This window comes from Neisseria sp. P0008.S010 (assembly GCF_051962715.1).
GTDB lineage: Bacteria > Pseudomonadota > Gammaproteobacteria > Burkholderiales > Neisseriaceae > Neisseria > Neisseria elongata.
The window spans coordinates 1-56,717 of record NZ_JBQCVA010000004.1; the positions used below are offsets into that span (position 1 = coordinate 1).

Sequence of the window (56,717 nt, forward strand, 5' to 3'; positions counted from 1 at the left end):
TCGCCGGGATAGGACTTGTTGTAGCGTTTGGCCTGCTTTTTGAGTTTTTCCTGAATGCTGCGTTCTACCTTGGCCAGGCGTTTCATTCCGTACTTTGCCTGTTTGAAACGGTTGTTGGTGCTGGTTTGGGGTTTGAGCAGCTTGGCCCTTGCGGCCTTAAGTGCGCGATAGATGGTGACGCGGCTGACTTGGTAACGCCGTACCAATGAGCTTACGCTTTCCTTCTCTTGGGTGTAGGCTGTCCAAATGGCTTGGCGGTGGTGCGGGGTGAGGCGGGTGTTTTTGTGCATGTTCATGTTACAGTATTCTCCTGGAAATACTGTAAACAACGCTAGGGATTTCTACAGATAAGGCCGTCTGAAAACAACGGAACGAATTGATGCGAAACATGAATACTTCCGCCCGCCCGGCCGCGCTGAAAACCCACTTCCTCCCGCAAAGAAAAACGCCCGCAAACCTTCCGGGCGTTTTTCTTTGGCGGCATGATGCCGTTTGGCGGACGAACCTTATTTCAAACGGATTTCAATCAACCCGTCATCGTCTGCATGATCGACCAAAATGGCGCGGGTGCGTTCCTGCCAAAGCTCTTTAAACAGCCGTAACTCTTCGTCCGTGGCCGTGCCCGACACGGCTTTGGGCATCACTTCGGCCATCTGCGGGGCAAACGGGACGCGTTGGGCGTGATAGTCGATTTCCGCCGTCGCACCTGTATCGCGTCGGCGCAGGGCGAGCGTGCCGTCGATGTTGCCGTTGAAAGCCAACAGGTCGCGGCGAGCAAAACGGCGGTTCATCCCGATGCCGCCGAAGCCTTGCTCGGCGGCCGCACCGGTCAGCAGGGTGGCGACAGAGGCGACAACGCCGGTCGTACCTTCGTCCCGTCCGTCGCGCATCCGAACCTCGATACCGCCGCGTTCGGGCACATCGTCGCCATACAATGCCTTCAAGCCCCGGCAAACCATCAGGTACGCACCGGCCACCGTGGGGCAGGAATGCCCGGCCAGCCGCACGGCATCAACGTAACGGTAAGTCATCAGGCCGTGTTCGGCTGCACCGAGGAATTCGGCCAGCGGGTCGCGAACCATGATGGTCGGGGCTTGTTCGAAATAAACGGGAAAACCGTCGGAATTGAAGATCAGGGTCATACGGAACTCCTTTTAGTTGAATCGGCCGGCCTCGGCCTGCGGCAAAGGCCGTCTGAAAATATAGAACTGATTGTATAACGGAATATCCGGCAAGCCGCGTTTTCCCGTTTTATCCGTCGGACGAGGCGGCAAAATCGCCGCGGAGGGAAAGAGGCCGTCTGAAACGGCACCTCCGCGCCGTCATTCAGTTTTTTCGGACTGCAATTTAAAAACATAAACCGAAAGGCTGAAACGGAAACAGGCCGTCTGAAAACACGAAACCTGTTTTCAGACGGCCTGCACTTACGGCATATGGCTAAACGCGGCGGGTTTCCACCTGTTCCAGTGGTGCGGCAGCCGTTTCGCTTTCAACGGGTTTCGGCAAGTCTGCGCGGCGTTTGCCCTGCGGCTGTTCGGGTTGAACGGCGGCAACGGCGGCGGCCAAGGCTTCCGGACGGGTTTGAACCAATATCAGGCCGGACGGCGCGGACGGTTCAATTGCGGCAGCCGCAACAGCGGGAGCCGGCACGGCCGACGGTTCGGCTTCCACGGCAACGGGCTCGGCAGGCTGCCCAACCGGCACGGCTTCTCCGACAGGTTCGGCGGTTTCGGTTTCCGCAGAAGGCACGGTTTCGGCCGTATCCATAATCTGCGCCACGGCGGCAAGCACTTTGGCACTGCTGTCGGCAACCATGTCCGCTTCGGCGTTTGCGGGCTGCACCATAATGGAAACGGTTTCTTCCGCCTCATCCTGCGGCAAGGCAGGCAGTGTGATGATCAGCGGTTTATCATGGCCGGTTTGCGGCTGACTGTCTGCCGGACGGGTTTCGCCAAAAACGTGCGCGACAGCGGCAAGGACTTTGTCTGCAGCCTCGTCAATCATCAGATACTGCTCGATTTTGGCGGCTGACGGAATGTTGCGTTTCTTGTCGCTGCGGCGGTTGCCGTTGCGGTCGCGCGGATTGCGGCCGCCCCGCTCCTGATTGCGTCCGCCGCGTTTTTTCTCTGCGGGTTCGGCAACGGCAGGCTGTTCGGCTGCCGCAGCGGCCACGGTTTCAACCGCGGAGGTTTCTGCGGCTTCGTTGCGTTTCGGGTTGCGTTCGCGGCGGCGGTTATCGCGGCTTTCGCGTTTTTCCGTTTGAACTTCGGGCAGAGCGGCAACAGGTGCGGCAATAACGGTTTCTTCCGCCGGTGCGCGTTTTTCCGCCTGTTCGGCCATTGGAACGGCTGCGGCCGGGTCGTTGCGGCGGCGGTTGCCGTTGCGGCCTTCCGCGTTGCGGCTGTCCGTACCGCGTCGGCCGTTGCTGCGGCGGCTGTCGGTTTTGGCGTTGTCGGTTTTGGTTTCTTCCCCATCCGCCGCATCGCTGCGAGAGGCATTGTTCCGCATTTCCCCGCCCGCGCTTCTGCCGGCACCGCGCCGGTTACCGCGCCTGCGGGATGAGGAATGGCGGGAATTGCCTGAGGATTGTTTGCGGCTTTCTTCCTGCGGCTGCTCCATCGTGCCGCCGCCGAACAGGCCTTTGAACCAGGCTTTGAATTTGTCCCACCAACCGGCCGGGCGTTCAGCCACAACGGGAGCCGGCTGGTTGTGTTTGACGCCTTTAACGGCCGGTTCGGGACGGGCGGCTTTGACACGCTCGTTGCCGAAAGGTTTGGCGTTGTCATCCGCTTCGGGCTCGGCGACGCGTTTGTAGCTCGGCGCACCGTCTTCTTCCACATCGTCGCTGCGGATGCGGTTGATTTCGTAGTGCGGATTTTCCAGATGGATATTCGGAATCAGGACGACATTGACGTCCAAACGCTCTTCCATCGCAAACAGCTCGGCACGTTTTTCGTTCAGCAGGAAGGTAGCGACATCGACGGGCACTTGGGCATGCACTTCGCCGGTGTTGTCTTTCATCGCTTCTTCTTGAATGATGCGCAAAACGTGCAGGGCGGTCGATTCGATGCCGCGGATGACACCGGTGCCGGCGCAGCGCGGGCAGGCGACGTGGCTGCTTTCGCCCAAGGCGGGTTTCAGGCGTTGGCGGCTTAATTCCAAGAGGCCGAAGCGAGAAAGTTTGCCCATTTGCACGCGGGCGCGGTCTTTTTTGAGCGCGTCGCGCAGGACGTTTTCAACATCGCGCTGATGCTTGGGGTTTTCCATGTCGATGAAGTCGATGACGACCAAACCGCCCAAGTCGCGCAGGCGCATTTGGCGGGCGACTTCTTCTGCGGCTTCCATATTGGTTTTGAAGGCGGTGTCTTCGATGTCCGTGCCGCGGGTGGCACGGGCGGAGTTGACGTCGATGGAAACCAGGGCTTCGGTGTGGTCAATCACAATCGCGCCGCCGGAAGGCAGGCTGACGCTGCGTGAAAACGCGCTTTCAATTTGGTGTTCGATTTGGAAACGGGAGAACAGCGGCGTATGGTCTTGATAGAGTTTCAGACGGCCTACGTTGTTCGGCATCACATACGACATGAACTCGGAAATTTCCGCATAGACTTCTTCGTTATCCACCAAAATTTCGCCGATGTCGGGACGGAAATAGTCGCGGATGGCGCGGATGAGCAGCGAGCTTTCCATGAAAAGCAGGTAGGGTTCGCGATGGGCTTCGCCGGCTTCTTCGATGGCGCGCCAAAGTTTCAGCAGGTAGTCGAAATCCCATTGCAATTCTTCCACGCTGCGGCCAATGCCGGCGGTGCGGGCAATCAGGCTCATGCCGGCGGGGACATCCAGCTCGGCCATCGCGTCTTTCAGCTCCTGCCGATCCTCGCCTTCGATACGACGGGACACTCCGCCGCCGCGCGGGTTGTTCGGCATCAATACCAAGTAGCGTCCGGCCAGGCTGATGAAGGTGGTCAGTGCCGCGCCTTTGTTGCCGCGTTCGTCTTTTTCCACTTGGACGATGACCTGCATGCCTTCTTTGAGCACTTCCTGAATGCGGGCGCGGCCGCCTTCGTAGTCCTGGAAATAGGAGCGGGATACTTCCTTAAACGGCAAAAAGCCGTGCCGGTCGGTTCCGTAATCGACGAAACACGCCTCCAGCGACGGCTCGATGCGGGTGATGACACCTTTGTAGATATTGCCTTTGCGCTGTTCTTTGCCCAGCGTTTCAATGTCGAGGTCGAGCAGGTTTTGCCCGTCCACAATGGCCACGCGCAGTTCTTCTGCCTGCGTGGCGTTAAACAACATACGTTTCATGATAACCTCTCGGGCGGACGGCGGCCTTTCAGACGGCCCCGGACACCCCGTTAGCACTCACGAAGCGTGTAATCAGTTTTCGAATTTCACACCGCAATACTGCATGCCGCGTCAGGCGGTCATGTGCGGTCGGTTAAGCGGATAAAGAAGGTATTAAAGAACATACGCCGGAGTTTTCCGGCGGCACCCGCGTGCGCTTTTGAGGCGGACACTCTCGGGCTTAAAAAATGACAGCCGACATCTTCTTATTATCGTTTGCCTGTTGTGGTCTGTTTTGTGCGGCGCGGCAAAAGCCCTGTCGTCTTATGCCAAAACGGTTCGGCAGTTCCATTCAAACTTGATTACGGTCTTCCGCCGCGGGCTTTCGCAGACGGAAGGAAATGCTTTGCAGAGTACGTTTTTAATATAGAATCTCTTTTTTCAATATGCTTTGTCCCACAGGGGACAAAACGCGCAGATTATAGAGAAAATGCAGCCGATAAGCAAAGACTCCGCAAGTTTCTTCCGCATCGATGACGAGGCGGCAGGCCAACGCCTTGACAACTATCTGATAAAAATCCTCAAAGGCGTACCCAAAAGCCACATCCACCGCATTATCCGCGCCGGAGAAGTGCGCCTGAACAAAAAACGCTGCAAGCCCGACAGCCGCATTCAGGCGGGCGACCTGCTCCGCATCCCGCCCGTACGCACCGCCGAAAAGCAGAGGCTGTCTGAAAACCGCACCCAAGCCGCACCCGCGCGCGAATTCGACATCGTTTACGAAGACGACGCGCTGCTGGTGATTAACAAACCCTCCGGCACCGCCGTCCACGGCGGCAGCGGCGTGAGCTTCGGCGTCATCGAACAAATCCGCCGCGCCCGCCCCGAAGCCCGTTATCTCGAACTCGTCCACCGCCTCGACAAAGACACCAGCGGCCTCTTGATGATCGCCAAAAAACGCAGCGCGCTCGTCAAACTGCACGAAGCCATCCGCAACGACCACCCCAAAAAAATCTACCTCGCGCTAGGCGTGGGCAAACTGCCGAACGACAGCTTTCACGTCAAACTGCCCCTGTTCAAATACACCGGCGCGCAAGGCGAAAAAATGGTGCGCGTCAGCGAAGACGGGCAGTCCGCGCATACCGTTTTCCGCGTGTTGAACCGTTTTTCAGACGGCCTCCTGCACCAAGCCGGCCTCTCGCACCTGACCTTGGTCGAAGCTACCCTGAAAACGGGGCGCACCCACCAAATCCGCGTCCACCTCCAATCGCAGCAATGCCCCATCGCCGGCGACGAACGCTACGGCGACTACCAAGCCAACAAACGCCTCCAGAAACTCGGTTTGAAACGGATGTTCCTGCACGCCGCCGAGCTGCACCTCGACCACCCGCTGACAGGCGAACCGCTGCACTTGAAGGCCGAATTGCCGCAGGAATTGGCGCAGTTTGTCCTGATGCTGGAAAACGCGGGAGAGGCCGTCTGAAAAAATTTTTCCTGTTTTCAGACGGCCTGATTTGTAGACAATTCGGGTATAATGCCTGCTTTACTTAACTTCACATTTCAATCATGGATAAACAAACTCTCAATCTGTTTGACCGCCTGTTCGGCCTGTCCGCCGCCGGCACGAATGTGCGCACGGAGCTGACGGCGGGGCTGACCACCTTCCTCGCCATGTGTTACATCATCATCGTCAATCCGCTGATTCTCGGCGAAACGGGCATGGACATGGGCGCGGTATTCGTCGCCACCTGCATCGCTTCCGCCATCGGCTGCTTCGTGATGGGCTTCGTCGGCAATTACCCGATTGCGCTCGCGCCGGGCATGGGTTTGAACGCCTACTTTACTTTCGCCGTCGTCAAAGGCATGGGCGTGCCCTGGCAGGTGGCTTTGGGCGCAGTATTCGTTTCTGGCATCATTTTTATTTTATTCAGCTTTTTCAAAGTGCGCGAAATGTTGGTGAACGCGCTGCCTATGGGTTTGAAAATGTCGATTGCCGCCGGTATCGGTCTGTTTCTGTCGCTGATTGCGCTCAAAGGTTCCGGCATCATCGTCGCCAGCGACGCGACTTTAGTGAAGTTGGGCGACATCCACCAACCTGCCGCGCTTTTGGTGCTGGCAGGCTTCGCTATGGTGGTGGCTTTGGGGCATTTCCGCGTCAAAGGGGCGATTATCCTGACCATTCTGACGATTACCGCTATTTCCACCCTGCTGGGCTTGAGCGAGTTTAAAGGCGTGATCGGCGAAATTCCGAGCATTGCGCCGACGTTCATGCAGATGGATTTTACCGGCCTCTTTAAACTCAGCATGGTCAGCGTGATTTTCGTCTTTTTCCTGGTCGATTTGTTTGACTCCACCGGCACGCTGGTCGGCGTTTCCCACCGCGCGGGCCTGCTGGAAGACGGCAAACTGCCCCGCCTGAAGCGCGCCCTGTTCGCCGACTCGACTGCCATCGTCGCCGGCGCCGCTTTGGGTACGTCTTCAACCACGCCGTATGTCGAAAGCGCGGCGGGCGTGTCTGCAGGCGGCCGCACGGGGCTGACCGCCGTAACCGTCGGCGTATTGATGCTGGCGTGTCTGATTTTCTCGCCGCTGGTGCAGAGCATCCCCGGTTTCGCCACCGCGCCCGCGCTGCTCTACGTCGGTGCGCAAATGCTGCGCAGCGCGCGTGAAATCGACTGGGACGATATGACCGAAGCCGCTCCCGCTTTCCTGACCATCGTGTTCATGCCGTTCACCTATTCGATTGCCGACGGCATCGCTTTCGGTTTCATCAGCTATGCCGTGATTAAACTTTTATGCAACCGCGTCAAAGACGTGCCGCCTATGGTGTGGATAGTTGCCGTATTGTGGGCGTTGAAATTCTGGTTTATGGGCGGCTGATGCCGTTTACAGAAATCGTTTACAGAAATGAAGTGTCGAAAAGGCCGTCTGAAATATTTTTTCAGACGGCCTTTTTGTATTGTCCGGATTCGCCCGCAGCGTTACAGGTAGAATTTGTCCAAGACTTTTAAGTTGTCATCTAACTGATACACCAGCGGCTGGCCGGTGGGGATTTCCACGCCCATGATGTCGTCGTCAGAAATGCCCTCGATGTGTTTCACCAGGGCACGCAGGCTGTTGCCGTGGGCGGCCACCAGTACGCGTTTGCCGTTGAGGATGGCGGGGGCGATTTTGTCTTCCCAGAAAGGCAGTACGCGTTCGAGCGTGACTTTCAGGTTTTCGCCGTCGGGAACGACATCGGCGGGCAGGTGCGCGTAACGGCGGTCGTTGTGCGCGGAAAACGGGTCTTTCGGGTCGAGCAGCGGCGGCAGGGTGTCGTAGCTGCGCCGCCAGATGTGGACTTGTTCGTCACCATATTTTTCGCCGGTCTGTTTTTTGTCCAGCCCTTGCAGTTGGCCGTAGTGGCGTTCGTTCAGCCGCCAGGTTTTGATTTGCGGCACGAAGAGTTGGTCGGACTCTTCCAAAACGATGTTGCAGGTTTTGATGGCGCGGGTGAGGACGGATGTGAAGGCGATGTCGAACAGGTAGCCTTTTTCTTTCAGTTTGCGGCCCGCGGCCTGCGCTTCGGCTATGCCTTGTTCGCTCAGTTTGACGTCGCGCCAGCCGGTAAAGAGGTTTTTGGCGTTCCATTCGCTTTGGCCGTGACGGATAAAGACGAGTTCCATGTTTGCTCCGTTTGTAGGGTTGGGTGGTGGGGCATACGGGTCGGACGGTAAGCCGGGTTCTGTCGTCGGACAGTCATTCCTCTAGGCGCGCCATTGCTGACGCGCTCCAGCAACCTACCCGAACGCTCGGCGGGCAGCGTCGTTGCGTTCTGTTTGGTCTTGCTCCGAATGGGGTTTGGCCTGCTGCGCCCTGTTGCCAGGTGCACGGTGCGCTCTTACCGCACCTTTTCACCCTTACCTGTGCCGCCTTTTCAGACGGCCATCGGCGGTTCTGCTCTCTGTTCCACTTTCCGTCGCGTTGCCGCGCCCGGCCGTTAGCCGGCATTCCGCCCTGCGGAGCCCGGACTTTCCTCCCCATACGCCTTGCGGCGGTACGCGGCGACTGTCTGTCCGACCCGTATGCCGCACGGATTATAGCAGGAACGGGCAAGGCCGTCTGAAAGTCTGCTTCCTTTGCGGGAAACATTTGCTTTCAGACGGCCTCACGGTTCGGATACCGGCGGTACGGCAAATACGCCGATTGCCGTCCTGTCGGCGGAACGCGGTTTTCAGACGGCCTTCCAACGAAGGTTTAACGGCTGCCGTGCACGGCCTGCCAGGCGGCGTTCAACCGTTCGCCCGCCTGTTTCAGGGCGGAGTCGTTGGCGGCTTTCTGCTGTTGCGCTTCGGCCAGTTTTTGCGAGTAGGCCTGAATGTCGGCTTCGGCCGAAGCTTTGCGCCGCTGTGCGTCTTCGAGCCGCTGCTGGAGGTATGTCAGACCGGCATCGGTGGAATTTTGCGCGGCAAGTGCCTGCCGGAAGGCGGCCTGCGCACTCATCAATTCGTCGCTGTTGCCGCTGGCGGCCATGGGCAGGGCGGCGGCCAATAAAAATAAGGTGATCCGTTTTTTCATGTCGTCGTTTCCTGTTTAGTGCGCGCAGACGATTTTGCGCTGCTCTTCGGTGAGGGAGTTGGGCGGAATGGCCATCGGGCGGATATCGACGGCGGTGTATTTCTCGTCGGAGATGATTTTGCCCGTATCGTCGTAGAGGGTGGAGGCCGTCAGGCGGAAGGTTTTGTTGCCGCAGTGGATTTCCCAGTTGTTGATGGCGGTTTTGTAAGGCGGCACATTGATAAAGCGTTCTTCCTGCATATCGACGACGATTTTGCGGTCGCGGAAGGTAACGAGCTGGCCGTCGCGCTTGATGCTGTTTTTATCTACCGCCAGCATGAAGTTGCCGTTGTTGGCTTCGCCCATGTTGTGCCAGTCGCCGCCGGCCTGCGGCACGTTGCCGACGCTCGGACAGCCGGCCAAGATAACCAGCGGCAGGAGCAGCGCGGCGGGACGAAGGAGGTGTTTTGTGTTCATTTGCTATCCTTTCAGACGGCCTTTACAATAACGCGCCCATTATAACGGATAACGGAAACTCCGCCATGACCGCCCCGTCCGCGCTTGAAATACTGAACGACGTGTTCGGCTACCCCTCGTTTCGCGGGCGGCAGGCGGAAATCGTCGAAACGCTGGCGGGCGGCAAAAGCCTGCTGGTGCTGATGCCGACGGGCGGGGGCAAATCGCTGTGTTACCAGATTCCCGCCCTGATGCGCGGCGGCGTGGCGGTGGTGGTGTCGCCGCTGATCGCGCTGATGAACGACCAAGTGGCCAACCTGCGCGCGGCAGGCGTGCATTGCGCGGCGGTACACGGCGGCACGCCGCCCGACGACGTGCGCCAAATCGCCGACGACATCGCCGCAGGCCGTCTGAAACTGCTCTACGTTTCGCCCGAACGGCTGGTAAGCGAACGTTTCCTGCGTTTCCTCGACCACACCGCCGTCAGCCTATTCGCCATCGACGAAGCACACTGCGTCAGCCAATGGGGGCACGACTTCCGTCCCGAATACCGCCAGCTCGGGCTGTTGGCCGACCGCTACCCGCAAGTCCCCCGCATCGCCCTGACCGCAACCGCCGACGCGGAAACCCGCGCCGACATCAAACACTACCTCAAACTGGAAAACTCGCCCGAATTCGTCGCCAGCTTCGACCGCCCGAACATCTATTATCAGGTTGTGGAAAAAAACAACGGCAAAAAACAGCTTTTGCAGTTTATCCAAGGGCAAATGGGCGGGCAAAGCGGCATCGTCTACTGCCTGAGCCGCAAAAAAGTGGACGACACCGCTGCCTTCTTATGCGAAAACGGCCTGGATGCCGTGGCCTACCACGCCGGCATGACCATGCAGCAGCGCGAAGCCGCGCAATACCGCTTCACCCACGAAGACGGCCTCATCGTCGTCGCCACCGTCGCCTTCGGCATGGGCATAGACAAACCCGACGTCCGCTTCGTCGCCCACCTTGACATGCCGCAGAGCATCGAACACTTCTATCAGGAAAGCGGCCGCGCCGGACGGGACGGCCTGCCCGCCGTCAGCTGGCTGTGCTACGGTCTCAACGACTGGGTCATCCTGCGCGAACGCATCCTCGAAGGCCAAAGCGGCGAATTCCAAAAAAACATCGAACTGCAAAAACTCGACGCCATGCTGGCGGTATGCGAAACCGCCGAATGCCGCCGCGTCATGCTGCTGCGCCACTTCGGCGAACACTCCGGACCCTGCGGCCACTGCGACAACTGCCTGCACCCGCCCGTCCGCTTCGACGGCACGCTGCTGGTGCAAAAACTCCTCAGCTGCATCTACCGCGTCGGCCAATGCTTCGCCGCCGGCTACGTCATCAACGTCCTGCGCGGCAAAGCCGACGATTGGATACGGGACAACCGCCATCAGGAACTCTCCACCTTCGGCATCGGCGCCGACCTGACCGACAAAGACTGGCGCGCCGTCGTCCGCCAAAGCATAGGCCTCGGCCTGCTGCAAGTCGATTCCCAACACCACCACCGCCTGCTGCTGACCGAAGCGGCGCGCGACGTGCTGAAAAACCGCCGCACCGTCATGCTGCGCCCGCTCAAGCGCGACAAAACCGCCGGACAGAAACCGAAGGAAGAATGGCTGCGCACCGAACGCGAAGAAAGGCTGTGGCAGGCATTGCGGAAATGGCGGCAGGAAAGGGCGCGGGCGGAGGAAATCCCCGCCTACATGGTCTGCGGCGACAAAACCCTGCGCGACATCGTCGAAAAAATGCCGCGCGGCTTGGACAGCCTGCGCAGCATCTACGGCCTGGGCGAAGCCAAAATCGACAAATTCGGCGATGAAATACTGGAAGTTTTAGACAGCGCGGATATCTGAAAAACGGCAGAACCGCATACTGTTAAGGCCGTCTGAAAACATTTTCAGACGGCCTATCAGACAATATCCGGACTTGCCCGCAAAATAATATCCGGCTACGGGACTATTTAAATAATGTGGCACCCTGCCTCAAACCAATATGGCAAGGGTCATCAGAAGATAGTTGATAGTCGGTGATAGTGAAGATTTCCCCCCTAACCGTATAAGTTTTCCCTTTCTGAATATCATACAGTTCCGAATCTTGTGAAGCGGAGTAAAAAATAACAGCCCCGCCGACTTCCAGACTGACACCGCCGTGAGAGAGTGGGCTTTCCGCCTTGACTATGCCTCTCGCCTTGCCCTTGACCGTTATCGTTTTACCGAGATACATTGCCTCTGCCCTTACCTCGTTATCGCGGTAATCCTTACAGATTTGCGCAGGTCTCACATTGATTTCCACAGGGGCGGGCGGCAACTCGGCGCAACTGCAAAGCAACAGCAAGGACAGTACGGATACGGATGATTTTAGTGCTTTCATTGTCTACTCCCTAAAGTATCCCGGCCGCCCCGCATTGAAAACGATTGATTTAATGCTCTTTGCAACCGGCAGGCCAAAAATGAAATAGTGTTAAAGTCGGCATTATCTCATTAGGATGACCGGCGAACCAGCAACGGTCCGGGCAGAAAAACGCCGTTTTATAGGTATGATTAACCGTATGAGGAAACAATAAATGAACGTGAACGAAAAAATCCGCATGATGCGCGAAGTACGGAATTGGACGCAGGAAAAAATGGCGGAAAAACTGGGCATATCCCATAACGGCTATGCCAAAATCGAACGCGGCGAAACCAAACTGTATTTGGAAAAACTCAATCAGATCGCACAAATATTCAACATCAACCTGTCGGATTTGGTCAGCGACAACGATAAAAACGTTTTCTTCTTTTTAAACGGAACCCACGATCAAACCAGTGCCAATTATTACGGCTCTGATGCTTCAAGCCGCATCGAACTTGAAAAACTGAAAATGACCGTCCGCCACCAAGAAGAAATCATCGCCCAGAAAGACAGGGAAATTGCCGCCCAACAGGAAATCATCACTTTGCTTAAGGCACGGTAAATATAAAGGGCGGCATCGGACAAAAGGCTGGTTTTGAGGCCGTCTGAAAACCGTTTTCCCGGCTTTCAGACGGCCTTTATCTGCCTGTCGGCGCGGCCTGAATTATTGGAAACGGCCGCGCTTCACCTGCAAGCCGTCGGGGTTCAGGCGCGCGGCCAAACCCTGATTGCGCAGGGCGTGAGTCAGGGCGACGGCCAGCCCGTCGGCGGCATCGGCCTGCGGCGTGCCCGACAGCCCCAGCATCCTCACCACCATATCCTGAACCTGCTCCTTGGCCGCCTTGCCCTGCCCGACCACTGCCTGTTTGACCTGCAGGGCGGTGTATTCGTATACCGGCAGGCCGCGCATCACCAAGGCCGCCACCGCCGCCCCGCGCGCCTGCCCCAGCATCAGGGTGGCGGCGGGGTTCACATTGACGAACACCTGCTCCACCGCCGCCTGCTGCGGTTTGTAGCAGGCGATGATTTCGCCGATGTTTTCGACGATGATGCCGATGCGTCCGGCCAATTCGTCGCCGGGTATGGTTTTGATGCAGCCGGAGGCAACGTAAAAATGTTCGCGCCCGACCACGTCGATGATGCCGAAGCCGGTGATGCGGCTGCCGGGGTCTATGCCTAAGATACGCAGTGGTTTGTTCATAAAAGGTTTTTTAACAGGGAATCGGCGGCGGGACAAAAGGCCGCCTGAAGGTTTCAACCGCCCCTCCTTCCGCACGGCACAAGGGCACGCTTTGCCGCCACAAGGCGGTTTTGCGCGTTTTGGGCAGTTTTTTAATGCCGGCCTCCAGCCTTTGTGCCTGCGCCCTGTCCAAACCGTCGGCGGCCAGCCTCATTTCGAGCGGTTTGTGCATACGGGTGTAGCGCGCGCCGCGTCCGGCCAGATGGGCGGCAAAGCGTTCGGCGGGGCGATTGCTGACGCCGCAGTAGAGCGAACCGTTTTCGCACAAAACCAGGTAAACGCTCCAATCGCCGCCCGCCTCCGTTTCGGGTTGCAGGGCGGAAAATTCTTCGGGCAGACAGATGTTCATCAGGGGCATGATGAGGCCGTCTGAAAAATGTTTTTCAGACGGCCTCTCCGGTTTTCAAGCCTTACAGGCGGTTGACCGGCAGCGGTACGACTTTGCCGTCCACCAGGCCGAACCACCAATAACCTTTGCGGTTGGGGTCGGTGGCATGGTCTACGCGGCAGAAGGCGAAGGCTTTGTTGTTGATGCAGCCGAAGTTATGCGGCTGCCAGCTGTCGGGCAGGTTTTTTTTCCAGCGGGAAACTTCGCCTGCAGAGGATGCGACCAAACGGCATTCGCCCGTGCCTTGGCAGACGGGCTGCCACTGCCCTCCTCCTTCGCGGCCGTTCATAATCCACTGTTTGCCCTTCAGGACGAACTGCATCTGCATCGGCGTGGGGTTTTCGTCTTTGTCGAGCAGGACGTATTCGCCTTGGTCGCTGCTGTCGAGCGGGGCGGCGGTGGCGGCCAGCGGGGCGGCCAGGAGGCCGAGTGCGATGAAGAGCGTTTTAGTCATAAGGTTTTCCTTTCTTGGGATGAAGGCCGTCTGAAAAGCGGCGGTGCTTTCAGACGGCCTGAAATTTACACGCCTTGTTTCAGGCTGGCTTCGATGAAGCCGTCCAAATCGCCGTCCAATACGGCTTTGGTGTTTCCGACTTCGTAGCCTGTGCGCAAGTCTTTGATGCGCGAGGAGTCCAAGACGTACGAACGGATTTGGCTGCCCCAACCCACATCGGATTTGCCTTCTTCCAACGCCTGTTTCTCTTCGTTGCGTTTGCGCATTTCCAATTCATACAGTTTGGATTTCAACATTTCCATCGCAGCCGCTTTGTTGGCGTGTTGCGAACGGTCGTTTTGACACTGCACCACAATCCCCGTCGGCTCGTGGGTGATGCGCACGGCGGAGTCGGTTTTATTGATGTGCTGGCCGCCCGCGCCCGATGCGCGATAGGTGTCGATACGCAAATCGGCGGGGTTGATTTCGATTTCGATGGAATCGTCGATTTCGGGATAGACGAACACGGAGGCAAACGAGGTGTGGCGTTTGTTGTTCGAGTCAAACGGCGAGTAACGCACTAGGCGGTGAACGCCGGTTTCGGTGCGCAAGAGGCCGTAGGCGTATTCGCCTTCCAGACGGATGGTGGCGCGGTTGATGCCCGCGATTTCGCCGTCGTCTTCTTCGAGGATGTCGATTTTGAAGCCTTTACGCTCGGCGTAGCGGCTGTACATGCGGAACAGCATGCCCGCCCAGTCTTCCGCTTCCGTACCGCCCGCGCCTGCGGTAATGTCGATAAAACAGTTGTTCGGGTCGGCGGGCTGGTTGAACATCCGTTTGAACTCCAAATCCGCCATCTGTTTTTCCAGTCCCGCCACGTCTTCCTGCACGGCGGCGAAACCTTCTTCGTCGTTTTCTTCGACGGCCATTTCAATCAGCATGCGGTTATCTTCGATGCCCGTCGCGATGTTGTCGAGCGTCAACACGATGCCTTCAAGGATTTTGCGCTCTTTGCCGATTTCTTGGGCGCGTTTCGGGTCGTTCCATAGTTCTGGGTCTTCGGAAAGGCCGATGACTTCTTCCAATCGGTCTTTCTTGCCCTGATAGTCCATATAAACGCGGATGTCTTCGCTGCGCTTTTCCAAATCGTTTAACGCATTGTTGAGCTGGTTGATTACTTCGGCTTCCATAATGTTCTTTGTGTAGGATTAAGCGGCGTATTTTAATGGATTTGCCGCCGTTTAGCCATTTCGGGCGGAGAAAGGCCGCCTGAAAAGCGGGAAACGGCTTTTCAGACGGCCTTATGCTATGCTTGCGCCCTTGTTTTGCGGCTAACGCACATAGTAAGATGGCAAGTCAAAATAAGGAATGCCGCCCTACCATTTCAGGGCATACGGGCATGGATCGGCCGACGCCCATCCTGCCCGTGTAACCGTTCTTTCGACTTCCAACCATACAAACCGGAAAAAAAAGGAGAAACACCATGTCCGCAATCCTCGCCTCCCTGCGCCATCCGCTGATTCAGGCACCGATGGCCTTCGCCCACGATACCGCGCTGCCGCTGGCAGTCTGCCGTGCCGGCGCGCTGGGCTCGCTGGCCGCCGCCATGTACGGCCCGCCCGCCCTCGAACAGGCCTTGCAAACGATGCGGGACGAAGGCGGCGGCCTGCCCTACAACCTCAATTTCTTCGCCCACCGTACACCCGAAGCGGACGAGGCGCAACGCGCCGCCTGGCTGGCCGTGCTGCGCCCCTATTTCGACGAACTCGGCCTGTCGGAAGGCGATATTCCCGCCAACGGCGGCAGGCGGCCGTTTGACGCGGACGCACTGGCTTTGCTGGAACGCTTCCGCCCGCCGGTAGCGAGTTTCCATTTCGGCCTGCCCGCATCGGATTTGCTCTCGCGCGTGAAAGCCGCCGGCTGCGAAGTGTGGGCGAGCGCGACCACGGTGGAAGAAGCCTTGTGGCTGGAGGCGAACGGCGCGGACGTCGTCATCGCCCAAGGCTGGGAGGCCGGCGGCCACCGGGGCTGGTTTTTAAACCGCGCCCCCGCCTGCCAAAGCGGCCTTTTCGCGCTGCTGCCCGCCGTCTGCCGGGCGGTAAACCTGCCCGTCGTTGCGGCGGGTGGGATTGCCGATGCCGATGCCGTCCGCGCCGCTTTGGATTTGGGTGCGGCGGCGGTTCAGGCGGGAACGGCCTTCCTGCTGGCCGACGAAGCCCTGACCAAACCCGCCCACCGCGCGGCCATCCGATCCGCACGGCCGGAAGACACCGCCGTCACCAACCTGTTCAGCGGCGGCGCGGCGCGCGGCATCGTCAACCGTTTCATGCGCGAAGCCGGCCCGATGAACGAAGCCGCCCTGCCCTTCCCCTTGGCGGGCGCGGCAGCAGGCGCGTTGAAGGCGGAAGCGGAACGGCGCGGCTGCTTTGATTTTTCGCCGTTTTGGGCGGGACAGGGCGCGGGCAGGTGCGTCCCCGGCAGTGCGGCCGACATTGTCGCCCGTTTGTGCGCCCGCTTGTAAGCGGACATAAGGAGGCCGTCTGAAGAACCTTGTTCCGTTTTTTCAGACGGCCTTTTATATCAACACATCAAGGCGTTATCAAACACCATATGCACTAGGGCTGAGAGGTCCGATACCATTAGGACCACAACGTCCAGAACCCGCTGGGTCATAACAAGAAAAAGCACATGGGCTTGCTAACAACAATAAAGGGATTATAAAACTATGCTTGACCATTGTTACTTACCTCTTATTAAAAAGGCAGCCTGAAAACAAAATTTAGGTTTTCAGGCTGCCTTAGCATTAACTCAACCCAAAATCTACTAGCGTGGCGGTCGTGCAATAGAACATTCTTCTTCTATTGCAATACCACAATCGCTGTATTGAGCTGAACATTTCTCCATTACATCTCTTTGAGTTTGCCCTTGCTGTTGAGAAATTGAATAAACGGGATAATAACGGTTAAACGGACCTTTGCCAGAAGCCATACTTATACAACCATTAGCATATTCAAGATATATCTTACAGGGACTAGCGTTTTCTATTTTGCAAAGTTGTAAGACTTTCCTTTTAGCCTCTTGTTTGGAGTTCATATTATAAACAGAGCTAAACCCATGATTATTTATTGCACGAGCGACAGCCCCAAACCTATCAGGCAAAATCACAGTTATCGGGGGAGGAGGGGGGGGGTTATAGACTGTTCCTCCTCCTTGTTGTTGAAACGATGCATCGTATTCCGCTCTCGTTGCAACCCATCTACCCGTAGCATCATAAAAACCGCATTGCCCAGTTCCCTGTGCGGGGTTACAAGCCAAAGCATTCGAAGTTGCTAATAAAAATAGTGAAACTATAAAACTATGCTTGGCCATTAGTGTTTCCTCCATTGTTATCAAATATTGGTTTCCAGATAAACGACTTGGGTTTGCAGGTATTCTTCCAAACCGTGTTTGCCGTCCGCGCCGCCGATGCCGGATTTTTTCCAGCCCGCGTGGAAGCCCTGCATGGCTTCGAAGTTTTCGCGGTTGATGTAGGTTTCGCCGAATTGCAGGCGGCGGGTGACGTAGAAGGCTTCGTTCAGGTTGGTGGTGTACACGGAGCTGGTCAGACCGAATTCGCAGTCGTTTGCCAAGGCGATGACTTGGTCGAGCGTGTCGAAAGTGGAAACGGGCAGGACGGGGCCGAAGGTTTCTTCCTTCATGATGTCCATGTTGTTGTCGGTGTCGGTCAGCAGGGTCGGCTCGAAGAAATAGCCGCGTCCTTCGGCGCGTTTGCCGCCGCAAACCAGCGTCGCACCTTGTTTGACGGCGCGTTCCACTTTTTCGGCAACGGCTTTGACGGCGCGCTCTTCAATCAGCGGACCCATTTCCAGCGCGCCTGCTTCGGCTTCGGCAGGGTTGCCGTAGCGCACGCCTTTCATGGCGGCGGTCATTTTTTCAATGAACGCGTCTTTCAGGCTGCTGTGGACATAGACGCGCTCGGCGCAGTTGCAGATTTGACCGGTGTTGCCGACGCGAGAAGCCAAGATGGATTTCACTGCCAAGTCCAAATCCGCGTCTTTCAAAACGATGGCAGGCGCTTTGCCGCCGAGTTCCAGCGAGACTTTGGTGATGTTGGCGGAAGCGGCTTCCATCACTTGGCGGCCTGCTTCGACGGAGCCGGTCAGGCTGACCATATCGACTTGCGGATGGGCGGACAAGGCATTGCCGATTTCCGCGCCGGGGCCGTTCACCACGTTGAACACGCCTGCGGGCAGTCCGACGGCATCGACGATTTCGGCGAAAATGTGGCAGTTGATCGGGGTCACGCTGCTGGGTTTGACGACGATGGTGTTGCCCGTGACCAAAGCGGGGCCCATTTTGCGGGCAATCAGGAAGAAGGGGAAGTTCCACGGCAGGATGCCTGCCACGACGCCCAGCGGACGTTTGAACAATAAAATGTTTTCGCGCGGACGGTCGCTTTGAATGATTTCGCCTTCGTAACGGCGCGCCCATTCGGCTTGGTAATCGAGATAGTCGGCGGTAAACATGACTTCCACGCGCGCCAAGTCTTTGGTTTTGCCGCCTTCGGCAACGATGGTGTCGGTCAGCTCGTCGGCGCGTTCGCGTATGCCTTGGGCGATTTTGCGCAAATACGCGCCGCGTTCGACCGCAGGCAGCCGCTCCCATGCCGGCTGCGCCGCACGCGCCGCCGCTACGGCGCGGTCAACGTCCGCTTTGCCGCCTTTGGGTTCGCGGGCGATGGTTTCTTCGGTGGAAGGGTTCAATACGTCGCGCCATTCGCCGTTGAAATCATTTTCAAAGCGTCCGTTGATGTACATGGCCAATTGTTTCATTTAGGGTTCTCCTGTTGTTGTAGTCGGATGTAGCGAGTGTATGCCTTTTACGCCGTAACTGCAATGGACAGGCCGTCTGAAAATGCAGTTTTGACAAGATGAAAATTTATTTTTCAGACGGCCTTTTACTTTTTTATGCGCAAGGCTGTAAGATTAGGCGCCTGCCGACGTCTAAACATCATCTGTTGTAATGTAAACAAAAGGAGTGAAAGATGGAAAACCGGAAAAAATCGGGTTGGAAAATCGCCCTGCTGACGGGTGCGGCCGTGGCCGGCGCGGCCTTCCTGCTGCCCCACACCGTTCCCGCAGAGGCCGCGTCCGTGCCGAAAATGTTGTCCGAACTGAAAACGCCGCAAGGCCGCCCCGCCGGCGTTTATTTGAAAAAAGACAAACCCACCCTGATTAAATTCTGGGCGAGCTGGTGTCCTTTGTGTTTGTCCGAACTGGGGCAAACCGAAAAATGGGCGCAGGACAAGCAGTTCAGTTCTGCCAACCTGATTACCGTCGCCTCCCCCGGCTTTTTGCACGAGAAAAAAGACGGCGACTTTCAAAAATGGTATGCCGGTTTGAACTATCCCAAGCTGCCCGTCGTGACCGACAACGGCGGCACCATCGCCCAAAGCCTGAATATCGGCGTTTACCCCTCGTGGGCGTTAATCGGTAAAGACGGCGACGTGCAGCGCATCGTCAAAGGCAGCATCAACGAAGCGCAGGCATTGGCGTTAATCCGCGACCCGAATGCCGATTTAGGCCGTCTGAAAAATTCGTTCTACAAACCCGACACACAGAAAAAGGATTCAAAAATCATGAACACGCGCACCATCTACCTCGCCGGCGGCTGCTTCTGGGGCTTGGAAGCCTATTTCCAACGCATAGACGGCGTGGTGGACGCAGTATCCGGCTACGCCAACGGCAAAACAAAAAATCCGAGCTACGAAGACGTGTCCTACCGCGATACGGGCCATGCCGAGACCGTCAAAGTGACTTACGATGCCGACAAACTGAGCCTCGACGACATCCTGCAATACTATTTCCGCGTCGTTGACCCGACCAGCCTCAACAAACAAGGCAACGACACCGGCACGCAATACCGCAGCGGCGTGTACTACACCGACCCCGCCGAAAAAGCCGTCATTGCCGCCGCCCTCAAACGCGAGCAGCAAAAATACAAACAGCCCCTCGTTGTCGAAAACGAGCCGCTGAAAAACTTCTACGACGCCGAGGAATACCATCAGGACTACCTGATTAAAAACCCCAACGGCTATTGCCACATCGACATCCGCAAAGCCGACGAACCGCTGCCGGGCAAAACCAAAGCCGCCCCGCAAGGCAAAGGCTTCGACGCGGCAACGTATAAAAAACCCAGTGACGCCGAACTCAAACGCATCCTGACCGAAGAGCAATACCAAGTGACCCAAAAAAGCGCGACCGAATACGCCTTCAGCCACGAATACGACCATCTGTTCAAACCCGGCATTTATGTGGACGTCGTCAGCGGCGAACCCCTGTTCAGCTCCGCCGACAAATTCGATTCCGGCTGCGGCTGGCCGAGCTTTACCCGCCCGATTAACGCCGCCGCCGTTACCGAACACGACGATTTCAGCTACAACATGCGCCGCACCGAAGTGCGCAGCCATGCCGCCGATTCGCACTTGGGGCACGTCTTCCCCGACGGCCCCAAAGACAAAGGAGGCCTGCGCTACTGCATCAACGGCGCGAGCCTGAAATTCATCCCGCTGGAACAAATGGACGCGGCAGGCTACGGCGCGTTGAAAGGCAAAGTGAAATAAGCGGAATAAAGCGTTTGAACGGAAAGAGGCCGTCTGAAAAACAATTTTCAGACGGCCTCTTTCTGCCCATTCAATCTGTTTGTCCGCTTTACAAACGTTGCAGCAAAAGGAAACGTTCGTTTTTATTGCGCGGTCTGCCGCCCTGCCAAACCTCGCGCCAGCCTGCGGGTACGGCCGCATCGGCATTGGCCTGTATCAGCCGGTAGCCGCAAGCCGATTCGCCGACTTCGAAGGGCAGGCTGCCGTATTCGCGCCACGACACGCGGGCAAGGACGGCCATTTCGTCTATGCTGAAACAGGCACTGCGTTCGCTCAATTCGGCAGGCGCGGCGGCTTCCATGCGCGCCACCACAGGGCGGTAGCTTTTGGCCGCATCCAGCCAAGGCAGAAACAGCGTCATCAGCAAAGCCCACACCAGCGTCATGCCTGCCGCCCAATTGGTGACCGCCTGCCGCCCCTTCACATTTTTGCGCGTAACCGCCCACAGCCACAACGGTGTGAACAACAGGGCGATCAGCATGGGCACAACATCAAACTCGGGCGTGTAATACGGGCTGAAATAAGCCGACCGTTCGGCCAGTTTGGCCGGCCAGCCGAAATTCATCGCCGAAAAACCAATCCAAAGGAACACCGCCAACAGACCGAAAATCATAATGCCGAACCAGTTGAAAAACGCCGCCGCGCCGCGCCGCAGGCTGTCGAGACGGCACGCGCCGAGCACGGCCAGCGGCGGCAACAGCAGAATCAGATTGTCGGCATGGGTTTGCGGCGCGACGGCCAACAGCAGCCCCACCGCCGCCAACCACAACACCGTCGGCCCGCCCCAGCTTTCGCTTAAAAAACGGCGGCGGCTGAAAGTCCACAACGCCAGCGGCCAGGCGGGAAAGGCAAACCACAGCAGGTTTTTCAAATAATAAGGCAGGCTGAAGGCGGCGGAAAAAGTTGCCAAACCGCCGAAAACACCGAGAACATGATGATTCAGCCACCCCGAAAACGCTTCGGGCGAAACCTGATACAAAGCCAGCGGGTACACGGCAGCCAAAGGTACGGCCAAAGCAAAGGCGGCAGCCAGCGCAACGGCGAAACGGCGGCTCCGCCAAACGGGAAACAACGGCAACAGGCAGGCGGCCAGCATCAATGCCGCCATAACCGCCCAACCGGCCGATACCGACAGCAACGCCCAGCCGCAACCCAACAACAGCGCGGCAAAAATCGCCCGCCGGCGCGCCACCGCCAAGCCGTACAGGCACAAACCCGCGGCGGCAAACTGCACCGACGCGCCGCCAAGCAGGTGGCCGCCGGTTATCAGGCCGGCACAGCCTATCAGTATCAGCACCACGCTGCGCCCCTGATGCCGTCCTGCCAGATGGAAACCCGCCATGCCGCAGGCCGTCAGCCCGACGGCGGTAAACAGCACACTGGCCAACCGCATCGCCGAATAGGCATCCGTCAGCCAAGGCGACAGCAGCCGGCGGCACCACGCCGCCAGCCAAACGTAAACAAACGGCATTCCGCCGTCCTGCCTGCCCGGCACTTGCGGCTGCAACCAACTGCCGCCCGACAATATGCCGTTTACCGCCTCGTTAAACCAAATTTCGTCGGGCTTCCACAAATCGTGCGAAAACACGCCCGGCCAGAGCCAGGCAAACGCCAGCAGCAGCAATATCCACGGTTTTTCGCGCGTAGGCGGCGCGGCGCGCATCTCCGGCGGGGTATAGGTCAGCATAAGAATCGGTTTCCGGTAAAAGTCGGGCGGTAGTGTAACAAAATTGCGCCCCATTAGGCATGGCATGACGGGGAGGCCGTCTGAAAAACAACCGCACGCCCGTCCTGCCTGCCGTTTTTTCAATCCATACTTAATCAGGCAGGGGCTTTCTGCTACACTGCCCGCCCTTGACGGAGCAAAGACATGATGCGTTTCCCTTTTTTACTGCCGGTATGGATTGTACTGGCCGACATGATTTACACCTTCGTACTGAACGTGATGCAAAGCGTCGCTTCGGGGCAGAAAAAAGCACTGCCCGCAGACGGCCTGCCCGTATCGCCCGACATTGTTTTTTCCGGCCTCCAAGTCGTCGCCAACGGTGGCATGGTATTGTGCATCGGGTTCGGCCTGCTGATGCTGCTGAGGCTCGACCGCTCCGTGGCTCGCGGCAAAGCCATGCCCGTCGGCGTATTCGCCACACTAGGCCTCTTGGCCGTGCTGGCCTTTTCCCTTGCTTCAGTGTGGCAGTGGGGCTGGGCCCTGCTGAGGCTGTCCGGCGGCGAAGCGGCCATATCGTTCGACAACCCGCGTTATCTGCTGGTCGCCGCCTGCCAGCCCTTCATCGCCCTATTCTGCCTCTACCGCCTCTTCGGCTGGTACCGTTTGGCGAAACGCGGGCAGCTTGCCGCGCATGGCGACGGCAGCGATACGGCTTTGACCGGCACAAACCAACATGAGAGTTTCTGATTGCTCAAGCTCAACACCCGAAGCGCATTGAAAACACGAACCGCCGCTTTCAGACGACCTCCCGTCCCGCCGCCAATCATCATGACGCACAATCAAGGCAAAGCGGCAAATCCTCAAACAGTATAGGGGGAGTAAGACAGATTCATTCCGTTTTGCGATACCTTGCAGAACCATTTTCTTTAACATCAAACGAAGCCACGCTGCGGAGAAACAAGTTAATCGCCGCATCATCACTTATTCCGCTTGATAAAAAGGCCGTCTGAAAAACCTTTGCCCAGGTTTTCAGACGGCCTTTCAATACTCGGATGCCGGGTTAAGACACCACTTCGCCTTTTTTACGTTGCTGTTCGGTACTGCGGTTTACATACCATTGCTGCGCGATGGTCAGCAGGTTGTTCACCACATAGTACAGCACCAAGCCGGCAGGGAAGAGGAAGAACATAAACGAGAAGACAAACGGCATAATCTTCATCATTTTGGCCTGCATCGGATCGGTCGGCGGCGGGTTCAGTGTGGTTTGGAACCACATGGTCGCCGTCATCAGAACGGGCAGGATGAACCACGGGTCATGGCGGGACAAATCTGTAATCCAACCCAGCCACGGAGCCTGGCGCAATTCCACCGAACTGAATATCGCCCAATAAAGGCCGATAAAGATCGGGATTTGCAGCAACATCGGCAGACAGCCGCCCAGCGGATTGATTTTTTCGCTGCGGTACATCTGCATCATAGCCTGCTGCATCGCCATACGGTCGTCGCCGTATTGTTTTTTCAGTGCTTCGAGCTTCGGTGCGACCGCGCGCATTTTCGCCATGGATTTATAGGCGGCGTTGTTCAGCGGGAAGAGGACTATTTTGACGATAATGGTCAGCAGGACGATTGCCCAACCCCAGTTGCCGGTAAAGCCGTGCAGTTTGTCCATCAGCCAGAAGAGGCCGGTTGCAGGCCAATGTACGCGGCCGTAGTCTTTAATCAATTCCAAATTGTCGGCGATTTTGCCGAGCGCGGAAGTGGTTTGCGGACCGGCGTACAGGGAAATACCGAAGCCCTGCTTCATGCCGTTGGCCAATTCGGGTTGCGGAACGATAACGCCGGCGGAATAAAGGTTGTCGCTGCGGCGTTTGATGTCGATGCGGCAAGCATCGGTGGTACACACGCTTTGTCCGCCTTTCGGTTGCAGAATCCAAGACGAAAAGAAGTAGTGCTGACTCATACCAACCCAGCCGGACTGGGTTTTACGCTCGTATTCGGCCTGTTCGCGCCCTTCTTTGAAGTCGTCATCCAAATCGCCGAATTTGACTTTTTGAAACCCACCCTGCGGGGTATACAACACAGGCCCCGTGTAGTTAGCCATAAAATAACCTTGGCCTTCCGGTGCCTTGCCGTCGCGGACGATGCGGTAGGAACCGTCTGTTCGGATGGGGCTGCCGCTGCGGTTGGTCACGTCAAAACGGATGCCGACCAAATAGCTGCCTTTGGTAAAAGTATAGATTTTGTCGATCTGAATGCCGTTGGCAGTGTTGGCGGTCAGGCGGACTTCGGCTTTGTCGCCTTCAAGGCTGTATTGTTTTTTCGCACTTTGAAAACTCAACCCTTGGGTCAGGCTGCGGCCGGCCGCATCCACCACGTCGGATTGGGCAACATAAATGCCGTCCTTACCATCGTGAAACAGCGTGAAAGGTTTGCTCTGATCTTCTGCCGAATCGTATTTCAGCAAGGTCAGGCTGCGCAAATCACCGCTTTTTTCATCAATAACTGCATTGACGGTATCCGTGCTGACCGTAATCGGAACAGCCGGACTCAAACCGGTTTCGGCCGGAATAGTCGGGGAGGTTTGTTGCTGTCCGGCCTGCTGCACGGCTGAAACCGCGGGCTGCGGGGTTGGGAATATTTTTTCCCATCCCAACAGTATCAGCAGGGAAACAGCAAAAAACACGGTCATTCTTTTGATGTCCATCGGTTTTTCCTGTATGTCGTCAGACGGAAGGAGAGGCCGTCTGAAAATTTAGGCGGCTGTTTCACAGCGCACCGGTATTTGAAATCTCTTGTACTCCGCGCGCAAACGCGTACTGCATTTAAATATGCGGACAAAATATCCGATTCTGCCGCGCTTTTTCGCTCCGGCCTGCCTTGTACGGCTGAAACATGACGGGAAGCAGGCCGAATCCGATACGGGAATCGGTTTAAGGCACCGGATCATGTCCGTGCCCGCCCCAAGGATGGCAGCGGGCAATTCGTTTGACTGCCAGCCAGCCCCCCTTGAATGCGCCATATTTGCGTACGGCTTCCAAAGCATATTGCGAACAGGTCGGAGTATAGCGGCATCGTGGCGGAATCATCGGGCTGATGCAGTATTGGTAAAACTTGATCAGCCATTGCAACAACTTGGCAATCATGATTTCTGCAACAGCAGCCGCCGGAGCTGCGCCCGTATTTCGTCCGCACCGTCGCGCCCGAAGGGGCGGCGGACCCGTATCACAAAATCCCGAGGCGGCAACTGCGCCTTATGCCGTCGAAACCAGTCGCGCAACACACGTTTCATATAATTGCGGTCATGGGCACGTTTGGCTGTTTTTTTACCGACCACCAAACCAAGCCGCGCATGCCCGGCGGAATTGGTATCGGAATAAGAAATTTGCAGTAACGCGCAGTTATATTGCCTTCTTAAAGCAAAAACGGAAGAAAATTCTTCCGTTTTCAATAAGCGGTACTGCCTGCCGAAGCTTTCCAAAACGGCTTCGGATTAAACGGCCAAACGCTTACGGCCTTTGGCACGGCGCGCAGCCAATACGGCACGGCCGCCGCGGGTTTTGGAGCGCACCAAAAAGCCGTGGGTGCGTTTGCGTTTGGTTACGGAAGGTTGATAAGTGCGTTTCATGATATTCCTAAAAATCGGTATGAAATTGAAAACAGCAGATTACAACCTAAATTCTTGTTTTTGTCAATCAATATAAGGAAATTAGACAGAATATCCCGTTTGCGGCCCAGGTTTCGGCCCCATCGGCAGCACATGGCGGGCATAATGGATTTTCTGTATAATCCCGCAATCTTTGGCCGAACCTTCTTCTCACGGCCTATCTGAATGATTTTCCGACGATTCCCTATGAACACCTTGACGCTTGCCGAATTTTGGCCGCTTTGCCTTCGCCGCCTGCATCAGATGCTGACACCGCAACAGTTTGATACTTGGATTGCACCGCTGACTGTGGGCGAGGAAAACGATGTATGGGTGGTGTATGGCAAAAACCAGTTTGCCAGCAACATGCTGCAAAACCAATTCGCCGCCAAATTCGAAACCGTCCTCAAAGAACTGGCTCCCGAACAGCCCGCACTGCAATTTAAAGCGGGGCGCGGCATCAGCTATCCGATGGCTCCGGACGAGAATACCGACACAGTGCAGGAAACCACATCCGCACCGGAAAGGCCGTCTGAAAGCTCTACCGCAGAGATGGCGGAACCGGCCAAATCACCTGCGAAACCCAAACAAAGCGCGCAAGACATTCTGGCCGAACGCTTGAAAAACCTGCCTGCAAAATCGGCGGAAGAGCAGCTGGAACACAAACCTGAAGCCGCAAAAACCACCTCGGGCCGTACTGAAGAGCAGCGTGATGCGCATTATGCCCATACCAACCTGTCTCCCGACTACACTTTTGCCACCCTAGTGGAAGGCAAAGGCAACCGCATGGCCGCCGCCGCCGCCAAATCCATTGCAGAAAATCCGGGAGACCGTTACAACCCGTTTTTCCTCTACGGCAGCACCGGCTTGGGTAAAACACATTTGGTACAGGCCATCGGCAACGACCTGCTGCAACACAACCCGAAAGCCAAAGTGCGCTATATGCATGCCGACGAATACATACGCGGCCTGATGAACGCATTCCGCACCAATAATTACGACACTTTCAAACAGCAATATAAACAATACGACCTGCTGATTATCGACGACATCCAATTCATTAAAGGGAAAGACCGTACAATGGAAGAATTCTTCTATCTGTACAACCACTTCCATACCGAGAAAAAACAACTCATCCTAACCTGCGACGTGCTTCCCGCCAAAATCGAAGACATGGACGACCGTCTGAAATCGCGGTTTTCCTGGGGTCTGACCCTCGAACTCGAACCGCCTGAATTTGAAATGCGCGTTGCCATTTTGCAGAAAAAAGCCGAATCCGCCGGCGTAACCTTGCGCGAGGATGCCGCTTTTTTCATCGCCAAACACATCCGTTCCAACGTACGCGAACTGGAAGGCGCGTTCAAACGGGTCGAAGCCAGCAGCCGCTTCCAAAAAAAACCAATCGACATCGACTTGGCTACCGAAGCGTTGCAGGATATTGTCGCCAGTGCCTACAAAGTCATTACCGCCGAACTCATACTCGATGCGGTAGCCAAACACTACCGGGTCAAAATCAGCGAGTTGCTGGGCAAAAAACGTACCCGCAATATCGCGCGACCGCGCCAAGTGGCCATGAGCCTGACAAAAGACCTGACCAGCCTCAGCCTGCCCGCCATCGGAGAAGCCTTCGGCGGCCGGGACCACACCACCGTCATGCACGGCATCAAGGCCGTAGCCAAACTGCGGCAAGAAGACCCCGAAGTGGCACAGGACTATGAAAAACTGCTTTTACTCATTCAAAATTAACCGAATTTAAGGAAATAACATGCTGATTTTGCAAGCAGACCGCGATGCCCTGCTCAAACCTTTGCAGACCGTGACCGGCATTGTCGAACGCCGCCACACACTCCCCATCCTATCCAACGTCCTGCTCGAAAGTACACACGGTCAAACCAACATCTTGGCCACCGACTTGGAAATTCAAATCAACACCGACGGCCCGAAAAGCGAAGCGGGCGATTTCCGCATCACCACCAACGCAAAAAAACTGCAAGACATACTGCGCGCGCTTCCCGAAGGGGCGCAAGTTGCTTTGGATTGGGCGCAAAACCGCCTGACGCTGAAAGCCGGAAAATCGCGCTTCGCCCTGCAAACCCTGCCTGCCGAAGACTTCCCGCTGATGAGCGTGGGCGAGGAAGTCAGCTCGGCATTTTCTCTGACACAGGAAGCACTCAAAAGTATGCTGTCGCAAGTCCAATACAGCATGGCGGTACAAGACATCCGCTATTATCTGAACGGCCTGCTGATGCAGACCGAAGGAGGCCAGCTCCGTCTGGTAGCGACCGACGGCCACCGCTTGGCCTACTCTGCCGCCACCATTGAAGCCGATCTGCCGAAAGCCGAAGTCATCCTCCCGCGCAAAACCGTATTGGAACTATTCAAACTGCTCAACCAGCCCAACGAACAAGTCAGCGTCGAACTGCTGAACAATCAAGTCCGTTTCCGTTGCAACGGCACAGTCATCGTCAGCAAGGTAGTGGATGGCAAATTCCCCGACTTCAACCGTGTCATCCCGCTCGATAACGACAAAATCTTCCTGCTCAACCGCAGCCATTTATTGGGCGCACTCGAACGTGCCGCCATTTTGGCCAACGAAAAATTCCGTGGCGCGCGCCTGCACCTGCAACCCGGCCTGCTCAGCGTAGTGTGCAGCAACAACGAACAAGAAGAAGCACGCGAAGAATTGGAAATCGCCTATCAGGGCGGTGAGTTGGAAGTCGGATTCAACATCAATTACTTAATGGACGTATTGCGGAACGTACACGCTGAAGACATGCAGCTTGCATTTGGCGACGCCAACCGCTCTACCCTGTTTACCATTCCCAACAATCCGAATTTCAAATACATTGTAATGCCGATGCGGATTTAAACTTACCTCATCTGAAACAGCAAAAGGCCGTCTGAAAACCGATAAATCGGTTTTCAGACGGCCTTCATAACATTCCGCAATCTCAGGTGTCTGCTTAAATAGAAGACGACACGATTGATTCGATATCCTGCATCATGTGCTGATGCGCCAAAGCTTCACCGACAGTAATGCCATAGCCCGCAGTAGTATCACATCCCGTCTGACGCGCAATTTCGGCCTGCGTTACAAACTCCAGTAAAGTTTCCCGTTCTTCCTCACTCAAATGCTGTAATGATTTCGCATGGACTTTGACATCATTACAATCATTCAGCACGATACTTTTCGGATCAAAGGCTGCACGCCATTCCGCTACCAACAAGTTGAACAATTTTTTCATATTTACCCCAAGTGTTTGTTATATATTTAAATAAAGTTTAAATCGGCTATACTGCCGTTCTTTTTTCGCAATAGGGGTATTATAAGGCTTTTTCAGATAAATGGTATATTTTTAACGTTAAGCGGTATTATGCTTATATAGGTTTTTATTTACCTGATTGATTTGTATCAATAAATGTTTTTTACGGGAACAAAATACCAGACGTAACAATAGGCATTTGATGAATTCAAATAGGAATTGTAGGGCTTATCTACTTTTTCACCGCGACATTTTGGATTTGACACATAGGCATAACGGCAATTATCCCGCCTCCCGCCTAATGAGCATCGCAGCATTTTATTAAAGGTAAATAAATTCAAATAATTACGGTATCAACCCGAAAACACCGTCTATGGATTGGCTGTTTTGTCCCCATAACGGGCGAAATATGTTTTCAGACGGCCTGATGTAAGAAGGCAGATAAAAAATTGCCGTTCATATCCAAGGGAAAAGATATGAACGACCAAATACATTATGGGAAAACGTCATAGAAAACACCGGCCGGTTAGGGATTATCCCGACCGATGCGGGGCATTATATGCGGTTTGCCGCAGAGGTGCAATCAGATTTCTTTAGGCAGTATCCATCGTTATTGGTTGTCGCGTATCCACTTCAGCCACGGCTCAAACAAAGCGGGACTGACCGCGGCAATAACCGAACGCTGGAAAGTATGCGCCCCACTCCAAAAATCGTCGCCTTCCAAAGTAGCCAGGCAGCCGCCCGCTTCGGTAAAAATCAACGCGCCGGCGGCATAATCCCATAACTTCTGTCCGCCGTGGACATATACATCCATCCGGCCGGCGGCAAGATAGCACCAATCTAAAGTACTGCTGCCCATGCTGCGTATGCTGACAACGGGAGACAGCGTGTTCATGCGGCTGGAAAGTTTGCCCGAACGCAGATATTTGATTTCCACACCGGCCAAGGCGCGGTGCAATTTTTTTTCCTGCCGAACCAGCGGCAGCCTGCGGCCATTAAGATACGCGCCGCCGCCGGACGACGCGGAAAAACATTCTCGGGCTACAGGATCGTAAATCACGGCCAGCTCCGGCCGGCCGTGCCGCATAAAGGCCGCCGATAACGCAAAATGCGGAAAGCCGTTTACAAAATTGGTGGTGCCGTCGATGGGATCAACCACCCACAATCCTTCGTAATTATGCAGCCACAAATCACGCTGCCGTTGCTCGCTCATTTCCTCGCCCAGCATAGGGCAATCGATAATCCGCCTCAACCCGTCGGCAAAGGCGGCCTGCGCGGCCAAATCGGCCTCCGATAAAATGCTGCCGTCGGGCTTTTCGCTGCCGCCCACGCTCAGAAAGCGCGGCATCACCTCCATATCGGCGATATGCCGCACCAGATTTTGCAGTTGTGCTAACACTCGTTGTCCTTTTGTTTGTATAGGCTGTCTGAAATACTGGTTTCTACAGGGCAAAAACTTTTCAGACGGCCTTTGTGCCGCCGCAAACACACGCACGGCATATAGTATAATCACAGCGATATTAACCTATTTTTACCCGTTATGCCCCGCTTCTTTCTTGCCACCGCCCTGCATGTCGGCGAAGCCGTCGCCCTGCCCGGCGATGTGGTGCGCCACCTGAACGTTTTGCGTTGCCGCATCGGCGAAGAAATCGTTTTATTCAACGGCGACGGCCTTTCCTATCACGCCGTTTTAAACAGCTTGGATAAACGCGCCGCTGAAGCCGAAATCATTTCGATCAGGCCGTCTGAAAACGAATCGCCGCTGCATATTACCCTGATACAGGCCGTTTCTTCCGGCGAACGGATGGATTTTACGCTGCAAAAAAGCGTGGAATTGGGCGTAAACGAAATCATCCCTGTCGAAAGTACTCGCTCCGTAGTCAAACTGAGCGGGGAGCGTGCGGAAAAACGGGTAAGCCGTTGGCAAGAAATCGTTATTTCCGCCTGCGAACAAAGCGGCCGCAACACCGTCCCTGCCGTGCGCCCGCTGCTGCCCTTCCGCCGGGCCCTGCAAAACCTGCCGGATGCGGAGGCCAAACTGCTGATGGGCCTGAACCGGAGCTGCCGTCTGAACAGCCTGCCACCACCGCGCAGTGTCATTTTCATGGTGGGGCCTGAAGGCGGCTGGACGGAAGAGGAAGAACGGCTCGCCCAGGAAGCAGGCTTCCAAGCCGTCAGCCTCGGTCGGCGCGTACTGCGCACCGAAACCGCCGCACTGGCCGCCATCGCCGCGATGCAAACCCTGTGGGGCGATTTTTAGCTTTCAGACGGCCTCATGCCGTTTCCCGCTAAAATACCCCATCCGACCGCAAAAACTGACCAACGAAAGTCCCTTATGTCTTACCAGCAAACCACCTTTATTGTAAACGAACTGATTGCCGAACCGTTGTCCGACGCATTGATGGCACACGGTGCATTGTCCGCCGCCATCGAAGATGCCTATGCGGGCACCGATGAGGAACAGGCCATTTTCAGCGAACCCGGCATCGAGTCCGAACAAATCTGGCACAACAGCAAAGTACTCGCATTATTTGACGAAAAAGCCGATGTGGCCGCCATCGTGGCCGCTGCCGCCGAAGCGGTGGAAATCCCTACTCCCGCCTATCAGATCGAATTACTGCCCGAGCAGGACTGGGTACGGCTGACCCAGGCGCAATTCGAGCCGATTAAAATTTCCGACCGCCTGTGGATTACCCCGTCGTGGCACGAAGCCCCCGATGCAAATGCCGTCAATCTGCAACTGGACCCCGGCCTGGCTTTCGGCACGGGCAGCCACCCCACCACCCGCCTGTGCCTGCAATGGCTGGATAACAACCTGAAAGGCGGCGAAAGCGTGCTGGACTACGGCTGCGGCTCCGGCATCCTGACGATTGCCGCCCTCAAACTCGGCGCGGGCTCGGCCGTCGGCGTAGACATCGACCCGCAGGCGATTGCGGCCGGTACCAACAATGCCGTGCAAAACCGCGTGGAAACGAAGTTCTACCTACCCGACGAACTGCCGGACGGGCAATTCGATGTCGTCGTTGCCAACATTTTGGCCAACCCGTTGCGCATGCTCGGCGAAATGCTCGCCGCCCGCACCAAAACCGGCGGCCGCATCGTCCTCTCCGGCCTGCTGGAAGAACAGGCAGACGAATTGGGTGGCATTTACGGCCAATGGTTCGACCTTGAGCCCGCCATCTTCGACGAAGGCTGGGCATGTTTGAGCGGCGTCAAACGCTGATATGCCTTTTGCAGTCAAAGGCCGTCTGAAAACCCGAAACAGGTTTTTCAGACGGCCTTTTCAATCAATCCGCAATAGCGGAATTATTTGAACGGACGGACTTCCAAGCCGAACATGCGGCGGGCGGTATTCAACATCTGGCAGCTGAAGCCCCATTCGTTGTCATACCAGGCAAACACTTTGACCATGTTTCCATCCACCACTTTGGTCAGTGTCGAATCAAATGTACTGGCCTGCGTGGTGTGGTTGAAGTCCATAGACACCAGCGGCAGCGTGTTGTAAGCCAAAACGCCTTTCAGACGGCCTTCTTCCGAAGCAGCCTTCAGCAGCGAATTGATTTCCTCCGCACTGGTTTCGCGGGCGGCTTCAAAGCTCAAATCCACCAAGGAAACATTAACGGTCGGCACGCGGATGGCCAAGCCGTCCAAACGTCCTTTCAATTCGGGCAGCACCAAGCCTACGGCTTTTGCCGCGCCGGTTTTGGTCGGAATCATGTTTTCCACGCCGCTGCGGGCACGGCGCAGGTCTTTGTGGCGCACGTCGGTAACGGTTTGGTCGTTGGTCAGGGCGTGGATGGTGGTCATCACGCCTTTAACAATGCCCAATTTGTCGCTCAGCACTTTGGCTACCGGTGCAAGGCAGTTGGTGGTGCAGGAAGCATTGGAAATCACGGTCATATCGTCGGTAATGACGTCATCGTTCACGCCGTAAACAATGGTGGCATCGACGTCTGCTTCGCCGGGAGCGGAAATCAGCACTTTTTTCGCACCGCTTTCCAAATGCACGTTGGCTTTGGATTTGCTGGTAAACGCGCCTGTACATTCCATCACCAAATCGACCCCCAAATCCTTCCACGGCAGCTCGGCCGGGTTGCGGGTGGAGAAAAACGGAATTTTGTTGCCGTTGATGATGAGGTGGGTTGCGTCGTGGGAAACGTCTGCGTTAAAGCGGCCGTGTACGGTGTCGAACTTGGTCAGGTGCGCGTTGGTTTCGAGGCTTCCGCTGGCATTGACGGCCACGATTTCCAGTTGGTCTTGAAGATTGTAATCATAGATGGCGCGCAACACTTGGCGGCCGATGCGTCCGTAGCCGTTGATGGCAACTTTGATGCCCATGGGAGAATCCTTGTTTATAGGGTTTGTGAAAAAGAAACGGCACGGATTATAGCAAATTGTAGTTTGATGTAGTTGAGATTTTGAAGGTAAAAAAATGCCGCCTATCGGAATAGGCGGCCAAACACATTACGGGGAAAACGTCTTACTCACTTACTTGCTAGAAAAGCAAATATCTATCAGACGGGCGAATAGTAGACAATGTGCGGAAACAATGCTGAAAAATAAGATAAACGGCGATATTTTTGATATAAACGGTATTTTTAGTTTTATTTTGTAGTGCCCGGCTTTTAAACAGCCTTCCTGCCCTGCGTAATCCGTTCCAATCCGGCCAAATCGGTTTGGGTTTCGATTTCCGTCCAACCTTCGGCCTCTAGTATCTGCCGTACGGCCGCCCCCTGATTCCAGCCGTGCTCCATAATCAGGCGGCCTCCGGGTTTCAGGTATTCCGCACCATGTGCCGCCAGTTCGCGGATGCAGCTTAGGCCGTCTGAAAAATCGGTGAGCGCGTTTGCAGGCTCGAAGCGCAAGTCGCCTTGTTGCAAATGGCCGTCGTCCGCTTCGATGTAGGGCGGATTGGAAACCAGCAGGTCGAAACTGTGTTTTTCAGACGGCCTGTCGATGTCGAACCACGATCCGCAGGCAAAAGATACGTCGGCTCCGTTGTCCGCCGCGTTTTGCCGTGCCACTGCCAGCGCGGCCGGGCTGATGTCGCTGGCGAGTACGGAGGCATCCGGGCGTTCGCAGGCCAGCGTTACGGCCACTGCGCCGCTGCCTGTACCCAAATCCCATACGCGCCCTTGCGGCGGCAGGCGCTGCAGGGCCGCTTCCACCAGATGCTCGGTTTCTGGGCGGGGAATCAGGGTGGCGGGTGTGGTGCGGAAACGGCGGCCGTAAAACTCGCGCCAGCCGAGGATGTAGGCCATGGGTTCGCCGTTCAGGCGGCGTTGCTGTATGGCCTGCAAATCGGCGGTTTGCCCTTCGTCCAGCATTTCGCCGTCGCGGGTAATCAGTTGGGCCCGCGTCCAGCCGGTAACGGCCTGCAGGAGCATGCGGGCTTCGTTTTTAGGCAGCGGGGTGTTTTGCAGGAAGGTTTTGGGCTGCACGGCGCAATCTTTCGGCAGGATGTTTTCAGACGGCCTTTTTATAGCAAATCCAACCAAGAACGCTTCATACTATTATTCCCGCACAGGCGGGCATGACAATGGTTGGGTATTCCTGATTTGAATTCACTATATTTGTTTGCGGCGGTTATCGGGAAGTTTGGACAAGAGGCCGTCTGAAAATGCAGGAACAGGTTAATATCGGTCCGGTTTGAAGGTATAAGTACCGACATCGGTTTCAACGGTGATTTCTATCGGGCGGCAGGAAGTAAATATTCCGTCTTTGATATCGCCGAATCGAAGCACCCGCGGTGCGATTTTATTATAGCTCCATGCCCCACTGTCCACATCTGATACGGTGCAATTCCCCCGGTTGACAATGATGTTTTGTACGATCAATTGGTCATGCTTGGATTGGACCTTAATAATCGCACCACCGTTGTTGCTGTCGACAAAGGTTACTTCAAACGGTGCTTCTTTCGGTTTGACTTTACTTTTAATACTGCGCAGGCGGTTCCATTCCGCCTCCTGCCGTGCGCGTTGCTCGGCCTCCTGCCTTTCCTGCCTGAGTATTTCTTCGCGGGTCGGGCCGCAGGCAGCCAAGGTGGCGGAGAGTGTGGCAATAAGGATGAGTCGTTTGGTCATTTTTCTTCCTGTTCAAGGATGTTTGGCTTTTCAATCTTTCGGGCGGTATGAAACATACCGCCCCGGCTGTCGGGATGCTATTTTTTCTGATTGTCCAAAACCAGCATTAATTCGTTTTGTGCGGTTCGGTCATTCGGGTTCAACTTCAAAGCCCGGCGGTAGTACTGTTCGGCTGCCGACCATTGTTTGCGCTCGATTGCCGCATAACCCAAACCGCGCAAGGCCAAACCTTGAAAATACGTTGATTGCGCCTTGTCGGGCAATGCTTCGCCCGCTTCAAGCAAGCGGGTGAATATTTTCTCGCCGGTGGCAAAATCTTTTTGCGCATTGGCTACTTGGCCGCGCTCGCTCAAAAATTGGGGTTCGTAGGGCGCGATTTTTAAGATGGCATCCAAATCTTTTGCCGCCGCGTCGTAGTTTTGTTGTTCGACATAGACGAAAGCGCGCACATAACGCGGCATCAGCCATTCGACAGGCAAAACTTCAATGGGTTGGCGATTCTTTTTTGCTTCGCCCAGCAACAAAAGTGCATGGGCCGGATGACTGGCCGCCCGTGCGTTTTTGTGTTTTTGCAATTCGGCATCGGCTTGCTTGACGAGTTTGTCCAATATCGGCATGGCCCTTTCACTTTGGTGTTGTTGCACCAAGACGGCAGCCTGTTCAAGCTCGTCGCGCATTTTTTCCGGCAATGCTTTCTGCTTTTGTGCCGACGGGGCGTTTTGTTGTGTGCCCAAGGGCGGAGGGGTGATGCGCACGATTTCGGATTTGGGTTCTGCCCAAGCGGCTTGTGCCAACAGCAGGAGGGGCAGGACGGATGCGATGATTTGCTTTTGCATGGATTTCCTCTTTTGATGGGCTGTTGTGTTGGTCTTTAATATCCCTGTTGCTGCCGGTTTCGGCGTATTTCGCGATCAAACGATGTGTGTTCCTGCGGTTGGGCTGTGTGGTCTTTGATGCCGCGCAGGTGTTTTTCTCTTTGTTGGCGCACCTGCCATTCTGTTTCTTTTTGCTGTTCGGCACTCATGGCGCAGGCGGTAAGGAATGCAGCGGACAAGGCGGTCAGGATGATTTTATTCATCAAAATTTCCTTAACGGTTGAAACCCCGCTCTTTGGGGCGGTAGAATTTGGGTTTGTTTGGGAGGGGCGTAACCCCTTCCAAATCAGGGCAACACACAGGGCTGCGCCTTATGTGCGGCCCTGCGTGTTGAAACATGTTTGTTCCTTGCTTAAAAGGTTTCGGCGTTTTCAGACGGCCTCTTGCCAGTTTGCTATCCGTTCGCGGATTTTCTCCGCGCTCAGGCCGAGTTTGTCCAGCAGCAGGGCAGGGTCGCCGTGGTCGGTTACGGTGTCGGGGATGCCGATGGGCAATACGGGTTTGACGACGCCGTGTTGCGCCAAGCATTCCAATACCGCGCCGCCCGCGCCGCCGCATATGCTGTTTTCTTCGATGCAGACGATGCGGTCGTGCGTTTGCGCGAGTTCGAGTATCAGGGTTTCGTCCAGCGGTTTGACAAAGCGCATGTCGGCCACGGTGGCGTTCAGGCTTTCGGCTGCCTGCATGGCGGGTTGCACCATGCTGCCGAAAGCCAAGATGGCGGTTTTCTGCCCTTGGCGGAGGATGATGCCTTTGCCGACGGGGACGGTTTCCAGGCCGTCTGAAACGGCCGCGCCGCAGCCCGTGCCGCGCGGGTAGCGCACGGCGGCCGGTTGGTCGAGCTGGTAACAGGTGGACAGCAGCAGGCGGCATTCGTTTTCGTCGCTGGGGGCGGCGATGACCATATTCGGCACGCAGCGCAGGAAGCTCAAATCATATGCGCCCGCGTGGGTGGGGCCGTCCGCGCCGACTATGCCCGCACGGTCGATGGCAAACAGGACGGGCAGGTTTTGCAGGGCGACATCGTGGATGAGTTGGTCGTAGGCGCGTTGCAGGAAGGTGGAGTAGATGGCGACGACGGGTTTGATGCCCTGGCAGGCCAATCCGGCGGCAAAGGTTACGGCGTGTTGTTCTGCGATGCCGACATCGAAGTAGCGGTCGGGGAAGCGTTGTTCGAACTCCACCAGCCCGCTGCCTTCGCGCATGGCGGGGGTGATGGCGGCCAGCCTGTGGTCGGCTTCGGCCTGGTCGCACAGCCATTGGCCGAAGATTTGGGTGTAGGTGGGACGCGACGGGGCGGGAGTTTCAGACGGCCTATCGCTTTGGGCGGAGGCTTTGCCGATGGCGTGGTATTTGACGGGGTCGTTTTCCGCCAGTTTATAACCCTGCCCTTTTTTGGTGATGACGTGCAGCAGCTTGGGGCCGGGTTTGCGGCGCAGTTCGTTCAGCGTTTCAACCAGTTGGACGACGTTGTGTCCGTCAGCGGGGCCGGTGTAGGCGAAGCCGAAATTTTCAAACAGCGACAGGGATTGTTTGATGTGGTTGCCCTCGTTGGCCAGCGTTTTGATTTTGTGTTCGACCTTTTGCGCGATTTCGAGCGCGCCGGGCAGTTTGTCCAATACTTTTTCCGACTGCGCCTTGATGGTGCTGAGCAGGCCGTGCATATCGCGCATCACGTTGCGGGCGAGATATTTGGGCAGCGCGCCGACATTGGGCGAAATGGACATTTCGTTGTCGTTCAAAATCACGAGCAAATCCACGTCCTGCATATCACCCGCGCAGTTTAAGGCTTCAAAGGCCTGACCCGCCGTCATCGCGCCGTCGCCGATAACGGCCACACTGCGGTTGGCACGTCCCGCCAGCTTGTCGGCTACGGCCATGCCCAAAGCCGCGCCGATGGATGTGGACGAGTGCCCCACGCCGAAATCGTCGTATTCCGACTCGCCGCGTTTCGGGAAGCCGGCCAGTCCGCCGTATTGACGCATCGTGTCCATGCGGTTTTTACGGCCGGTCAGGATTTTGTGCGGATAGCTTTGATGGCCGACATCCCATACCAGATGGTCTTCCGGCGTGTTGTAGACATAATGCAGGGCGACGGTGAGTTCGACCGCGCCCAGGTTGCTGGCGAAATGGCCGCCGGTGGCCGATACCGATTTGAGCAGGAAGGCGCGCAGTTCGGCACACAGTTGCGGCAGTTCGGCCTTATCCAGCAGGCGCAGGTCTTGCGGCAGGTTGACGGTATCTAGCAAGGGGGATTGGCTCATGGTTTGTCTTTTCTTTGGTGGAGGCCGTCTGAAAGTGGGCTTCAGACGGCCTGATTGGCAGTGCGGGCGGATTATAGCAAGAGACGGCACATATTGTGGCAGTTATCGCCGTGCCCAATCGTGATGCGCCATAAAAGAAGGATAGCGAAATGAAAGCCTTGCAGCCAAAAGGCATACGGATACGGCCGTCTGAAACCGCCGTCGGCCGCATCGGCAAACCGATGCGGAGCGGAAAATGCCGCTCCAAACTGCCGAACCGCTTCAAACAGCGGCAAAAGACAAAACTTCGGTATCAAAACACAAGCTGTTCGGCCGCAACTTTAAACAGGCAACGGGAAAAGCGGCAGTTTGCCCGCAGGCCGACATCGCACAGGGGAAAACACCGTTGTTACAGGCCGCTGCCGTGCGGAACTTCCACAGAAACAAACAAAAGGCCGTCTGAAAATATCTTTCAGACGGCCTTTCCCAATATAAAGGAAGCCAAAGGAAGTATCGTACACAGGCGGCGGGTTCGAAAGGATAGGGAAAGATGCCGCGCCGCCCTCCTCCTGTACGAGCCTGCCTTTGGGCTTACAAAATCATTAAACGGCGAACTTGATTCCTTTTACGATTCAGAAATCTTTTACCTCGCCGTTCACAAAAACGAGCCGCATGGTTTGGTGCTGCATCCATTCGATTGCGCCGCTGTTGGCGGCAGTATTGCCGCTGCTGCGGGCATCGCTGATGGAACCGTCGGCCTTAATGGTGAAACTCATAGCAACTTTGCCGTTGGATCGGTCTGCGTTTTGGAAGAAGCACACTTCGGCAGCAGCCGTTTGAGCGGTAAAGAGGCCGACGACCAACAAAGTGGCGGGTAAAATATTTTTATGTTCATAACATTTTCCCGCCTACTTAATGAGTTAAGTTTGTTAGAGTCAGCGGCCACTGTCGTGCCGCGCTGTTTCGATGGGCGACATTATGTTGATGCCGGATATTTTTAGCAAACAAAAATTTGTCAAAAAATTTTTACAAAAAGGCAATTTTTCAGACGAACGGCAAATTTTGCATTCTTCCAAATCGGAAATTTAGGCCGAAACTGCCATTTTACGGCACCATTTAAACGATGACCGATTTCAAAAAAAAAATAAAATTTTATTTTTAAAACATCAGTTTTATAAAATTCCAATTTTATCCGCCCCGAAAACGCCATGCCGAAATCACCTTAACCAACATTTACAGATAAGCGGCTAAAAATTCAGATATTCGGCATTATTTAACAACCAACCCAGATAATTTATGTTGTTTTATAGCAACAAAAGAGGATGTTTGGACTTTATTTTTGATAAGCGGTATAAATTTGCAGGGCGAATGTTGCCAAACTGATAACAAAAATTACCACATCTAGAATGATTCCGTCATCTCAAAAAGGCCGTCTGAAAACACTATCGGGTTTTCAGACGGCCTTTTTTGCCATTCAACCTATCCGTTTGAACGGCGGCAGATTGGCAAGCAGCTGTTTACCGTAGCGTTGGGTTTGGATGCGGTTATCGAGGATGGTCACACGGCCGTAGTCGTTTTCGGTGCGGATAAGGCGGCCGACGGCCTGGATGAGCTTGATGCCGGCTTCGGGCACGGTTACTTCGATAAAGGGATTGCCGCCGCGCTTTTCTATCCAGCGGTTTTGCGTTTTTTCAATCGGATTGTCGGGCATGGAAAATGGAAGCTTGACGATAATCACGTGCACGCAGGCCTCGCCCGGCAGGTCCAGCCCTTCGGCAAAGCTGTCGAGGCCGAAGATAATGCTGGCACGCCCTTCGGCCAACGCCTTCGCGTGTTTTTCCAACAGAGCGGCCTTCGGGATTTCGCCCTGTATCAGCAGCAGCGGCAGATATTCTTCGGGCAGCCTCATGGCGACTTCGTTCATCTGTTTGCGCGAAGTGAACAACACCAGCGTGCCGACGGCTTCGTCGGCGGCAATCAGTTTCGGCAGCCATTCGGCCACGGCTTCGGTGTGCGCTTCGGGCTGCTTCGGGCTGGCGGTCAAAGGCGGGATGTAAAGTTCGCCCTGTTTGGCGAAATCGAACGGGCTTTCCAACGCCAGCGTGGTGGTGTCGGGCAGCCAAACCAGGCCGGACTGGCGCAGCAGGAGGTCGAAATTGCCGAGCGCGCGTAGGGTGGCGGAGGTCAGCACCGCGCCCGCCGCCCGTCGCCACAGGCCGCCGGCCAGTTGTGCGGCGCCGGAAATCGGGCTGGCATTGAAAACGTAGTCGTTTTTGTCGCCCACGCGCCGCTCTATCCATTTGGCCAGCGGGGCTTCGTCTTCCGGCGGGTTGGTGTCGAACAAATCCCATACGGCCGAAATCTGTTCGGCGCGGGCGACAAAAATGCCGAATTCGGTGGTTACCCGGTCGATAAGCGGGCCGTCGCTGTCTTTTTCCCGGCGTGCGGCCGACAGGGCGTCGTTGAGGCGGTATATCTGCTTCAACAGGGCGCGGGCGGAGGCGGCGGTGTTGGCGGTCAGGAGGGCGAGGTCTTCCGGCGTTTTGCCGTCTTCCCACAACCAAACGGGGTCGTTGCCGCCGTCGGACAAATCCAGCGCGGGTTCGCTGCCGAGGTGGAACTGCCATTCCGACAGGCTTTCCAGCAGCGAGGCGGCGGCTTCGTCGGCGAGGTTCCCGGCTTCGGTTTTATCGGTCAGGCCGACGATTCTGTTGATGACGGGTGGCAGTTTTTCCAACGTCCACATGGCCTGGTTGAGCGAGTGTTCGGCGGCAAAGCGGCTGACGGCCTTTTTCGGCAGGTGGTGCGCTTCGTCTATGCAGTAAAAGCTGTTTTCCGGCGCGGGCAGGATGACGCCGCCGCCCATGCCGATGTCAGCCAGCAGCAGGTCGTGGTTTGCCACGACGACATCCACGGTGTCCAAAGTATCGCGCGCGAGGTAAAACGGGCATTCGGCACGGTTGGGACAGGCATTTTTCAAACAGCCGTGGCGGTCGTTGGTCACTTGCTGCCACAAGGGGTCGGGGATGCTTTCGGGCCAGGTGTCGCGGTCGCCGTTGAAGCGGCGGGCGGCAAATTCGTCGGCCATGCGGCGCAGCGTGTCCAAATCGGACGCGCTCGGTTTGCTGTCCCACAACACGCTCGGCGGGCTGTCGAATCCGGCCAGCGAACCTTGGGCGTGGGTTTGCGTGAGTTGGTAGAGTTTGTAGGGGCAAAGATAGCGGCCGCGCCCTTTGGCCAGCGCGAAAGTCAGCTCCAAACCGCTTTTTTCCACCAGAAACGGCAGGTCGCGGTTTACCAGCTGCTCTTGCAGGGCGACGGTGGCACTGGAAACAATCAGCCGTTTGTCGCGCGTTTGCGCCATGATGCCGCCCGCCAGCAGATAGGAAAGCGATTTGCCCACGCCGGTCGGCCCTTCGATGACGGCGATGCTCTCGCCCTCGCGCTTGGGCGGTTCTTCGCCTTCGGCGCGGGGCTTGCTGCGGGCAAAGGCGTTGGCCACCGCCGCAATCATCTCGCGCTGGGCGGCGCGGGGTCGGAATTGCGGCAGATTTTCGGAAATGGCGCGGTAGTGGTCGCGGATGGCGTTTTTTTCTAAATCGGTCAGCATGTCGGGATAAGGGGCCGTCTGAAAAGGGTTTGGCGGCATGAGTCGGAATCGCGCCTGTTTGGGCGCGGGGGCGGCGGTATTTTACCACCGGCGGAGCGGAGGCCGTCTGAAAGGCGGAACGGGGTTTCAGACGGCCTGCCGTTTGTTTTCCGTATCGGGACGGGTTGGGCGGATATTTGGATGGCGTGTGCGAACGGGCATTGGTTTTTATTGCAGGAGGCCGGCCCTGCTGTTTCAGACGGCCTCAATGTGCGGATTCAGTTCAAACGGCTTTGCCCGGCCATTTCCCGCTCCCATTCGAGGCGGTACTTCATCAGCTCGTCATAGCCGTCTATCATGTCGCTGCACTGTATTTGCGCGGCGGCATCGAGCAGGTCGGCCAGCACTTCGACGGGTTCGATTTCGAGGCCGTAGAGTTCGGAATCGAAATCCACGCCGAGCAATACGGCGTCCTGATCCATGCTCACCAGCCATTCGTGCAGGAAGAAATCCAGCGGTAGGGCTTCGAGTTGGTAGTCCGCCCATTCTTCGACCTTGCAGGCTTCGGCTTGGGCGCGGTCGTGCCAGACGCAGAATACGGGCACGGGTTCGCCGTCGTCTTCTTCATATTCGGTGGACGGGCATTCGGCGATGTCGCCTTCGTCCGACACCAGCGTGTAGAGCGTTTGGCTGCCGATGATGCTGCGGATAAAGCGGTTGTATTCTTCGTCTTCGGGCTGGGGGAACATGATGTGCTTCCGGTAAGGGTTGTAACGTGGCAAAGCGGTTTTTCAGACGGTCTTCCTAGCGGATTGAGGCCGTCTGAAAGGGTGCTGCGGATTATTCTTCCGCGCTTTCGGCATCGTGGTTTTCAGACGGCCTCAAACCTTCCGCCTCCTCCATCACGGCTTTCAATTCCTGATACAGGGCGCGGAAATTTTTCGGCGGTTTGCTTTGTTCTTTCTCTTTGCGCGTGTTGCGGATTAGGGTGCGGATGGCGGAAATGTCGGCCTGCGGATGGGCGGCGGCAAACTCGGTCAGCGCGGCATCGTCGGCAATCAGCCGTTCGCGCATCTGCTCGACGCGCTGCAAAAAGGCGTTGTGCGCGCGGTTTTCGCCTTTGAGTTTGGCCAGGAAGGCGCGTATCGGCGCGGGGTCGGTTTCGCGCATCAGGCGGCCGATGTATTGGTTTTGTCGTTTCAGCGCGCCGTTGGAAGTGATTTTTTTATAATCGCGCACGGCCTGCATCAAGTCTTCGGGCAAGCCGATTTTTTTCAGCGTTTCGTCCGACAGGCGGGTCAGTTCCATGCCCAAATCCTGCAATTCGTCCATACGCTTTTTCATTTGGGTTTTGCTGACCCATTCTTCATTATTGCCGTTCATTTAGTATCGTCCGTTTTTCCTGTCGGGCGGCATTTTAACAGCAGGGGGTATTTTCGGCTAAAAAATGATGGCCGAAACGGGTACAATGCCGCCCACTTCAATTCAGGAAACCGCCATGTTCAACCACTCTCCGCAGGAATTGTCCGATTTGTGCGCCTTCGCGCTGTCTACCGCCAAACAGAAAGGCGCAACCGCCGCCGAAGCCGATTTGAGCGAATCGGTCGGCCAGAGCGTGCAGGTGCGCCTGCAGGAAATCGAACAAATCGAACACCAGCAGGACAAATCGCTCGACATCACCGTTTACCGCGGCCAAAGCAAAGGCCGCGCCAGCACCGCCGATTTATCGTCCCGCGCCATCGAAGAAACGGTGCAGGCCGCACTGGACATCGCCCGCTACACGGCCGGCGACGACTGCGCGGGCTTGGCCGATGCGGAACTGATGGCCGCAGAATTCGGCGATTTGGACAAATACCACGAATGGGATTTGCCCTCCGCTGACGCGGTGGAACTCTCCCTCCGCTGCGAAGCCGCCGCCATGCAGGCCGACAGCCGCATCAAAAATTCCGAAGGCGCGGGCATCCAAACATCGCATTACCAATTTGTTTACGGCAACAGCCACGGCTTCCTGCAACACCAGCAGGGCACGCGCCACAGTGTGTCGTGCGCCGTGGTGGCCGAAGACAGCAACGGCGGCATGCAGCGCGATTATTGGTACGACCTGGCGCGCTCGGCTGACGAACTCGATAGCATGGAAGCGGTCGGCCGCACCGCCGCCGAACGCACGGTCCGCCGCCTGAACGCGCGCAGCCTGCCCACCGGCAGCTATCCCGTGCTGTTCGACACCACCGTGTCCGCCGGCCTCATCGGCCACGTCGTCGGCGGCCTGTCGGGCGGTTCGCTCTACCGCCAAAGCAGCTTCCTGCTCGACAGCCTGGGCAAGCAAATCCTGCCCGAATTCCTCAGCCTGCGCGAAGAGCCGCACATCCCGCGCGCATGGTCCAGCACTTACTTCGACAGCGAAGGCGTGGCCACCCGCCCGCGCTTCGTAATTGAAAACGGCATCGTTCGGGGCTATTTCCTGTCATCGTACAGCGCGCGCAAACTCGGCATGCAAACCACCGCCAACGCCGGCGGCGCGCACAATCTGATTCTGAACGCCACCTGTGGCAGCCAGGCCGAACTGCTGCGCCGGATGGGGACGGGGCTGCTGGTTACCGAACTGATGGGACAGGGCGTGAACATGCTCACCGGCGACTATTCGCGCGGCGCGGCCGGATTTTGGGTGGAAAACGGCGTGATCCAATATCCGGTGGAAGAAATCACCGTGGCCGGACGTTTGCAGGATATGCTGCTCGGCATCGAAGGCGTGGCCGATGACGCGCTGCGCCGCTCGTCGCACAAAGTCGGCTCGATTTTAATCGGCAGCATGACCGTGGCGGGGCAGTAGGAAACATCACACAACCGCACACACTGAGGCCGTCTGAAAAAACCGAAAAAGGACTTTTCAGACGGCCTTTATGTCGAAAAGGACATTCATCCGCTATATAATCCGCCCCATTCCGCCCGGTAGGGCATCCGAATAAAGGGAAACCGATGAAGTTCACTTACCGCCAAACCTTGCTCGCCGTCTTCCTGCTCGGCATCGTCTGCACGGGCGGCTCGTTTTTCGCCCAATATGTGATGGGGCTCAACCCCTGCCCGCTGTGTATTTTGCAGCGCGTGGCCGTCATGTCGGTGATGCTGGTGTCCGGCCTGTGCCTGCTGCTGCCCACGGCCAAACGCGGCGGCCGTATTTTTGCCGCCCTGCTGGTCAGCCTGCCTGCCTTGTGGGGGCTGTATACCGCGTCTTACCAAATCTGGCTGCAAAGCCTGCCCGCCGGAGAGCAGCCGAGTTGCGGCGCACCGTGGACGTTCCGCCTGAAAGACTGGCCGCTGTTCGATTGGTGGCGTTTCGTAGTGGACGGCTTCGGCAACTGCGGCGTACGCGAATATGTGATGGGCGTACCGCTGCCAGTGTGGAGCCTGATGTTTTTCGGCAGCGTATTGCTGATTATATGGGGAATGCTGTTCAAACTGCGCCGCCGTTAGCCTGACAATTGGAAAGGCCGTCTGAAAACCGTTTGCAGGGTTTCAGACGGCCTTTTGATTGCCTGAACAATCGGCCATGACTTTCATCGCACAACAAAAATATGCTTATGTACTGACAAAAAACGGCATAAAACTACCTACCCCGCACGGCTTCCCGGGCAAGTGTGTCGGGAAGCGGCGGCCGATAAAGCAAACTCCCGACACGCATCGCCACAAATAAAATTGTTTTATATTATTTATCAAATAAATACGTAACTTTTAACTTTGCCTGAAAAATTGGCACAAGGGTTGCTTGGATATATTTGTCGGAACACAGCGTTCCGGCCGTTTTGAACGGATGCACTGAGGCATCGCAAAAACAAATACATTACGGAAAACGAGAGCCCTAAAGACGGCAGGCCGTCTGAAGGCCGCTGTTGGCTCCGCTTGGGAATGCGGAGTGTTTTGGGGGTTAGCCGCTGCATATTGTGGGAATGTGCAGCGGCAGTTTTTTATCTGAAAAACGCATCGGTTATATTAAAAGAAGCAGACATTATTTAGCCGCTATCGGAAATTTTGTTACAGTTTGGAATTTCCTTTTCCCATATTGCCATAACGGACTCCATTCAAACCGGTATAGTTGCAGCCCGCCCTTTCCCGAATTTGAATGACAACGGATTCATATACATCGCCATAATTCGGCCGCACCCCAACCCAAAGAAAACGGTTCTTTGGAAGTGCAAGAAGGTCAAACGAATCGTTGCCGCACGGCCTGTGTTCGGGCTTTGCGGCCGGCCTTGAAATGCGTCATCCCCGATAGTCCGTCATCAGCATACAAAATAATTTAATCATTTTATGCACACACACCCATCCATTCGCATCAATCCGTGGCCGGTTATCGCGGCGGCGGCATTCATCCTGTTGATAACCATCGGCATGAGGATGTCTTTAGGCCTGTTTTTACGCCCCGTGGTGAACACGACCGATTTAAGCGTCGCACAATTCAGTCTGGTTATCGCAGTCTTCCAATTGATGTGGGGCGTGGCACAGCCGGCAACGGGGGCTTTGGCCGACCACTACGGCGCATGGAAAGTATTGGGCGGCGGCGCGCTGGTATTGGCCGCAGCCTGCTTCCTCACACCGCAACTGCCGACATTCTGGGGACTGATGTTCGCCGTCGGGCTGCTGCTGGCATTCGGCACGGGCGCGGGTGGTTTTTCGATTATTATGGGGCAGGTGGCGGCCAAGCTGCCGCCTACCGTTCGCGGATTGGCTTCCGGCGCGGTAAATGCCGGCGGCTCGGCAGGACAGTTTCTCTTTGCGCCTATGGTACAGGGGCTGATGGTTCAGCCCCACATCGGCTGGCAGGGAACATTTTATGTATGGGGCGGATTGAGCCTGCTGATTCTGCCGGTTGCCTGGTGGCTGACACGCGGGAGCAACATGCCGCAGCAAGCCCAAACAGCCCAAACGCACGACGGCGGACTGAAACAGGCAGTCATACGGGCATTTGCCGACCGCAGTTATCTGTTGCTGCATTTGGGCTTTTTTACCTGCGGCTTTCACATTGCGTTTTTGGTGACCCATCTGCCGAACGAGATTTCACTGTGCGGCCTCCCGCCTACGGTGGCTTCGACTTCTTTGGCGGTCATCGGGCTGGCCAACATTGCGGGCTGCCTGTTCTCCGGCTGGTGTGTCGGCCGCTTTTCAAGCAAATATGTGCTGTTTTACCTATATGCTTCGCGGGTTTTGATGGTAGCGGCATATCTGGCCGCCCCGAAGACGGACATGAATTTTTATATTTTTGCCGCCGGATTGGGCTTTACCTGGCTGGCAACGGTCGCCCCGACCGCAACGCTGACCGGCAAATTGTTTGGTACACGTTATCTGGCCACTTTGTTCGGACTCACGATGCTGAGCCACCAAATCGGCGGTTTTCTCGGTTCGTATTTGGGCGGGCAGGTCGTTTCCATGTTCAACAGCTACAGCTGGATGTGGTATGCGGATATGCTGCTGGCAGGGACGGCCGCTTTATTGAACCTGCCGATTAAAGAGCCGAAACCAGCAGAGCATGCCTGAAACAAAAAAGGCCGTCTGAAACATTTTCAGACGGCCTTTTTTTATTTTCAATCAGGCTTTAAGGTTTACGCATCAATATTTTGCGCAATCAGGGCATTGTTTTCGATGAAGGCGCGGCGCGGTTCGACTTCGTCGCCCATCAGGGTAACGAATACTTCGTCGGCGGCGATGGCGTCTTCGATGCGCACTTTCAACAGACGGCGCACGGCGGGATCCATCGTGGTTTCCCAAAGCTGCTCGGGGTTCATCTCGCCCAAACCTTTGTATCGCTGGATGGACATGCCTTTTTGGGCGTTTTGGAGCAGGATGTTCAGCGCGGTTTCAAAGCTGTCCACGTCGTACTCGTTCTCGCCTTTATAAAGCTTGGCACCCTCGCCGACCAAGCCTTTGAGCGCGGCGGCGGTTTGGGTGAGGGTTTGGTAGGCTTTGCTGTTGAGGAACTTGGGTTCGATGTAGCTGACCATGACGTTGCCGTGCAGCTTGCGGGTGATTTTGATGAAGCGGTTGCCTTCGTGTCCTTCGATGCGTTCGAGGGCGACTTCTTTTTCGTCGAGCAAACCGGAAAGTTCGGCAACGGCTTTATCGGCGTTTTCAGACGACGTCAAATCAATGGGCGACGCGTGCAGCATGGCGCGCAGGACGAGTTCGTCCACGAAGCGGCTTTCCTGTTCGATGACGGTTTTCGCCAACAGGAATTGTTTGGCGGTATCGGCAAGTTCTGCACCTTCGATGGTGCGGCCGTCTGAAACGATTTTGGCTTTTTCCAAGGCGAGGCCGAGCAGCCATTGGTCTTTTTCCAGTTCGTCCTTGAGGTAACGCTCCTGCTTGCCGTATTTAGCTTTGTAGAGCGGCGGCTGGGCGATGTAGATGTAGCCGCGTTCGACCAGTTCGGGCATTTGGCGGTAGAAGAAGGTCAGGAGCAGGGTGCGGATGTGCGCACCGTCCACGTCGGCATCGGTCATGATGATGATGCGGTGGTAACGCAGTTTTTCGGGGTTGAACTCTTCTTTGCCGATGCCTGCGCCCAGCGCGGTAATCAGGGTGGCGACCTCTTGGCTGGCGAGCATTTTTTCAAAGCGGGCTTTTTCGACGTTCAGGATTTTGCCTTTGAGCGGCAAAATGGCTTGGAATTTGCGGTCGCGGCCTTGTTTGGCTGAGCCGCCTGCGGAATCGCCCTCGACCAGATAAAGCTCTGACAAGGCAGGGTCTTTTTCTTGGCAGTCGGCGAGTTTGCCGGGCAGTCCCAAGCCGTCCATCACGCCTTTGCGGCGGGTGATTTCGCGGGCTTTGCGGGCGGCTTCGCGCGCGCGGGCGGCATCGACGATTTTGCTGGTGATGATTTTGGCTTCGTTCGGATTTTCTTCGAGGAAGTCGGTCAGGGCTTGGTTGATGACTTCGTTGACGACGGGGCCGATTTCGCTGGAAACCAGTTTGTCTTTGGTTTGGGACGAGAATTTGGGGTCGGGCAGTTTGACGGATAACACACAGGTCAAACCTTCGCGCATATCGTCGCCGGCGGTTTCAACTTTGGCTTTTTTAGCCACTTCGTTGGCTTCGATGTAGCTGTTGATGGTGCGCGTCATCACTTGGCGCAATGCGGTCAGGTGCGTACCGCCGTCGCGCTGCGGGATGTTGTTGGTGAAGCACTGCACGCTTTCCTGATAGCTGTCGTTCCACTGCATCGCGCATTCGACGCTCATGCCGTCTTTCTCGCCGAACGCGTAGAAGATTTTTTCGTGCAACGGCGTTTTTTTGCGGTTCATGTATTGCACGAAACCAGCCACGCCGCCGGAAAGAGCGAAGCTTTCGTGTTTGCCGTCGCGCTCGTCGATCAATTCGATGTCCACGCCGTTGTTCAGGAAGGAAAGTTCGCGGATGCGTTTGGCGAGGATGTCGAAGCTGTATTCGACGTTGCCGAAGGTTTCCGCGCTGGCGAGGAAGCGCACGGTCGTGCCTTTTTTGTCGGAATCGCCGACAACCCTTAACGGCTCTTCAGTTTCGCCGCGCACGAAGCGGACGAAGTGTTCTTTGCCGTCGCGGTAGATGGTCAGCGTTACCCAGTCGGACAGCGCGTTGACGACAGACACGCCCACGCCGTGCAGTCCGCCGGAGATTTTGTAGCTGTTGTTGTCGAACTTACCGCCCGCGTGCAATACGGTCATGATGACTTCGGCGGCGGAGCGTCCTTCTTTCGGGTGGATGCCGGTGGGCATACCGCGCCCGTTGTCTGCCACGCTGACGGAATTGTCGGCATGGATGGTTACGGTGATTTTGTCGCAATGTCCCGCCAGTGCTTCGTCGATGGCGTTGTCCAATACTTCGAACACCATGTGGTGCAGGCCGCTGCCGTCCTGCGTGTCGCCGATATACATACCGGGGCGTTTGCGTACCGCTTCCAAGCCTTCCAGCACTTGTATGCTGTCGGCGCCGTATTCTTCGTGTTTTTGGTCAGTCATGGTCTTTTCTTTAATCGAAACAAAAGTCTGCCGCTGAGGCCGTCTGAAAAAGCACGGCCGGCACAAACGGCAAAATAAGGCGCGATTATACCTGATTTTGCTGGATTATTCAGCGATTTGCCGTAAAACAGGCCGTCTGAAAACCATATCGGAACGGTTTTCAGACGGCCTCCAAGACTTTGCTTCGACGGGTACGGCCTATCTTTCAGACAATACCGCCGCACCTGCTTTCGCGACGCTTTCGTCTTCATCAACCGAGCCGCCGCTCACGCCGACGCTGCCGACGATAACACCGTTTTTATCTACCAACAGCACACCGCCGGCAAAAATCACCAAACCGTCGTTGGTCACCTCAATACCGTAAAGCTCGCCGCCCGGCTGAGAAGCCTTGCCCAAATCACGGGTGGACATATTGAAATAGCGTGCCGTTTTCGCCTTTTTCTGCGCAATATCGATGCTGCCGATAAACGCGTCGTCCATACGCGCAAACGCCTTCAAATTACCGCCCGCGTCCATGACCGCGATATTCATCGGCACCTTGATTTCACGCGCCTTTTTCATCGAAGCCTGCACCACCGCCTGCGCCTGAGCCGTCGTCAAATCGCCCGGCAGCGTTTTGGTCAAACCCGCCGAAAACGCCGGCGCACCCAATGCCAAAGTACACAACAATGCAACTGATTTTATGCCGCGCATAACTGTCTCCTTGTATTGAATCAATGAAAGGTACTGCATTTTTGATTGTATGCCTGTCGGCGGGAAGAATAAAGGCCGTCTGAAAACCATTTTCAGACGGCCTTTTATCGGTAGAAATGGTGCCGGAGAAGGGAATCGAACCCCCGACCTTCGCGTTACGAATGCGCTGCTCTACCGACTGAGCTACACCGGCACGATGTTCGTTATCATATACATAATAAAACTGTTTGGCAACAACCGTTTTGGCCGCGTGAGAAAGAGGCCGTCTGAAAACTCGGCCGTCCGCCCTGCTTTCAGACGGCTCGTACGCGGTATAATGCCCGCCCGCCCGCATGGCCGGGCCTGACTGTATTCCCAACGAAAAGATTGATATGACGACCCGCATTCCCGCCGATACGCCGAAACTCCGCACGGTGTCCTATTTTCTCACTGCCGCCGCACTGTTGGCCGTGCTGCATTTTCATTTCCTGCCGCTGCTGCTGTCGGTTATTCTGACCTATATCTTCATTACCCGCACCAACGGCCTGATTTTGTGGTTCCGCCGCCGGCTGTTTCGGCGCAATGCCTTCCTGCGCCGCTCGCTGAACGCGCATAATGTCAATCTGTTGTCGGCCACGCTGACCATAGGCTTGGTGTTGCTGGCGATTGTGCTGATGGCTTTCGGCGTGTACCACTTGATTCAAGGCGGCCATATCGCGGTGATGATGGGCAAGCTGGCGGCGATTATCGAGGATACGAAAAACAGTGCCGACCTGCCGGCATCGGTGGCCAATATGCTGCCGAACAATCTGGCCGAAATCAAAACGGCGGCGGCCAGGCTGCTGAAGGAGTATGGCGATACGCTGACGCGCATCAGTAAAAACAGTCTGACGGTGTTTGTTTACATCATCATCGGTGTGATTGTCGGCGCGCTGCTCAGTTTCCACCGTCTAAACGCCCGTATGAAACGCCGCCGGATGCCACCCTTCAAGGCGGAGCTGGTGCGGCGCATCGTCAATTTCCAAAGCAGCTTCGAGCGTGTGTTTATCGCGCAGGTGAAGATTTCTCTGATTGATACGGCCTTTACCGCCGTGTACCTTTATCTGATTCTGCCCGCGTTCGGAGTGGAGCTGCCCTTCCGCCTCACTGTTTTGGTGATTGCGTTTGTGGTGGGGCTGGTGCCGGTGGCGGGCAATCTGGTATCCAATACGGTGATTATTATTTTGAGCTTGGGTGCGTCGCTGTATGTGGCGGCGGCCTCGCTGATGTTTTTGGTGGTGGTGCACAAGCTGGAGTATTTTTTGAATGCGAAGATTATCGGTTCGGAAATCGAATCGAGTGCGTGGGAATTACTACTGGTAATGGTGGTGTTCGAGCGGATTTTCGGCATCGGCGGCATCATCATCGCGCCGGTTTATTATGCTTATCTAAAAAACGAGTTGAAGCAGGCCGGATTGATTTGAGGGGATAGGGGAAGGCCGTCTGAAAATATGTTTTCAGACGGCCTTTTCGGTGGATACGGCAGAATTTGTTCGAGGCTGACACAAACCTAATCGGTACACATCCCCTGTCCTTCTATGCAGGGCAGTTCGGCAATCGGCTCGCTGCGCGATTGGCCTTCGAACACGGCCCATCGGCGTTTTCCGTCAGGCATCAACATCAGCGACGTGCTGCCCGACAAATGTTGTTTGACCCATTCGGCCGGGAAGGAAGACATATCGCCGCTACGGTTAGCTGCCAGCATTTCAGGTATTTTTTCTTCGGCATCCAATAAAAACAGCCATGCATCGGGTTCTTTGCGGTGTATGTCGCCCGCAACCGCAATCAGGTCATCGCGTGTTGCGGGGGTATCGATGACGACATAGAGGTAGCGCAAACCGTTGGGCGCGCGGAATTCGGCGGCCGTTTTCCATGAGGCGGCAGCGGTGTTTTCAGACAGCGCGGCAGGGGAAGCAGATACTTCCGAGGCCGGGGCTGCGGCCGGTTTTTCCGGTTGGGATGGGGTTTCGGTTGGTGTGCCGCCGCAGGCGCATAGGGCGGCGGTCAGACAGAGGGCGGCGAGACGTGTCGGCAACATTTCTTTTTCCTTTCGGATCATTAGGAATACTGTCCAAATAATATTAGGCCGTCTGAAAAGATTGTTTCAGACGGCCTCATTCATTTCAAATCAGCCGGTAAGCTGGCGGGTAATCAATTTTTTCACCGGCGGCAGGTTGTTGCTGACGCGTAGGACGAGGTTGCGCAGCAGTTTGGCCGGTACGGCTTCGTTGGTGAAGAGTTTGACCATCGCGTTGGTGCCGTGATAGAGCGGGCGGGTGTGGAGCTGGTGTTTGGCATCGTAGCGTTCCAAGAGGGAGCTTGCGCCGATGTCTTGTCCGTTTTGCGCCGCCTGCATGACGAGTTTGCCCAAGATGTCGGCACTTTCCAAGCCGAGGTTGAAACCATGGGCGGTTACGGGGTGCATGCCGACTGCGGCATCTCCGATAAGGGCGGCGCGGGTGGTGCAGAAGCGGCCGGCGTGCACGCCCACCAGCGGGTAGGTGTGCAGGGTACCGGCTTTTTCCATTTTGCCGAGTTTGTTTTTCAGTTGTTTTTCCAAATCGGCGGCCAATTCTTCGGGCGACATGGCAAGCAGCGCGCCCGCTTTGTCGCTGTCTATGGTGATGACGCAGTTAGTCAGGTGCTCTTCCAGCGGCAGCAGGGCAAGGGTGCGGCCGTATTGGAAAAATTCGACAGCGGTGTGGCAGTTGGATATTTCGTGTTTGAAGCGGCAGACGATGACGGTGCGGCCGAAGTCGTGCATGTCGGCAGAAATGCCGATTTGGCGGCGGGTTTGCGAAAAACGGCTGTCTGCGGCCACCAGCAGGCGGGCAGTCAGTTCTTCGCCATTATCCAATGTAATATACGCGCCGTCGGCATCGGTGCGGGCTTCTTTCACGCCCACACCTGCCAGCAGGGTAACGTTGTCTTGTTCGGCCACTGCATCGTAAGCGGCTTTGCGGATGTTGTGGTTGGAAATCAGGTTGCCCAAGCGGTCGGTCGCACCGCCGCGCGCCTGTGTAGGCTGCGGGAAATGGAGTTGGTAGGAAGAGGAGCCGTTCCAAACTTTCGCATCACGGAGCGGGTAAATTTCGTTTTCGGGTACGCGCTGCCACATGCCCAGGCGTTCCATAATCTCTTTTGAGAGGTGGGTCAGGGCGATTTCGCGGCCGTCGTAGGCCGGGTTGGAAATGCTTTCGAGCGGGCTTTTTTCCACTATGGTAATCCGCAGGCCGCTGTCGGCCAGGGTGCGTGCGAAACTCAATCCCGCCGGCCCTGCGCCGACGACGACAATATCCGAATACCGGTTCATCTTCACTGCTCCTCAATAAAATAGGTGAATTCGTGCGGAAAGTTGCGGCATGCCGTAATAAGCCGCATTTTTCATTCCACTTTTGCAAGACTGGGCAAGGATAACAAAAAAAGCGGCCATCGTGGGCACGGGCGGATAAAATTTTAATGTATATCAAGCCTGCCCTCGGGCAGGTTGAGGCCGTCTGAAAACATATTCCGGCGGTGTTTCAGACGGCCTCTTCGGCGGGGCGGCGGCCTATTCTGTTACAATCCCCTTCCCTATCTATCTGACGAGGAGCAAGCCATGACTTTGAACAGCCGTCCCGCCCTGCAAACCGCACTGGCGCACCGTTCCATCCGCCGCTTTACCGCCGAACCCGTTTCCGACGAAATGCTGTCTGCCGTTTTGGAGGCGGCCCGCGCGTCGTCCACATCCAGCTACCTGCAAAACGGCAGCATCATCCGCGTAACCGACATCGCCGTCCGCAAAGAATTGCGCGCGGTTTGCGCCGCCGAGGGCGGTGCGGGACACGCCTATGTCGAACACTGCGCCGAATTTCTGGTTTTCTGCATCGACGCCGCCCGCCATCACGCGCTGGACGATGCGGTGCAAACCGATTGGACCGAGGTTTTACTAATCGGCGCAATCGATGCGGGCATTATGGCGCAAAACATGGTGCTGACTGCCGAATCACTGGGCTTGGGCGCGGTGTATATCGGCAGCATCCGCAATGACATCGCCCGCGTCGGCGAACTGCTCGGCCTGCCCGAACATGTTGTCCCACTGTTCGGCGTGTGCCTCGGCCATCCCGACCAAGACCCATTGCAACGCCCGCGCCTGCCGTTAGAAACTCTGGTATCGGAAAACCGCTACCGTCCGGCGGCAAAAACCGTTTTGGAAGACTACAACGAAACCGTCAAAACCTACTACCACGAACGCAGCGGCAAAGATTTGGATTGGGCGAAACAAGTGCGCAACACCCTGGGTCGGCCGGTACGCCCCTTCATGCTGGACTATCTGCGCAAACAGGGCTTTGCCAAACGCTAAACGAAACTGCGGCCTTAAGGGCAGCCACTGCAAACGGCAGATTCCACAGGTTTTCGGCTGGGAATCCGCCGTTTGCCATCCACGATAATCGGTTTCACCTCATGAAAAAATCTTATTCCTTCTTTTCACCATCGTCGGCGTATCATTCCCCGCCCATGCAAAAAGCAATATCCAGAAAAGCCAAGACTACACGCCGGAAAAAGGTTTCACCATTCAAAAAGACCTTTCCTACCCTTTGTTTTTGGCCATGCAGGCAATGAAGGAAAAAGGACTGGATCTGAATAACTATCTGATAACTTATTCTGAAAATATCACAAAGCCCGATATTATCTGGTTCAATTTTTCATTACGGGGAGAAAATAGGCACTATCGCGGCACACCTGATGGGGACTACAATATTTATGTGCATCGCGATACGTTGAAAGTTGAATTCGTACCGATGAGATAATCAGCATCAACCGTTCTACATCTGCATTTCCGCTTTTTCAGACGGCCTATCCCGTACTTTCCCATCACTTCGCCCTATCAGGCTCAAAGGAAGGAAATCATGAATTTTTTCTGTTATGCCGCAGACGGCGCATCTGACGACAATCTGGCTGAAATCAGCGGATACGGCATCTCCATATATGACCATCCTCCTTCAGACGGCCTCTACCTATATGCGGATAGTGAAGGCATCAGTTTGTGCAAAGCGGGAGAAAAGGGGCGTGTGCGGGTGGATTTTGTCGGCGGCGGCGCGCAATACCGCCGTTTGAAAGGCGGCGGCGAGCTGATTGCAAAGGCGGTAAACCATACGGCCTGCCCGTCGGTTATCGACGCCACAGGCGGTTTGGGGCGCGATGCCTTCGTTTTGGCGGCACAAGGTTTGCCGGTTTCAATTATCGAACGTCATCCGGTTGTCGCCTGCCTGCTTTCAGACGGCCTCAGACGGGCACGGGCTGCTGAAGAAACCTCTGCCATTGCGGAACGGATGACGCTGCATTACGGTGATGCGGTGCGGCTGCTGTCAGATTTGGCAGCAGGGCGACCCGATGTCGTCTATCTCGATCCCATGTATCCCGAACGGCAAAAATCGGCTGCCGTCAAAAAGGAAATGGCTTATTTCCACCAATTACTCGGTTCGGCACAAAACACCGACGATGCCGAGTTGTTGGCTGCCGCCCGTGATGTTGCAACGAAACGCATTGTGGTCAAGCGGCCTCGGTTGGGCGCCTTGCTGGCGCAATGCACGCCTGCCTATCAATACAGCGGCAAGTCCACCCGTTTCGACATTTATCTGCCTACACGTCCGATCATCGGCGAATAAGGATTGCCATGCACCTGCCCTACCCCTCAATACCTCCATTGCCCACGGCCCTACAGGACGGATTGCTTTCTGCCCTGCAAACGGCCTTCCGCTACCATGCCGAAGATTGGTTGCCGCTGCGGTTGAACGGATTGGCATTGGGTTTTATGAATGAGGTTTGGCGAAAACATCTGATTCAGGATTGGCCTAATCCTCTACACGAAGATTCAGACGGCCTGCATCTGGTTGCGGATAATTGGAGGGAAATGGGCCGGCAGTTGGAACAGCTTGCCCGCCGCTGGCATGATGCTGGCCTTTTCGGCGGGTGGCGCAACGAACGTTTTGACGTCTGGTCGGCCGATGGCAGGCACATCCTCTTTGCCCTCGAACGTTCTGTCTTCCGCCCGCTCGGCCTATATAGCCATGCGATCCATATCAACGGTTTGGCGGTTACGGAAGAAGGCCTGCGTTTTTGGATTGCCCGCCGCAGCCCGCATAAGGCCGTCGATCCCAACAAGTTGGACACGTTGGTAGGCGGCGGTATTTCGGCTGGAGAACAGATATGGGAAGCGGCAAAACGGGAAGGCCGCGAAGAGGCCGGGCTGACGGA

The 56,717-nt window shown here is 56.0% G+C and carries 51 protein-coding genes, 1 tRNA gene, 1 other RNA gene and 2 pseudogenes (1 of these 55 running past the window's edge); 19 read left to right on the forward strand and 36 right to left on the reverse strand.

All coding sequences use genetic code 11. From position 1 onward, the window contains the following. The 3 genes and pseudogenes from ACTHSL_RS02175 to ACTHSL_RS02185 all read right to left on the reverse strand — a co-directional run. A pseudogene (locus ACTHSL_RS02175) lies at positions 1–296 on the reverse strand (IS481 family transposase); the annotation flags it as partial. Between the two features lie 210 nt (positions 297–506). Further along, entirely contained in the window at positions 507–1,142 is a 636-nt protein-coding gene (locus tag ACTHSL_RS02180; protein ID WP_440380167.1) for a hypothetical protein, read from the reverse strand. Between the two features lie 295 nt (positions 1,143–1,437). Continuing rightward, entirely contained in the window at positions 1,438–4,305 is a 2,868-nt protein-coding gene (locus ACTHSL_RS02185; protein ID WP_440380168.1) for an Rne/Rng family ribonuclease, read from the reverse strand. 469 nt (positions 4,306–4,774) lie between these two features. Between ACTHSL_RS02185 and ACTHSL_RS02190 the strand changes: the two genes are divergently transcribed. Together ACTHSL_RS02190 and ACTHSL_RS02195 are read left to right on the forward strand one after the other, a co-directional pair. Further along, a complete protein-coding gene (locus ACTHSL_RS02190; protein WP_440380169.1) occupies positions 4,775–5,767 on the forward strand; it encodes an RluA family pseudouridine synthase in 993 nt (330 codons plus the stop codon). An 83-nt stretch (positions 5,768–5,850) separates the two neighbouring features. Beyond that, a complete protein-coding gene (locus tag ACTHSL_RS02195; RefSeq protein ID WP_440380170.1) occupies positions 5,851–7,164 on the forward strand; it encodes an NCS2 family permease in 1,314 nt (437 codons plus the stop codon). Positions 7,165–7,265: 101 nt separating this feature from the next. Here ACTHSL_RS02195 and ACTHSL_RS02200 read toward each other — a convergent pair whose 3' ends face one another. From ACTHSL_RS02200 to ACTHSL_RS02215, 4 genes are all read right to left on the reverse strand, one after another. After that, positions 7,266–7,949 (reverse strand): 2,3-diphosphoglycerate-dependent phosphoglycerate mutase, encoded by a 684-nt coding sequence (locus ACTHSL_RS02200; protein ID WP_440380171.1) that lies wholly within the window; start codon positions 7,947–7,949, stop codon positions 7,266–7,268. Between the two features lie 32 nt (positions 7,950–7,981). Continuing rightward, positions 7,982–8,347: RNase P RNA component class A (gene rnpB / locus ACTHSL_RS02205), an RNA gene on the reverse strand. Between the two features lie 173 nt (positions 8,348–8,520). After that, positions 8,521–8,841 (reverse strand): hypothetical protein, encoded by a 321-nt coding sequence (locus tag ACTHSL_RS02210; protein WP_440380172.1) that lies wholly within the window; start codon positions 8,839–8,841, stop codon positions 8,521–8,523. A gap of 15 nt (positions 8,842–8,856) precedes the next feature. Beyond that, positions 8,857–9,297 carry a surface-adhesin E family protein gene (locus ACTHSL_RS02215; protein WP_107885398.1) on the reverse strand — a complete coding sequence of 147 codons (441 nt, stop codon included), beginning with the start codon at positions 9,295–9,297 and terminating at the stop codon, positions 8,857–8,859. A 65-nt stretch (positions 9,298–9,362) separates the two neighbouring features. On the opposite strand from ACTHSL_RS02215, the gene recQ reads away from it, so the two are divergent. Next, positions 9,363–11,162 carry a DNA helicase RecQ gene (gene recQ, locus ACTHSL_RS02220; protein WP_440380173.1) on the forward strand — a complete coding sequence of 600 codons (1,800 nt, stop codon included), beginning with the start codon at positions 9,363–9,365 and terminating at the stop codon, positions 11,160–11,162. 103 nt (positions 11,163–11,265) lie between these two features. Here recQ and ACTHSL_RS02225 read toward each other — a convergent pair whose 3' ends face one another. Continuing rightward, positions 11,266–11,679: an OB-fold protein gene (locus ACTHSL_RS02225; protein WP_440380174.1), complete on the reverse strand. Its 414-nt coding sequence runs from the start codon at positions 11,677–11,679 to the stop codon at positions 11,266–11,268. 193 nt (positions 11,680–11,872) lie between these two features. On the opposite strand from ACTHSL_RS02225, the gene ACTHSL_RS02230 reads away from it, so the two are divergent. Next, positions 11,873–12,262: a helix-turn-helix domain-containing protein gene (locus ACTHSL_RS02230; RefSeq protein WP_440380175.1), complete on the forward strand. Its 390-nt coding sequence runs from the start codon at positions 11,873–11,875 to the stop codon at positions 12,260–12,262. Between the two features lie 102 nt (positions 12,263–12,364). On the opposite strand, the gene ruvC is transcribed toward ACTHSL_RS02230, so the two are convergent. The 4 genes from ruvC to prfB all read right to left on the reverse strand — a co-directional run bounded on the left by ruvC (position 12,365) and on the right by prfB (position 14,951). Further along, positions 12,365–12,901, reverse strand: a complete 537-nt coding sequence (gene ruvC, locus ACTHSL_RS02235) for a crossover junction endodeoxyribonuclease RuvC (RefSeq protein WP_003769346.1) — start codon at positions 12,899–12,901, stop codon at positions 12,365–12,367. Between the two features lie 10 nt (positions 12,902–12,911). Then, complete coding sequence (locus ACTHSL_RS02240) at positions 12,912–13,298, reverse strand: GIY-YIG nuclease family protein (RefSeq protein ID WP_440380176.1); 387 nt, start codon at positions 13,296–13,298, stop codon at positions 12,912–12,914. A 52-nt stretch (positions 13,299–13,350) separates the two neighbouring features. Continuing rightward, positions 13,351–13,782, reverse strand: a complete 432-nt coding sequence (locus ACTHSL_RS02245; protein WP_204810901.1) for a hypothetical protein — start codon at positions 13,780–13,782, stop codon at positions 13,351–13,353. A gap of 65 nt (positions 13,783–13,847) precedes the next feature. Next, on the reverse strand, positions 13,848–14,951 hold the full coding sequence (gene prfB, locus ACTHSL_RS02250; protein WP_440380177.1) for a peptide chain release factor 2: 1,104 nt from the start codon (positions 14,949–14,951) through the stop codon (positions 13,848–13,850). A gap of 293 nt (positions 14,952–15,244) precedes the next feature. Here prfB and ACTHSL_RS02255 point away from each other — a divergent pair, with 293 nt between their 5' ends. Beyond that, positions 15,245–16,282, forward strand: coding sequence for an NAD(P)H-dependent flavin oxidoreductase (locus ACTHSL_RS02255; protein ID WP_440380178.1), 1,038 nt, complete (start codon positions 15,245–15,247; stop codon positions 16,280–16,282). 302 nt (positions 16,283–16,584) lie between these two features. Here ACTHSL_RS02255 and ACTHSL_RS02260 read toward each other — a convergent pair whose 3' ends face one another. Together ACTHSL_RS02260 and aldA are read right to left on the reverse strand one after the other, a co-directional pair. Beyond that, complete coding sequence (locus tag ACTHSL_RS02260; protein ID WP_440380179.1) at positions 16,585–17,130, reverse strand: DUF4189 domain-containing protein; 546 nt, start codon at positions 17,128–17,130, stop codon at positions 16,585–16,587. Positions 17,131–17,150: 20 nt separating this feature from the next. Beyond that, the gene (aldA, locus tag ACTHSL_RS02265) at positions 17,151–18,593 is read right to left on the reverse strand and encodes an aldehyde dehydrogenase (RefSeq protein ID WP_003742761.1); all 1,443 of its coding nucleotides are present in this window, start codon (positions 18,591–18,593) and stop codon (positions 17,151–17,153) included. A 290-nt stretch (positions 18,594–18,883) separates the two neighbouring features. Between aldA and msrAB the strand changes: the two are divergent. After that, positions 18,884–20,383, forward strand: a pseudogene (gene msrAB, locus ACTHSL_RS02270) (bifunctional peptide-methionine (S)-S-oxide reductase MsrA/peptide-methionine (R)-S-oxide reductase MsrB); the annotation flags it as partial. 88 nt (positions 20,384–20,471) lie between these two features. Here the strand turns inward: msrAB and ACTHSL_RS02275 are convergent. Continuing rightward, positions 20,472–22,109, reverse strand: coding sequence for a glycosyltransferase family 39 protein (locus ACTHSL_RS02275; protein WP_440380180.1), 1,638 nt, complete (start codon positions 22,107–22,109; stop codon positions 20,472–20,474). A gap of 183 nt (positions 22,110–22,292) precedes the next feature. Between ACTHSL_RS02275 and ACTHSL_RS02280 the strand changes: the two genes are divergently transcribed. Beyond that, positions 22,293–22,835, forward strand: a complete 543-nt coding sequence (locus ACTHSL_RS02280) for a hypothetical protein (protein ID WP_107853561.1) — start codon at positions 22,293–22,295, stop codon at positions 22,833–22,835. 313 nt (positions 22,836–23,148) lie between these two features. On the opposite strand, the gene yidC is transcribed toward ACTHSL_RS02280, so the two are convergent. The 4 genes from yidC to rpmH form a co-directional block, all read right to left on the reverse strand. Further along, entirely contained in the window at positions 23,149–24,792 is a 1,644-nt protein-coding gene (gene yidC, locus ACTHSL_RS02285; protein WP_440380181.1) for a membrane protein insertase YidC, read from the reverse strand. A gap of 226 nt (positions 24,793–25,018) precedes the next feature. Further along, positions 25,019–25,231: a membrane protein insertion efficiency factor YidD gene (gene yidD / locus ACTHSL_RS02290; RefSeq protein WP_003769318.1), complete on the reverse strand. Its 213-nt coding sequence runs from the start codon at positions 25,229–25,231 to the stop codon at positions 25,019–25,021. Continuing rightward, positions 25,228–25,566: a ribonuclease P protein component gene (rnpA, locus tag ACTHSL_RS02295; RefSeq protein WP_440380182.1), complete on the reverse strand. Its 339-nt coding sequence runs from the start codon at positions 25,564–25,566 to the stop codon at positions 25,228–25,230. The genes yidD and rnpA overlap by 4 nt, the downstream gene beginning before the upstream one ends. A 12-nt stretch (positions 25,567–25,578) precedes the next feature. After that, positions 25,579–25,713, reverse strand: coding sequence for a 50S ribosomal protein L34 (gene rpmH, locus ACTHSL_RS02300; RefSeq protein WP_002214728.1), 135 nt, complete (start codon positions 25,711–25,713; stop codon positions 25,579–25,581). Between the two features lie 234 nt (positions 25,714–25,947). On the opposite strand from rpmH, the gene dnaA reads away from it, so the two are divergent. Then, positions 25,948–27,477, forward strand: coding sequence for a chromosomal replication initiator protein DnaA (dnaA, locus tag ACTHSL_RS02305; RefSeq protein WP_440380211.1), 1,530 nt, complete (start codon positions 25,948–25,950; stop codon positions 27,475–27,477). Positions 27,478–27,496: 19 nt separating this feature from the next. Continuing rightward, on the forward strand, positions 27,497–28,600 hold the full coding sequence (gene dnaN, locus ACTHSL_RS02310; protein ID WP_440380183.1) for a DNA polymerase III subunit beta: 1,104 nt from the start codon (positions 27,497–27,499) through the stop codon (positions 28,598–28,600). A 94-nt stretch (positions 28,601–28,694) separates the two neighbouring features. Here dnaN and ACTHSL_RS02315 read toward each other — a convergent pair whose 3' ends face one another. Both ACTHSL_RS02315 and ACTHSL_RS02320 read right to left on the reverse strand, forming a co-directional pair. Beyond that, positions 28,695–28,976 carry a hypothetical protein gene (locus ACTHSL_RS02315; protein ID WP_440380184.1) on the reverse strand — a complete coding sequence of 94 codons (282 nt, stop codon included), beginning with the start codon at positions 28,974–28,976 and terminating at the stop codon, positions 28,695–28,697. 628 nt (positions 28,977–29,604) lie between these two features. Then, positions 29,605–30,351, reverse strand: a complete 747-nt coding sequence (locus ACTHSL_RS02320) for an inositol monophosphatase family protein (RefSeq protein WP_440380212.1) — start codon at positions 30,349–30,351, stop codon at positions 29,605–29,607. A gap of 183 nt (positions 30,352–30,534) precedes the next feature. On the opposite strand from ACTHSL_RS02320, the gene ACTHSL_RS02325 reads away from it, so the two are divergent. Together ACTHSL_RS02325 and prmA are read left to right on the forward strand one after the other, a co-directional pair. Continuing rightward, a complete protein-coding gene (locus ACTHSL_RS02325) occupies positions 30,535–31,254 on the forward strand; it encodes a 16S rRNA (uracil(1498)-N(3))-methyltransferase (RefSeq protein ID WP_440380185.1) in 720 nt (239 codons plus the stop codon). A 75-nt stretch (positions 31,255–31,329) separates the two neighbouring features. Continuing rightward, positions 31,330–32,217, forward strand: a complete 888-nt coding sequence (gene prmA / locus ACTHSL_RS02330; RefSeq protein ID WP_440380186.1) for a 50S ribosomal protein L11 methyltransferase — start codon at positions 31,330–31,332, stop codon at positions 32,215–32,217. 83 nt (positions 32,218–32,300) lie between these two features. Here the strand turns inward: prmA and gap are convergent, their stop codons facing one another. The 6 genes from gap to dxs form a co-directional block, all read right to left on the reverse strand. Further along, entirely contained in the window at positions 32,301–33,332 is a 1,032-nt protein-coding gene (gap, locus tag ACTHSL_RS02335; RefSeq protein ID WP_440380187.1) for a type I glyceraldehyde-3-phosphate dehydrogenase, read from the reverse strand. Positions 33,333–33,619: 287 nt separating this feature from the next. Further along, entirely contained in the window at positions 33,620–34,435 is an 816-nt protein-coding gene (gene prmC, locus ACTHSL_RS02340) for a peptide chain release factor N(5)-glutamine methyltransferase (protein ID WP_440380213.1), read from the reverse strand. A 192-nt stretch (positions 34,436–34,627) separates the two neighbouring features. Next, a complete protein-coding gene (locus ACTHSL_RS02345; RefSeq protein ID WP_440380188.1) occupies positions 34,628–35,077 on the reverse strand; it encodes a hypothetical protein in 450 nt (149 codons plus the stop codon). Positions 35,078–35,154: 77 nt separating this feature from the next. Continuing rightward, a complete protein-coding gene (locus tag ACTHSL_RS02350) occupies positions 35,155–35,913 on the reverse strand; it encodes a tetratricopeptide repeat protein (RefSeq protein WP_440380189.1) in 759 nt (252 codons plus the stop codon). 35 nt (positions 35,914–35,948) lie between these two features. Beyond that, positions 35,949–36,155 carry a lipoprotein gene (locus tag ACTHSL_RS02355; protein WP_107885412.1) on the reverse strand — a complete coding sequence of 69 codons (207 nt, stop codon included), beginning with the start codon at positions 36,153–36,155 and terminating at the stop codon, positions 35,949–35,951. A 168-nt stretch (positions 36,156–36,323) separates the two neighbouring features. After that, positions 36,324–38,216: a 1-deoxy-D-xylulose-5-phosphate synthase gene (gene dxs / locus ACTHSL_RS02360; protein WP_440380190.1), complete on the reverse strand. Its 1,893-nt coding sequence runs from the start codon at positions 38,214–38,216 to the stop codon at positions 36,324–36,326. A 235-nt stretch (positions 38,217–38,451) separates the two neighbouring features. On the opposite strand from dxs, the gene ACTHSL_RS02365 reads away from it, so the two are divergent. Continuing rightward, positions 38,452–38,658: a hypothetical protein gene (locus ACTHSL_RS02365; RefSeq protein WP_440380191.1), complete on the forward strand. Its 207-nt coding sequence runs from the start codon at positions 38,452–38,454 to the stop codon at positions 38,656–38,658. 169 nt (positions 38,659–38,827) lie between these two features. Here the strand turns inward: ACTHSL_RS02365 and ACTHSL_RS02370 are convergent, their stop codons facing one another. The 4 genes from ACTHSL_RS02370 to yjgA all read right to left on the reverse strand — a co-directional run bounded on the left by ACTHSL_RS02370 (position 38,828) and on the right by yjgA (position 43,167). Next, positions 38,828–38,971 (reverse strand): hypothetical protein, encoded by a 144-nt coding sequence (locus tag ACTHSL_RS02370; protein WP_440380192.1) that lies wholly within the window; start codon positions 38,969–38,971, stop codon positions 38,828–38,830. A 698-nt stretch (positions 38,972–39,669) separates the two neighbouring features. Next, positions 39,670–41,805 carry an ATP-dependent DNA helicase DinG gene (gene dinG, locus ACTHSL_RS02375; RefSeq protein WP_440380214.1) on the reverse strand — a complete coding sequence of 712 codons (2,136 nt, stop codon included), beginning with the start codon at positions 41,803–41,805 and terminating at the stop codon, positions 39,670–39,672. Positions 41,806–42,062: 257 nt separating this feature from the next. Beyond that, complete coding sequence (locus ACTHSL_RS02380) at positions 42,063–42,533, reverse strand: DUF2750 domain-containing protein (protein ID WP_440380193.1); 471 nt, start codon at positions 42,531–42,533, stop codon at positions 42,063–42,065. 91 nt (positions 42,534–42,624) lie between these two features. Next, positions 42,625–43,167: a ribosome biogenesis factor YjgA gene (gene yjgA / locus ACTHSL_RS02385; protein WP_283114528.1), complete on the reverse strand. Its 543-nt coding sequence runs from the start codon at positions 43,165–43,167 to the stop codon at positions 42,625–42,627. A 115-nt stretch (positions 43,168–43,282) separates the two neighbouring features. On the opposite strand from yjgA, the gene pmbA reads away from it, so the two are divergent. From pmbA to ACTHSL_RS02400, 3 genes are all read left to right on the forward strand, one after another. Beyond that, positions 43,283–44,614 (forward strand): metalloprotease PmbA, encoded by a 1,332-nt coding sequence (pmbA, locus tag ACTHSL_RS02390; protein ID WP_440380215.1) that lies wholly within the window; start codon positions 43,283–43,285, stop codon positions 44,612–44,614. Positions 44,615–44,760: 146 nt separating this feature from the next. After that, a complete protein-coding gene (locus ACTHSL_RS02395; protein ID WP_440380194.1) occupies positions 44,761–45,255 on the forward strand; it encodes a disulfide bond formation protein B in 495 nt (164 codons plus the stop codon). 834 nt (positions 45,256–46,089) lie between these two features. Further along, positions 46,090–47,313 carry an MFS transporter gene (locus ACTHSL_RS02400; protein ID WP_440380195.1) on the forward strand — a complete coding sequence of 408 codons (1,224 nt, stop codon included), beginning with the start codon at positions 46,090–46,092 and terminating at the stop codon, positions 47,311–47,313. Between the two features lie 65 nt (positions 47,314–47,378). Here ACTHSL_RS02400 and gyrB read toward each other — a convergent pair whose 3' ends face one another. The 3 genes from gyrB to ACTHSL_RS02415 form a co-directional block, all read right to left on the reverse strand. After that, positions 47,379–49,769 (reverse strand): DNA topoisomerase (ATP-hydrolyzing) subunit B, encoded by a 2,391-nt coding sequence (gene gyrB, locus ACTHSL_RS02405; protein ID WP_107885418.1) that lies wholly within the window; start codon positions 49,767–49,769, stop codon positions 47,379–47,381. A gap of 198 nt (positions 49,770–49,967) precedes the next feature. Then, positions 49,968–50,462: a GlcG/HbpS family heme-binding protein gene (locus ACTHSL_RS02410; RefSeq protein WP_440380196.1), complete on the reverse strand. Its 495-nt coding sequence runs from the start codon at positions 50,460–50,462 to the stop codon at positions 49,968–49,970. Between the two features lie 117 nt (positions 50,463–50,579). Continuing rightward, positions 50,580–50,655: transfer RNA gene (locus ACTHSL_RS02415), tRNA-Thr, on the reverse strand. 178 nt (positions 50,656–50,833) lie between these two features. On the opposite strand from ACTHSL_RS02415, the gene ACTHSL_RS02420 reads away from it, so the two are divergent. Next, a complete protein-coding gene (locus ACTHSL_RS02420; RefSeq protein ID WP_370889891.1) occupies positions 50,834–51,904 on the forward strand; it encodes an AI-2E family transporter in 1,071 nt (356 codons plus the stop codon). 86 nt (positions 51,905–51,990) lie between these two features. Here the strand turns inward: ACTHSL_RS02420 and ACTHSL_RS02425 are convergent, their stop codons facing one another. Both ACTHSL_RS02425 and ubiM read right to left on the reverse strand, forming a co-directional pair. Continuing rightward, a complete protein-coding gene (locus ACTHSL_RS02425; RefSeq protein ID WP_440380197.1) occupies positions 51,991–52,518 on the reverse strand; it encodes a hypothetical protein in 528 nt (175 codons plus the stop codon). Positions 52,519–52,608: 90 nt separating this feature from the next. Next, positions 52,609–53,793 carry a 5-demethoxyubiquinol-8 5-hydroxylase UbiM gene (ubiM, locus tag ACTHSL_RS02430; protein ID WP_440380198.1) on the reverse strand — a complete coding sequence of 395 codons (1,185 nt, stop codon included), beginning with the start codon at positions 53,791–53,793 and terminating at the stop codon, positions 52,609–52,611. Between the two features lie 285 nt (positions 53,794–54,078). On the opposite strand from ubiM, the gene nfsA reads away from it, so the two are divergent. The 3 genes from nfsA to ACTHSL_RS02445 form a co-directional block, all read left to right on the forward strand. Then, complete coding sequence (gene nfsA / locus ACTHSL_RS02435) at positions 54,079–54,822, forward strand: oxygen-insensitive NADPH nitroreductase (RefSeq protein ID WP_440380199.1); 744 nt, start codon at positions 54,079–54,081, stop codon at positions 54,820–54,822. Between the two features lie 547 nt (positions 54,823–55,369). After that, positions 55,370–56,128, forward strand: coding sequence for a class I SAM-dependent methyltransferase (locus ACTHSL_RS02440; protein WP_440380200.1), 759 nt, complete (start codon positions 55,370–55,372; stop codon positions 56,126–56,128). Between the two features lie 8 nt (positions 56,129–56,136). Beyond that, positions 56,137–56,717: the 5' portion of a DUF4743 domain-containing protein gene (locus ACTHSL_RS02445; RefSeq protein WP_440380201.1), read on the forward strand. 361 nt of this gene lie beyond the right edge of the window; 581 of the gene's 942 nt are visible here — the first part of the coding sequence; the start codon lies at positions 56,137–56,139; its stop codon lies beyond the right edge, outside the window.

Bases quoted from the DNA above. Each gene is read 5' to 3' on its own strand.
- ACTHSL_RS02210 (WP_440380172.1), bottom strand. From the start codon at position 8,841: ATGAAAAAACGGATCACCTTATTTTTATTGGCCGCCGCCCTGCCCATG.
- ACTHSL_RS02350 (WP_440380189.1), bottom strand. From the start codon at position 35,913: ATGCAAAAGCAAATCATCGCATCCGTCCTGCCCCTCCTGCTGTTGGCA.
- ACTHSL_RS02410 (WP_440380196.1), bottom strand. From the start codon at position 50,462: ATGCGCGGCATAAAATCAGTTGCATTGTTGTGTACTTTGGCATTGGGT.
- recQ (WP_440380173.1), top strand. From the start codon at position 9,363: ATGACCGCCCCGTCCGCGCTTGAAATACTGAACGACGTGTTCGGCTAC.
- ACTHSL_RS02225 (WP_440380174.1), bottom strand. From the start codon at position 11,679: ATGAAAGCACTAAAATCATCCGTATCCGTACTGTCCTTGCTGTTGCTT.
- nfsA (WP_440380199.1), top strand. From the start codon at position 54,079: ATGACTTTGAACAGCCGTCCCGCCCTGCAAACCGCACTGGCGCACCGT.
- ACTHSL_RS02420 (WP_370889891.1), top strand. From the start codon at position 50,834: ATGACGACCCGCATTCCCGCCGATACGCCGAAACTCCGCACGGTGTCC.
- yidC (WP_440380181.1), bottom strand. From the start codon at position 24,792: ATGGACATCAAAAGAATGACCGTGTTTTTTGCTGTTTCCCTGCTGATA.
- ACTHSL_RS02195 (WP_440380170.1), top strand. From the start codon at position 5,851: ATGGATAAACAAACTCTCAATCTGTTTGACCGCCTGTTCGGCCTGTCC.
- ACTHSL_RS02275 (WP_440380180.1), bottom strand. From the start codon at position 22,109: ATGCTGACCTATACCCCGCCGGAGATGCGCGCCGCGCCGCCTACGCGC.
- ACTHSL_RS02380 (WP_440380193.1), bottom strand. From the start codon at position 42,533: ATGTTCCCCCAGCCCGAAGACGAAGAATACAACCGCTTTATCCGCAGC.
- ACTHSL_RS02440 (WP_440380200.1), top strand. From the start codon at position 55,370: ATGAATTTTTTCTGTTATGCCGCAGACGGCGCATCTGACGACAATCTG.
- ubiM (WP_440380198.1), bottom strand. From the start codon at position 53,793: ATGAACCGGTATTCGGATATTGTCGTCGTCGGCGCAGGGCCGGCGGGA.
- pmbA (WP_440380215.1), top strand. From the start codon at position 43,283: ATGTTCAACCACTCTCCGCAGGAATTGTCCGATTTGTGCGCCTTCGCG.
- ACTHSL_RS02325 (WP_440380185.1), top strand. From the start codon at position 30,535: ATGCCCCGCTTCTTTCTTGCCACCGCCCTGCATGTCGGCGAAGCCGTC.
- ACTHSL_RS02255 (WP_440380178.1), top strand. From the start codon at position 15,245: ATGTCCGCAATCCTCGCCTCCCTGCGCCATCCGCTGATTCAGGCACCG.
- ACTHSL_RS02200 (WP_440380171.1), bottom strand. From the start codon at position 7,949: ATGGAACTCGTCTTTATCCGTCACGGCCAAAGCGAATGGAACGCCAAA.
- prfB (WP_440380177.1), bottom strand. From the start codon at position 14,951: ATGGAAGCCGAAGTAATCAACCAGCTCAACAATGCGTTAAACGATTTG.
- ACTHSL_RS02355 (WP_107885412.1), bottom strand. From the start codon at position 36,155: ATGAATAAAATCATCCTGACCGCCTTGTCCGCTGCATTCCTTACCGCC.
- ACTHSL_RS02260 (WP_440380179.1), bottom strand. From the start codon at position 17,130: ATGGCCAAGCATAGTTTTATAGTTTCACTATTTTTATTAGCAACTTCG.
- ACTHSL_RS02400 (WP_440380195.1), top strand. From the start codon at position 46,090: ATGCACACACACCCATCCATTCGCATCAATCCGTGGCCGGTTATCGCG.
- ACTHSL_RS02230 (WP_440380175.1), top strand. From the start codon at position 11,873: ATGAACGTGAACGAAAAAATCCGCATGATGCGCGAAGTACGGAATTGG.
- ACTHSL_RS02320 (WP_440380212.1), bottom strand. From the start codon at position 30,351: ATGGAGGTGATGCCGCGCTTTCTGAGCGTGGGCGGCAGCGAAAAGCCC.
- dnaN (WP_440380183.1), top strand. From the start codon at position 27,497: ATGCTGATTTTGCAAGCAGACCGCGATGCCCTGCTCAAACCTTTGCAG.
- ACTHSL_RS02240 (WP_440380176.1), bottom strand. From the start codon at position 13,298: ATGCCCCTGATGAACATCTGTCTGCCCGAAGAATTTTCCGCCCTGCAA.
- ruvC (WP_003769346.1), bottom strand. From the start codon at position 12,901: ATGAACAAACCACTGCGTATCTTAGGCATAGACCCCGGCAGCCGCATC.
- ACTHSL_RS02345 (WP_440380188.1), bottom strand. From the start codon at position 35,077: ATGACCAAACGACTCATCCTTATTGCCACACTCTCCGCCACCTTGGCT.
- ACTHSL_RS02370 (WP_440380192.1), bottom strand. From the start codon at position 38,971: ATGAGTTTCACCATTAAGGCCGACGGTTCCATCAGCGATGCCCGCAGC.
- ACTHSL_RS02245 (WP_204810901.1), bottom strand. From the start codon at position 13,782: ATGACTAAAACGCTCTTCATCGCACTCGGCCTCCTGGCCGCCCCGCTG.
- dxs (WP_440380190.1), bottom strand. From the start codon at position 38,216: ATGAGCCAATCCCCCTTGCTAGATACCGTCAACCTGCCGCAAGACCTG.
- gap (WP_440380187.1), bottom strand. From the start codon at position 33,332: ATGGGCATCAAAGTTGCCATCAACGGCTACGGACGCATCGGCCGCCAA.
- gyrB (WP_107885418.1), bottom strand. From the start codon at position 49,769: ATGACTGACCAAAAACACGAAGAATACGGCGCCGACAGCATACAAGTG.
- ACTHSL_RS02315 (WP_440380184.1), bottom strand. From the start codon at position 28,976: ATGAAAAAATTGTTCAACTTGTTGGTAGCGGAATGGCGTGCAGCCTTT.
- yjgA (WP_283114528.1), bottom strand. From the start codon at position 43,167: ATGAACGGCAATAATGAAGAATGGGTCAGCAAAACCCAAATGAAAAAG.
- aldA (WP_003742761.1), bottom strand. From the start codon at position 18,593: ATGAAACAATTGGCCATGTACATCAACGGACGCTTTGAAAATGATTTC.
- rpmH (WP_002214728.1), bottom strand. From the start codon at position 25,713: ATGAAACGCACTTATCAACCTTCCGTAACCAAACGCAAACGCACCCAC.
- yidD (WP_003769318.1), bottom strand. From the start codon at position 25,231: ATGATTGCCAAGTTGTTGCAATGGCTGATCAAGTTTTACCAATACTGC.
- ACTHSL_RS02180 (WP_440380167.1), bottom strand. From the start codon at position 1,142: ATGACCCTGATCTTCAATTCCGACGGTTTTCCCGTTTATTTCGAACAA.
- ACTHSL_RS02185 (WP_440380168.1), bottom strand. From the start codon at position 4,305: ATGAAACGTATGTTGTTTAACGCCACGCAGGCAGAAGAACTGCGCGTG.
- dinG (WP_440380214.1), bottom strand. From the start codon at position 41,805: ATGCTGACCGATTTAGAAAAAAACGCCATCCGCGACCACTACCGCGCC.
- ACTHSL_RS02215 (WP_107885398.1), bottom strand. From the start codon at position 9,297: ATGAACACAAAACACCTCCTTCGTCCCGCCGCGCTGCTCCTGCCGCTG.
- ACTHSL_RS02395 (WP_440380194.1), top strand. From the start codon at position 44,761: ATGAAGTTCACTTACCGCCAAACCTTGCTCGCCGTCTTCCTGCTCGGC.
- ACTHSL_RS02280 (WP_107853561.1), top strand. From the start codon at position 22,293: ATGATGCGTTTCCCTTTTTTACTGCCGGTATGGATTGTACTGGCCGAC.
- prmA (WP_440380186.1), top strand. From the start codon at position 31,330: ATGTCTTACCAGCAAACCACCTTTATTGTAAACGAACTGATTGCCGAA.
- ACTHSL_RS02190 (WP_440380169.1), top strand. From the start codon at position 4,775: ATGCAGCCGATAAGCAAAGACTCCGCAAGTTTCTTCCGCATCGATGAC.
- ACTHSL_RS02365 (WP_440380191.1), top strand. From the start codon at position 38,452: ATGCCGCTCCAAACTGCCGAACCGCTTCAAACAGCGGCAAAAGACAAA.
- ACTHSL_RS02425 (WP_440380197.1), bottom strand. From the start codon at position 52,518: ATGTTGCCGACACGTCTCGCCGCCCTCTGTCTGACCGCCGCCCTATGC.